The organism is Enterococcus sp. BWT-B8 (assembly GCF_020567625.1).
Classification (GTDB): Bacteria; Bacillota; Bacilli; order Lactobacillales; family Enterococcaceae; genus Enterococcus_L.
In genome coordinates, this window is sequence record NZ_JAJDJV010000017.1 from 1 (window position 1) to 57,671 (window position 57,671).

Here is a 57,671-nt window from a genome sequence, read left to right on the forward strand (position 1 = left end):
AGTTGATGAGGCATTTGTCCAATCGGTTGCCTCAAAAAGGAATCATATTCCAAGGAAATCACTGAACTATCGAACCCCCATGGAAGTATTTTTGAGTTATATGGATGATGAGATGGTGTCTAGGTTAATTTGACAAATGAAACTAACAAAAAGTGTTAGCAAATAAAGGAAAAAAACGAAGAAATTCAAGACTAAAAAAAAGAGTGTTAGCAAGGCTGTTAGCAAAAAAGGCTACTAACAAAGCACCGACATCTATTGTAATTAAAAGAAAATATACCCATAGAGAGCAACATATAAAAAGCCGAAAACCCTTATCAATAAAGGCTTTCGACGTAATTTCTATGGCGTCCCCGATACGATTTGAACGTACGACACCCGCCTTAGGAGGGCGGTGCTCTATCCAGCTGAGCTACGAGGACATATTAAATTTTTGTTGGCAAATCTGCTCTTTTTACCCTCCTAGGGATTGGAACTACTACCACTTAGGAGGGTCTTGTAATATCCATTTTACTAAGGGGACTATTTCAATAAGCTTGCTTATTGAACAAAAGCAGTTAAATAAACATACTTCTCTATTTTAAATTTCTTCCCTGTTCCTGTCAATGACTATCTGCCAAGCAACTGGATAGTCTAAAAAAATATATCTTTAATCAGTGATTCTCAGGCAAATCATTAATAGTCTGCAAAAAAGACAGCGCTTTCGTTTTATTTCAGCAGTTTTAGTATTTTCTCATTTTTTCTGCTATTCTCAGGCAAATAGATCGAAAAGAAGCGGATGAGATGCTATGATTAAGTAAATAAATGAATAAGGAGTGCTAACAGTATGACAGAAAAATCAAAAGAAGAAGTATTTGCGGAGCGACAGGATCATTACAAACAGGAAAAAGAAGAGATCATCAAAAAAGCATTGAAGGAGCATAAGGCAACTGAAAAAGATGAAAAGAAAAAATAAGCCTTCTGTCTTTCATAAATTAAAAAACTGAGCATTTTCTGTAAGAATACATGGTATGCAGAGAATGCTCAGTTATTTTTATGCTTAGAAATAATCTTCCAAAACCGGTTTGCCATCAGGAATCAGCTGATCTAAAAGTACGACCATTTCTCTGCTGCCGGATAGTATTTCATGAAAATTCAGCTCCGCCCCTGTACGATATCCCATCAATAGTTGCGTCCATCCCTGAATTCCAGAGCTCAAAACTCTTTTTCCTTCAACAAACACTTTATCTTCAATTTGATTTAAAACAGCTGTTCCATCTTTGACTTTCAGCTGCCAGAAACCTGCATTCCATGGGGCAAACTCATCAACAATTTCCAAATAAAATTGATATTCTGTCGAATACTTTTGGAACGGATAAGAAGCAATAAATGTTTTAAAATCAACGATTCTCCCCATCATATACGGCACCAGCTTCATTTCAACCACAGGCGCAGGCATCAGATAGCTTAGATTTTCACCTATAAAGCCTTTTTCATAGTAGAACTGTCGGGTAGTACCACTGTGTGAACCGATAAATCCAGCCAGTGCTGAATAGGCATCTTTATTTAATGCCTTCCATTCGTTAATCGTAAATTCCTCTGAAGTAACCTTATAAACTAAATAGCCTAGCGGTTGACCCTCTTTGCTTTTTGCAATGGCAAACCGAAACTCATTTCCCTGTGCAAATTTGTATTCCAGCCACCAGTCTTCTCTAACCAGAGCTCCGGGATGTTTGACAAGTTCCTCCGCATAAATCTCAGCAATGACAGATTTAGCATGGGACCAATCTTCTCGATACACTGAACTCTCAGCAGCTGTTGTTTTCGGCCAGTCAGTACTCGCAATTCGATAGATGATCTGTTCAAAAAGCTGTTCATATCCATAACGCCGATAAAATGGATAGGAGAATGGAGACAGATAAGACAATGCTGTTTTTTCTTTAGCTAAATCTGACAGCAGCCTTCTCATCAAAGCAGTTATACTCCCTTGCCCCCGATACTCTGGATAAGAAGACACACAGCCGACACCACCCATTTTATATTTACTCCCATGAAAATCAACAGTAAATGGCGTTGACAACAGCTGACTTATTAACTGTTCCCCTTCAATATATCCGTAGGCTTCCGAGTGCTCTACAATCCAGTCAAATCTCTTTTTTCTTTCATCCGATACTTCAGAATTAAACGCGTAAGCAGCAAGATCAAACATAGCTTTTGTATCTTTCAGTTCCAGTTTTCTGATATGCTCCATGCTTCCCCATCCTTTCCTGCTTTAAAATGAAAAAAGGAAGGAACATTATCGCCTCATCTTATGATGCTAGTCCCAACCTCTTCTATTTTACAATTATGAATTTTCCATTTGTTCCAACATTTTTTTAAATTGACGCTTTTTGAAAAAACCAAGTAGCATACTTAGTACTATATCATTCATTTTTTGAAGAGTTCCATATGACTCCATGCTTTCAGCATAACGGATTTCGCAGGAATTGTCATCGATCATTGTAATATCGTAACTTACTTTAAATTCATTTTTAGTCGTAGATGTAGAAAAATGATAAGCAGAATCTTTTTCAATTTTATCGATTTTTATTTTTGCCCGCTGGCTTTTTGAAAATGTTTTAACATATTCAAAATTATTCAATTGCTTTTCTGTGACATCTTTTCCCGTTTGTACCCTGATATCATAAATAACAGATTCAATGATTTTCTTGTAAAAGACAGGTGCAGGAATATTTAGTTTTTTTACAACTTCCACTATTTCTTCACCTCACCATTTTTTGAATCATCCTTTTGCTTTTCCTTTTTCTTCCCTCTAAAGTAGAAGAATAGTCCAGCAGCAATTAAGGAAATTGCTGTAGTCATACTGGAAAAATCATATTTCCCGGTACTCATGTTCGCTGAATACACAAAAACCAATAAACCAATACTACATAAAAATATTCCGTTTTTCATCATCATGATTTTTCATCCTATCTACTCGTTAAACCGCAGCTGACTGGAAATACAGAACATTTCCCCAAGACTCACCTTTGATTAACTGTTTTGCTTTGGCAGCGGCTTCTTCGCTGTCTCCGGTTACTTCAAAGATTAACTTAATTCCCTGTTTTTCTTTAAAGGTATATGTAAAATCCCCCTCACTGTAGCCTTCTAATAATTCTTTAATTGCGTCCTGCTGCATTGCGCTTGAAATTGCAATCATGTCCATCTTCCTTTCTTTCTCTTTCTATTTATTAGATTACTTTGTAAAAAAAATTTCAGTAATCCTTAAAACATCTTTTTTTACAAAGTTTTATTTGAAGCCCTCTGAAAAATTCGTTTAACTTTTGAACGCCTAAATTCATACTAGTAAAAATAGTTGCTTCACCTCGTAGAAGCGGAAGCAACTATTTTAGTAACTCAATTATTTGTTATCAGGTTCTCCCAATGAAGGGTCCATCTTGTTCGCTGCAATAACGAACGGTACCCAGATGAAGAAGCTGACCACAATACATACAAGTGTTACGATCGGTGCTCTCCAGTCAGCTCCTGTTGCAAGGAATGACAATAGCACTGGAGGAACAACCCATGGCACTTGTTGTGATACCGGATTAACCAATCCGCCAATAGTTGCAAAGTATCCAATTGCAGTAGTTACTACTGGTGCAATGATAAACGGAATAAACATAATTGGATTTAATACGATTGGCAAACCAAACATTACTGGTTCATTGATGTTGAAGAATCCAGGTCCAATTGACAATTTCGCAACTGTTAAGTAATCTGCACGTTTTGAAAAAATGAAGATTGCAAACAACAGCACGATTGTACCACCTGAACCACCGAACATAGTGTACGCATCAAATGATCCGCGAACCCAGTAGTACGCTTTTCCATCTTTGATCGCTTCCAATACGGCAGCACTACCTTTAACACCGTTGTAGCCTTGTTCAAAAATATTAATATTTTTCAACTGAGCAACACCGAAGATCCCTTCCAGAACCGGTGCCATAACGTTGGTTCCGTGAATACCAAAGAACCAGAATATTTGGATAGCAACCTGAATCAATACAATTGCTCCAAAGCCTTGAGTCAGACCCAAGAACGGTTCTGCAATGTATTTCTGAATCAAATCAATCAGTAACTGTCCGTCAGTTATTTGTGCCACTGCAAAATTAATAATTGCTACTACATATAATGCCACTGCTGCAGGAATAATCGCTGCAAATGCTTTTGATACTGCCGGCGGTACTTGATCAGGCATTTTGATCGTAATGTTCGCCAACATTAGTTTTGCATAGATAATGGTTGCCAAGGCACCAATAATCATGATGGTGAAATATGCGTTACCATCTAAATGACCTAATTTAAGCCAGCCCCAAAGATTTACGTTTAAAGTGCTGCCATCAATCGTTGCGCCAATCTCTGCATTGTTGATTGCTTCAGCAACTGCATCCGGAACTTTAATACCTAAATCAGCAGATGATGATGGTCCAAATGAAATACCTTGAATAAATGCTGCAAGAGCTACAATACCACCTGCCAGGTCGTTTACGTTGTAAGCACGTGCTAAGTTGAATCCCCAAGAAAAAGCAAAAATCAAACCAGCAATTGCCAATGTACCGTTCCATACATACCCATTAACTGAAATGATTTCCCTGATAACCGGAATTGTCGAACCATTATAGTCAGGCCAGAATGCCGGCGGTAAATCACGAATGATCGCGTTGATCATTACGGCAATCGCACCAGCCATTGTTGCTGGCATTGTGCCGATAAATGCGTCACGTAAAGCTACTAAATGCTTTTGCGCACCGATTTTTCCGGCAATTGGAAGAATGTGCTTCTCCATCCAAGCTGTTAAAGCGTTCATTTTTATATCCCCCTATAAATAATATTTATCTAAAGAGCCCTGCTCTCTAAATTAAAAGAATTAAAACTCCGTTCAAAAAGTTTTAGTTACTCTCTCAATCTTCCGTTCAAAAAAGAATGATTATTAGTTTGCGTCGATACGACGGTATACAGCAATGATTTCTTTTGCTAAATCTGTAAAAGCAATTGAAGTCATTAAATGATCCTGACTGTGTACCGTTAACAATGTTACAGTGATATTATTTCCCTGTGCTTCTTGAGTCAACAACCCTGTCTGAGAGTGATGTGCCTCAACTAATGATGCTTCTGCTGCAGCGATTTTCTGATCAGCCAATTCGAAGTTCCCTTCTTTCGCTGCTGCAATAGCCTCCATTGCGTCACTCTTAGCATTCCCACCATACATAATCAAACCCATGATGGCTTCTAAATTTGCTTGTTCTTCCATTTTCATTCCTCCTTTAATATAGTACGGATTGTTTAAATTAATTCATTAAAGCAATTGCTTGATCTAAAACTTTTTCACCATTCATCATTCCGTAATCAGCCATGTTGATAACATCCAACGGAATACCTTTTGGTGCAAGTTTTTGTTCAAATTGAGCTTTCATGAAACGTACTTGCGGGCCTAATAATAATACATTTACATCTTTTGACTCTAAATTGTTGTCAGCGTCTGATGCAGATACAGCAAAGATATCAGCTTCCATTCCACGTGCTTCTGCAGCTTTTTGCATTTTCGTTACCAACAGACTAGTACTCATTCCAGCAGAACAAACTAGCATAATTGTTTTTTTAGCCATTGTCTTCATCTCCCTAAATTATTTGATTACACAATTATATAAGCAATAAACGTGCCAAAAAACAGTATAGACCAAATCCCATCATATCAGGGTTTTGATCTATACCACTTAGTCTTGCACACTTTATTATTCTCTTACACACAAAAATTTAGTGTGTAAATTCTATTTTCTGATTTTATTATCTAAAAACATTTTGGTTAAATGTGCAATATCAGCCTCAGGAACCTTGATTCTATAGGCTTTTTCGATTATCATCATATTCGTTCTGGCCACATCAGTTTCCAGTCGATACTTCTTCATAAATTCGGAAAGACCTTCGAAGCCTCTGCCTTCTTCTCCTTTAATAATAGAATCAACCAGAAAAGCCAAATGGAACACAATGCCGGCATCCACTCCCGGCTCAACAATAATATGCATGTCACTCTGAATTTGATGAACTGTTTTTTGGAGCATGACAATTAGTTTCTGTAATGAATCCACCGTAGTAATTGTATCACTTAATGAACGGACAATCTTTTCTGTCGGCACTTCATCTCCTGCAATTCGCTTCAGTACATTAAGCTTCTCATCATCGAAGATGTCGTACGCTGAAAAGAAAGGAATATTTTGATACTCAACATCTACAGTTCCAGCAATTGCTTTAATTTCATATTCTTCCATCAAACTGTCTATATGCTTTTTAAAGGCTTCTCTTTCCAAAAACTGCATTTGGATAATTTCAACCTTTTCTTCATCAATGACAGGCAAAATTCGCTGATACAATCTTGCTGCTACTCCTTCTCCGGTAAAGCAGGTAACAACGACTGCCTTTTTTACCTGATTAGGATTTTTCAAGCTGCTTCGGAATTGTTCGCGAATAATCCCCTCAAGAGACATCTGGATGTTCTGATAGATATCTTCCAAGCTTCTTCCGACACTGGACATACGAATCGCTTCCAGCACGATCATCGTACTCGTCATCGAAATAGCTTTTGTTCGAATCCCAGTTTCTTCATAAATCATATTTCCAAATGAATTCAGCGATCCCATATCTGTTAGCAACAGCATCCCGTTACTTAATGAATCCTGATGATCCACAACATATTTTCTCAAATATTCATACATCGTCTGAACTTCCATTGTCAAAGGCATATTCATCGCCACTCCTGTGGAGGTCCCCAAAAGCTCCTGTGCTGTTTTCAACATACTGGAGGCTGTGGAATCACCATGCATTAAAACAACTACACCGACATTATTTACTTCAACTTTTTCTTTGTCTCCCACATCAATAGAAAGAAACATGCTGATAAAGCCGATTTCATCAAAAGGAATCTCTATATCATTCTCTTCTTCAATAATTGCAGACAGATCAATGGCCACCTGAAATTCTTTCTTCATTTGTTTTCGAATATTGTTCAGGTTGGGGTGAACAATCACATGACCTTCACGAACACGCTCAATCGTACTTTGGAGATGGAGTGCAAAAGCAAAGCGGGCATTTTCATTATATTGGCGTGATAAACGTTTTTCCGCCAGGTCGTACAAGCGGTTTGTCAGCTTCCAGATGCTTTCCGGAAGCAGCTCCTTGTGAATGGAATTTTGAGTCAGCTCCTTCACATAGGTTTGGAAATATGCATCCATATCTGTAGAAATTAATTCTTCCAGATCAATATTTTCAAGCTCATTTCCAGCCAAAGAAGCAACTTTTTTTTCAATTTCATTATAAACCTGCATATCTCTTGCCGGGTCCCTGGACCAGACCACTTCATTTGTCCCTGGTTCAAAGCTTAGATAATTGTTTTTTCCATCCACAAAACGATCCAGCCGATCGGAAACTTCCTTAATTTTCAATAAGCCCTTTTGAACCTGCAGCGGCAGATCCTTCTTCCTAATCATTAAAAAGACCTCATTGTGCGTTCGGTAATGAAGAAAAGACTTGGCACAAACAAGCTTCAAATCCCGCTTAATCTGACCGATATTTCCTTCAGCATCATAAAGCATAAATGCTAAAATCGCTTCTCTTTCAATGTTGATTCGCTGATTCAGCCGATTAGCTTCCTGTTTGATAAACAAAGAGATAATATCATAACGCTCATCCAACGATCTGGCATCTAAATTAGGCAGTGTAATTGCCATCGGAATTCTTCTATTAAATGTCGTCAGAAAACTTTCGGAGGATTCTGTTGTAGCACCGATAATCTGTACAGAAGCATTATAGGTCTTGCCGCTTTCGCCCAGCGGACGATAAATCCCCTTGTCAATAAACGTAAAGAGCATTTCCTGTCCTTCTGGAGTCAAACGATGAATTTCATCCAGAAAAAGGATACCTCCGTCTGCTTCTGAAATCAGTCCCGGGCTATCGTTTTCAGCTCCGGTATAGGCTCCTTTTTTCACACCAAAAATATGGCCAAAAAGCAGCTGCGGATTTTGAGCATAGTCTGCACAGTTAAATGAAACAAACGGTGCATTCTCCGGCAATGTATTGGAGCTCACAGCAAAGTGGTACATACATTCCGCAAATAGCGACTTCCCTGTACCTGTTTCACCAAAAATAATGGTATGGAGTCCCCGCGGCGGATAGAGAATAGCCGCTTTCGCCTGCTGAATACTTATTTTCAGTGAATCATTGGCACCAACCAGATTTTCAAATGAAACTTCACTTGAACTGTCAACATGAATCATATCTTCTTCAAAAACAGACGTATAAACAACCGGACGTCCTTCTTTTTTTCGAATTTTATGTTCCTTCGACAGCTCACTTAAATATCGGCTTGCATTGCTTCGGTCAATAGATAGTTTCTCCCCGATATCAGCAGCTGTCATACCAACCTTTGTATTCTCTAACAAAGCTAAAATTTCTTCTTTTCTGGATTTCATGCTTAGCCTCCCTTTACGCCTGATGAATGCAAACACGACAAATAGTTGTTACTTTTCCTTTTTTAAATGCCCAGCCTCTGTTTCTTTTCTGGTTTCATGAAATTCCGCACCATAAAGAAAAATTTCTTTTGCTGAAACAGCTGCTGCTTTCATCAAACGCTGAAAGTCTCTTTTTGTCCGATCATTAATAAAAGTAATAACCGCTCCTTCTGCACCCATTCGTCCTGTCCTGCCGGCTCGATGAGCATAGCTGACGGCATCTAACGGAACATCTGCATTAATAATATATGCGACTTCCGTAAAATCAAGTCCTCTTGCACCGACATCTGTTGTCAGCAACATTTTTACTCTTTTATTAGAGAACTGACTGACTGCCAGTTTTCTCAGCTGCTTATTCTGATCAGAAGCCAGCCCCAGAATCGGTAACCCATCATAAATCATTTTCTCTTCAACTGCACCTAAATCTGACAGCTGATTAAAAAAGACCATTCCATAGAATTCAGGGACATGAAGCATCTTTTGCAGAAAGTCTTTTCTCTTTCTAAACGGTACTTCTATGTAATAATGGTGAATTGTGCCCGCTGACTGATCCTCTTCAGATACATCAATTGTCTGAACTTCTTCCGCAAGCTCAGACACTTCTGATTCAATTCGATCTGCAGTTGCAGAGTAAAAAGCCAGCTGGAAGTCAACAGGAGCACTCTGCAGAATTTGTCGGGTCAGATCCAGATCCGTTTTCTGCAGAAGCTGATCAGCTTCGTCCATCACAATTGTTTTAAGCTGATGACTTTTAATTTTCTTCGCCCGGATCAGTTCAATTATTCTACCAGGAGTACCAATCAGTACTTCCGGCTTCTTTTTGAGCTTTTCTATCTGCCGTTTAACATTTGCTCCACCGATCAACGTCTGTGTTTTCAACTGAAGCAGATTACCCCACTCTTGTGCGACCTGCCCAATCTGCACGGCTAATTCCTGAGAAGGTGCTAATATCAGCAGCTGGCTTCCTGAATGGGCAGTTGTTCTCAACAGCAGCGGCAATAAATAAGCCAGTGTTTTACCTGTACCGGTAGGCGAAATTCCTCTTACATTTTTTCCTTCAGATAAAGGCTGAAAACTTTTTTTCTGAATAGCTGAAGGTTCGTTAAAACCAGAAGTCTGCCATTTCTCCTGCCAAACTTCTGGTAGTTGATTTACAAAATTCATATAGTTCCTTTCATGGATAAAGATTTAATCAAAAGTTTCCCTTTTTTTTCTATCACCAAAACTGTCTGTCCGTTGATTTATCCCGACATGCCTAGAATTCAGCATCTGCTGATTTTGCCGACGCAATCCAATGAGCAAACAAAAAACAATTGATTGAATGATCTCATTTTTCTCAATTGCTATTTATTCTTATTTCTTTATTTCAGAGGAAATAAGCCTGTCTCTATTTTACTTTTTATCCGCCTCAAATACAATACCTGCATCTTTTCTCAAATAAGTCAACACTCGATTGACATTACGAGCCAGCTCCACCCATTCCTCATATTGAAGGCCCCAGTTCCTATCATTTGGGTTTTCAATAACATTAGCAAAGTCAGCAGCTTCTTCCACCATTGGATTTTCTTCCGCTGTCAAAGAAATGCGCTCTATCTGTTGATGGCTTCGATCGTGAAACTCAGCTTTCGAAATAGAATTAATCCCATCTAAAAGCAGTGTACCACTGTCAAAATAAATTTCAGAAGACAAAAATGAATCACCGATTTTTCCTGCCTGAATCGTCACATCAAAGTGATCATAGCGTAAAATTGCCGTTCCCAAGCCATCCACCCCAGTCGAAATCTTTCGTGCAAAATAATGACTTTCAACCGGAACACCAAACCATGCAACCGCAGCATACACCAGATAAACACCTAAATCCATTAGTGCTCCACCTGAGAAATATGGAGAAAACACATTCGGTTCCTGTCCATCTAAAACCTGATCATAACGGGAAGAGTATTTCATATAGGTAAAATTCGCTCCGATGATCTCATTCTTCAACGGCAGCAGCGAACCAATTTTTTTGAAACTTTTTTCATGGATATTCCGAGCTGCTTCAAAAAAATACACCCTTTTCTCATTGGCAAGTGAAATAATTTCATCCATCTCATCCGGTGTTGAAAATGCCGGCTTTTCAACAATAACATTTTTTCCAGCCAGTATTGCCTGCTTTGCCTGTTCAAAATGCAGAGAATTAGGCGAAGCAATATAAACTGTAGTCATATGTTCAATTCCAAAAAACACTTTTAGATCGGTTGCATATTCAACATCACCATATTTTTCGCCAAATGCCTGAGCGCTCTCCAGCTTTCTGGAGTATATTGCTGCTAAATCATATTTTCCAGTCTTTAATGCCGCCTCTACAAACTGATCGCTAATCCAGTTTGTTCCAATAATACCCAGATGAATCATTTTATCCTCACCTTTCTTTATTCTGGTTGTTTAAACTTTTGATTTAAATCAAAAGGAACTGCTTTTAATACACGTATTGTTTCAGGAGTAACCTGACAATTATAAGTCAGAACCTGCAGTCCGGACTCTTGTCCCAGTAAAACTGCCTGCGCCAGTTCCAGCTGCATCTCATCATTAATAGTTGCTACATCAATTTGTTCAAACTGAGCAATAAACAGCACGTAACACTGATAGCCTGCATGAATCGCCGCAGTCAATTCTTTCACATGCTTTAAACCTCTCAGTGTCGGAGCATCTGGAAAGGCACCAATCCGCTCATTTTCGAGGGTCATTCCTTTCACTTCCACAAAAGCCTGCTGTCCTTTATTTGTTTCAATAAACAGATCAAATTGAGAGTTCCCATATTTCTTCTCACGTTTAATTGAAGCAATCCCGCCATTTAGTCCAGGCAACTCGATTGTTCCGTCTAACAAACCTTCAGCAGCCAGTGCATTAGGTATCTGACTGTCAATATTAAACCATTGTCTGCCTTTTTTTACTGCGATTAAATCATAATCTGTTTTCCTTTTCGGCGAAGGTCGATAACTTAATGCAACTTCTGCATTCGGCAGAAAAACTTCTCTCCCTCTCCCTGTATTTTTTACATGAACAGTTACTTTTTCTCCTGTTTCTTCTACTATACATTCAGCAATAAACCGATTTGGTCTACAAACAAATCTTGCCCGATATACATCCGGATATACGATCATTTAAACACCTCTCATCAAAACAATACCACATTTTCCAAAGTTTAGACAAATAAGTTGGAGTGATAAGAAGTATAAAGCAAATGAATCACCGCACAATATTTAATAAGAGAAAAATACCCTCAGTAAAATGCTGTTTTTACATCTTCTATAAGCAGCCTGATTATTATTGAACGACCTCTTTCAGAACATATAAAAAACTGCTCAGTTCGAACTTCGCTCGTTCTCTTCCTTTCCGCTATCTGAAGAATAATAGCAGACCATTGAATAGTAACCTAAAATCAGCAATACACCAACAGCTACGAAAGCAGACTCTTTTAGAGATCGCATATACAGAACAAAAAAATCAGAACTATAGGAATTAACCCCGATTTTACTGACACCCAGTTCCTCTTGGGATGAAGAAATGAAACGACCCATCGTACTGGTAAAAACAAAACACCAAATAAAAAAGTTAAGAAGATATCCTTTATTGTTATATTCATTTCATAATTTTCCTTTCCCTCCTCTGTTTTCAAATAATCTGTCTGCAGCAGCTCATTTAATAATTTTAGGGAAACCAGATCCGGCCTGCTCTTCCCCAGTTCCCATTTTGAGATTGTCTGCCGGGTGACAAAAACTTTGTCGGCTACTTCTTGTTGAGTAAATCCCATTGCTATTCTTTGAGATTTGAGTTTTTCATTCAATTCCAATTCTCATTCCCTCCTCAAAAATAATCTTACTACGTATTCCTATTAAAAATAACACAACACCTGCAATTGCGTGCGCAACAACACTCATTGATAATAAGCCTTATTATACCAATCAACTTCTACTGAGGTTGTGACAAAGCTTCTCCATACGATGAGTAACCGCAGGAGCACTTGCACATCCTTAACTGCGACGAGTAACCGCAGGAGCACTTGCACATCCTTAACTGCGACGAGTAACCGCAGGAGCAAAGCACTTCATGCGACGAGTAATCACAGGAGCAGAAGTGTTCTGCCTCAAGAATCAGGTAGGTATCATGCATCATCTACTCTGACAAGTCAATCGTAGTGATTTATGTCAATAAGTCGGAATATACGAAAATTGTCAAAGAACACTAGTCATAAAATGACTAGCTGTGAATGGATACCTCCCTGGAGCTACTCATATTTTCAGTATCGTTTGACTTATTTCCGAAGAGACAGCTTCTGGAACACCGTTTATTCAGTTTTAGGGATCTCAGACATACTTATGTCACAGTCCCATTACTAATTTTTAAGCTTCGTTAAATTTTGTTAATAATCATGTTTCCAGCTCTTCAAATTTTCTGATTCGTGCTATGATTAAAAGAAAACTGGAGGTTGAGTGATGAAAAAGCGTTGGTCGTTTTTAATTGGTGCTTCTGTTCTGACAGGGATTGCAAGTTCTCTGCTGTTTAAGAAAAATAAGAGTAGCCAGGAAGCCAATCTGACTGCTTCTGATTTAATAAAAATTTTCCAAGGTCAATGGTGGTTTGTAGATAAAATGAAGGCTACCCAGCATCAGTTGTCTATAGACGATCAGCTGCAGATCCAAATTGACGGAAAAAAGCTGACATTCAGTTTAATCGAATGGAACATAAAACGTCTGGTTGTCCAAGATTCTTTCGGGTTTCATCTGATTATTGAAACAAAAAATGATATCCCTTACACATTATATGATGAAGCAGATGACAAGACCTATCTTTTAGAGAAAGTCTTGCCTATAAACGAAATCATCCGCTCTGATTGAGATTCTCTGAAAAGCTGAATATGAAAAAGACAGAAGGTGCTGCATGAGTCAATGCCAACCATTAGATTTTTAGTCTAACTTTTTAGGACACTCTTACATCATTTTCCGTCTTTTTTATTATAAATTTTCTATTTCTCCGCGATCTTTCGTCACACTCAGTTTTCCCTGCCGCTCTTCCAGTTCCGCTTTTATCTCATCCAATGACACGCCTTTTTCAGCCAGAAGCACCAACATATGATAAACTAAATCTGCTGTTTCATAAATGAGTTCTTCCTGATCATTGTTTTTTGCAGCAATAATTACTTCAGTTGATTCTTCACCAACTTTTTTTAAGATCTTATCAAGCCCTTTATCAAACAGGTAGTTTGTGTAGGAGCCTTCTTTGGGCTGTTCTTTTCGCTCTAAAATTTCATTATACAAGATCTCAATCATGCTTGTTCCTCCTCAACTATCACATTGAAAAAACAACTGTGAGCGCCTGTGTGACAGGCTGGTCCCGTTTGGTCTACTCGAATCAGCAAGGTATCCTGATCACAATCCGTCGCAATTTTTTTCACCTTTTGAATGTGCCCGCTGGTCTCTCCCTTATTCCACAACGATTGACGGGAACGGGAATAAAACCATGTTGTTCTGGTTTCAAGTGTCTTATTGAAGCTTTCCTCATTCATATAAGCCAGCATTAAAACATCATCTGTCTGATCCTCAATAATTATTGCAGGAATCAGTCCTTTAGAAAAATCGGGTTTCATAAGCGAACACTCACTCCTTCCTCTGCTAAGTATTCCTTCAGCTCGGGAATCTTCACCTCACCGTAATGGAAAATACTGGCTGCCAATGCTGCTGTAACATTTGTCTTCTCAAAAACTTCTAAAATATCTTCTCTGTTTCCACAACCGCCGGAGGCAATTACCGGAACTGTTACTGCTTCACAGATTGCCTGATTCAATTCCAGATCATACCCTGCTTTTGTCCCATCTGCATCCATACTGGTCAGAAGAATTTCTCCGGCACCCAAAGCAACAGCCTTTTTGGCCCACTCAACAGCATCCAAACCTGTATCTTCTCTTCCACCCTTAACGAATACGTGCCAGTTTCCAGCAGCGGTTTTCTTTGCATCAATCGCAACAACGATACATTGCGCACCGAATTTTTCTGCTCCGGCCTGAATAAGCTCCGGCTTCTGAATCGCAGCCGAGTTCAGGGAAATTTTGTCTGCTCCGGCCTGAAGCATTTTTTTCATATCCTCAACTGAACGTATTCCTCCACCTACAGTCAACGGAATAAATACTTCAGCAGCGGTCCTCTCTACAACTGCTATCATTGTTTCCCGTTGGTCACTGGTCGCAGTGATGTCAAGAAAGACAATTTCATCCGCCCCCTGCTCGTTGTATGCTCGAGCAATTTCTACTGGATCACCGATACTTTTTAAGTTTATAAAATTTACACCTTTGACTACTTGTCCATCTGTGACATCCAGACAGGGAATGATTCGTTTGGTCAGCATAAAGCTTCTACCTCCTGCATTTCTTCAAGCGTTACTTTCCCTTCATAAAAGGCCTTGCCAACTATCGCTCCATATACACCGATTTCCGACAATTTGACTAAATCCTCTTTGCTGCTCACACCGCCGGAAGCAATAATATTTACTGTTGGAACAGCTTCCTGCAGCTGCTGGTACTGTTCAAAACTCGGTCCGGTTAATGTCCCGTCTTTTGAAATATCTGTATAAATAATTGTCTGAACACCGATTTCAGCCATTTCTTTTGCCATAGTCAAATAGTCTGTTTCACTGACTTCCAACCAGCCGCTGACAGCAACTTTCCCATTCTTTGCATCAATCCCCACAGCAATTTTTTCCTGATATTTTTTTACCGCTTCTTTTACAAGCTTAGGATTTTTTAGAGCAGCTGACCCTATAATGACTCTGTCTACACCGGAATCAATATATTCTTTTATCTGCTCCATTGAACGAATTCCGCCGCCTACTTCGATAGTTAGTCCCGTTTCGCTTTTAATCTGCCTGATCAGCGGTGCATTTGTTGTTTCCCCAGCCAATGCTCCATCCAAATCAACAATATGAAGATTTTGAAGTCCTGACTGATTAAATTCACGAGCTTGAGCAAGAGGATCTTCATTCACAACTGTTTTCCTGGCAAAATCACCTTTGACCAAGCGAACTGCTTCTCCTTCGCGTATATCAATTGCCGGTAATACGTACATGATCAACGACCTCCTTAAAGCCCTTCAATATATTCAACCCAGGTTCACCGCTTTTCTCCGGATGAAACTGTGTCCCAAAAATATTTCCCTTTGAAATCATTGCCGGAACTTTGATGGAATACTGTGCCAGTGCATCAATATTATCCGGGTCGCAGTCTGCATAATAGGAATGGACAAAATAAACAAATTTACCGGCTGCACCCGCAGTCAGCGGCGTCTCCTTTGTAACAATCAAATCATTCCAACCCATATGAGGAACAGGAAAGTTCTTTTCCTGAGGAATTTCTTCACAGATCCCTTCGATCAGTCCCAGCCCTCTGGTAAAGCCGTTTTCAGTACTTCCTTCAAGGAGCAGCTGCATTCCAAGACAGACACCCAAAATCGGAATACCTTTTTTCGCAGCATGTTTGATTGGCTGGATCAAGTTTCTTTTCTCCAGCTCAGCCATTGCCAAAGAAAATGCGCCCACTCCTGGTAAAATCAGACCATCTGCTGCTTCGATCTCCTTCACATCTGAGGATAACTTATTTTCGAGTCCCACATAATTTAGTGCTTTCTGCACATTTAGTGTATTTCCTGTGTCATAATCAATAATTACAATCATCTACAATGTTCCCTTCGTTGAATTGATGCCGTTAATTTCAGGATTCAAAGTGATCGCCTCTCTTAGTGCTCTTCCGGCAGCTTTAAACAAAGATTCTATTTTATGATGATTATTTTTACCATGTAAAATTTTTAAATGAAGATTCATTTGTGTATTAAATGCCAGTGCCTGAAAAAACTCTTCCGTTAATTCCGTGTCAAAAGTACCCAGTTTCGGATTATCAAACACTGCATCAAATACAAGATACGATCTTCCGCTCAAATCAAGTGAAGCCATCCCCAATGTTTCATCCATAGGAACAAAGCTGGTGCCATAACGGTTGATTCCTGCCTTATTTCCCAGTGCTTCTTTTATACATTGACCTAATACAATACCAACATCTTCGACAGTATGATGGCTGTCTACGTCGAGATCTCCGTTAGCCTTTACTTCCAGAGACATTCGGCTGTGACGGGCAAACAAGGTCAGCATATGATCGAAAAAACCGACACCTGTATCAATACTGACCGGCTCCTGTGCATCAAGGTTTAGTGCCAGTTCAATCGTTGTTTCTGCTGTGCTTCTGGTTAAAGCTGCTGTTCTCATTGTTCTTCCTCCTTAAATCGACATTCTACTGCCCGTGCATGAGCTTCCAGTCCCTCTTCTCTGGCCAGAAGTGCGATGTCTTCCTGAACCTCTGCCAACGCATCTCTTGTATAGTAACTAACCTGACTGTATTTTACAAAATCATAAACACCCAGAGGAGAATAAAACTTAGCTGTCCCGCTGGTTGGCAGCACATGATTAGTTCCGGATAAGTAATCGCCGACCGGTTCTGATGTATAAGCTCCCAAGAAAATGGACCCGGCATTTTGAATCTGATGAAGCCAACTTATTGGGTCCTCCATCTGTACTTCCAAATGTTCTGGAGCAATTTCATTCATCACCTCAAACATTTCCTTTTTAGAATCAGTTACAATCAGCCAGCCATTATTTTCTACTGAGAACTCTGCTATTTCTTTTCTAGGCAGGTCAGCCAGCTGAGTCTTTATTTCCTTTTCTACCTCTTCGGCGAGCACTCTGGAATCAGTAACTAAAAATGTTCGCGCCAATTTATCATGCTCTGCCTGTGACAGCAAGTCTGCTGCAATAAACGCTGGATTGGCCTGTTTATCAGCCAAAATTCCAATTTCAGATGGTCCGGCAATCATGTCGATACCAACTGCTCCAAAGACTTGCTTTTTGGCTGTTGCAACGTAGATATTTCCTGGACCCACAATCTTATCGACTTTAGGAATACTTTTCGTTCCATATGCCAGTGCGGCAACAGCCTGTGCACCTCCAACCTGAAAAATCCGATCAACCCCTGCGATTTTTGCAGCTGCCAAGATAATGGGCGGAATACCAGATTTTGAAGGCGGGGTAACCATAATAATTTCTTTGACTCCTGCAATTTTTGCCGGCAAAACATTCATTAGAACGGAAGATGGATACGCTGCTGTACCTCCTGGAACATAGACTCCTGCACGTGCCAAAGGTCGAACCAGCTGTCCTCTAAAAACGCCATCCTTTTCAGTATCCATAAAATCGTATTGCTTCTGCTTTTGATGATAGCTGATAATATTTTCTTTTGCCCGCTCCAATGCCTGTCGGATTTTACTGTCCACTTTCTGATAAGCCTGATCAACCTCTGCTGCCGAAATTTCCAGCTCAGTAATTTCTGCCTGATCAAAGCGTTTGGAGTAATCCAGCAATGCCTGATCTCCCAGCTGAATCACGGTATCAATAATTTCTTTAGTTGATTCTTCAACCTTTTGATCTTCTGATTTTCTTACATATTTTTCCTTATCCAGTTCAGATAAAATCTCTGGTGCTGTTCCTGAAAGCCACTTCATCCTATCCCTCTTTTCCGATTACTGTCTCCAACTGTTGAAACAATTCAAATATTGCCTGTCGCTTCCTCTTTAATGTTGCTTTATTAACAATTATCCGTGCAGAAATATCACAGATATCTTCATAAATTTCAAGTCCGTTTTCTTTCAATGTTGTCCCTGTTTCAACAATATCAACAATTGCATCCGCCAGACCCAAGACTGGTGCTATTTCTACTGAGCCTTCAATTTTAATGATTTCAACATCTTCGCCTTTTTCTCTGAAATAGTCCGAGGCTATAGTTGGATATTTCGTTGCAATCCTTTTTCTCTTATGATCATGAGGCTGGTAAGTGCCTACAGAAGCAACTGAAAATTTACATTTACCGATCTCCAGATCCAGCATTTCATAGTATCCGTGAGGATGTTCAAACAGAACATCTTTTCCAACAACACCAAGGTCTGCCACACCATGTCTAACATAAGTCGCCACATCTGCCGCTTTCACCAATAAAAAAGTCAGCGACTGATCTGCATTATGAAAAACCAGTTTCCGCTGTTTGTCATTCATAAATGAAACATCTATACCCGCCTTCTCAAAAAGCTCCAGAGTCTGCCGTTCCAATCTTCCCTTCGTCAGGGCAATTGTCAAATTACTCATTTACCTGTTCACCTACTTTTATTCGGGTTGTCTTTTGTCCTTCTATCAAAACCAGCTCTTCATACTGCCATTTTTTCCCGTATTCCAGCGCTTCTTCCCATGTGTCAAACAGAGAAAGCTCATAGCTTTCATGCTTTTTCACCAGCTCTTCTGCTGCTGAATAATCTGTAATCCCCGCATGAACCAGTACTTTTGGTCGTTCAAGGTCTGCCAGCAATTCCAACCGGTACTGCAAAGCTACCAGTGTATCCAAATTGATGCCAAAGCCTACAGCGGGAATTCCTGTATGTCCAAACTGTTCCACCAGATGATCATATCGGCCGCCCCGCAAAAATACGTCCGGGATTAAATCAGCATAGCCATTGAATAAAATACCGGTATAATAATCCATCAGCGCAACAGAACCTAAATCAACAGTTAACGAAATACTCTTTATATTTGATTGAAGCATCCGAGCCATTGCTTTAAATTCATCAATAACAGTTGCCAGCTTTGTATTTTCAGGTAACAGCTGCTGAGCAGATGCCATCACTTCTTCTACCTCTCCAAAAAGCTTGGGCATCTCTTCAATAAAATGATCCAGCTCACTCGGATGATTTTGGATAAAAACCTTTAATGCACTCAAATTTTTATTGCTTAACAGCTCTTTCAACGTTCTGATTTCTTCAGCATTCAATTTCAGATAGGCAGCAATTTCTTTAAATATTCCTGCATGACCAAGTTCAAAATGAAAATTTGGAATATTCAATGTATTCAATATCTCTACAGCACAGCTGACACATTCCAATTCAGCCTTTGCTGAAGTAAAGCCAATCAGCTCAATTCCTGCCTGTGTCAATTCATTCTGTTCTCCCGCCATCTCGTTGTTAAAGCGAAAAACCTTTCCGCTGTATGCCAGCTTTAATGGCAGTTGGATACCTGTCGTTGCCGCTACTCTTCCTATAGGCATAGTCATATCCGGCCGCAGAACAAGTAATCGCCCCTGCTTGTCAAAGAATCGATACAGCAGACCTTCCCCATCATCTGCTTGAAAAACATCTTCAAATTCAATCAATGGTGTATCCACACGTTGATACCCGCGTTTTTTCACAACCTGATTCACCTGCTGCTCCAACTGATATGCACCGTTTGCTTCACGAAATAATTTATCCTTTGTTCCCGACGGCAAGCTGCGATTCCATTTCATATCCATCAAACCCCTTCTCTAACTGCTCATCTTCAATATATATTCATTAATTTACTATGTAATCTCTGTCTTTTTTGTTTATTGCCCTCTTTTTAACTCCCGCATTCGATCTCATCCATAAATAAGAGTATCCATCCAAATGGTAATCGTCCATTTTCACAGAATACCAAAAAGTCCTCTTGGCAAATAAGCCAAGAGGACGAGAAAGTTTTTTCACGTGGTCCCACCTCAGATTTGTTTTCACCTCACAGCAAAAACCTCTGCTAGTCTACGACTAAAAGCGATAACGGGCAATTCCCGATTTTTCCTACGATTATTCAGAAAAACAATTTACAGGTGTGTTCAACATCCCGCAGTTATTTCCTTGCACCAACCGGAAATTCTCTGAAACTGCTGCAGCTGTCTACTATTCTGATCATTATTTTTTCATTGTATTCTCATTTATTTCTAAAAACTTTACCACGTATTTTCTTGTTAGTCAAGAGCTTACAAAAAAATCAGCTGTAAGTAACACGGAAGTTCTCTACGAATAATCAGGTTATTCATAAAATGAACAGAATCTACTGAGCAACAAGTGCCCTCAATGTTTTATCCACATGCTCAGCTGCCAGCCGACCTTCTCTGATCGCCCAGATCACCAGACTTGGGCCGCGTTTCGCATCACCGGCAACATAGACACGTTCATTATTTGTTGTATAGTCATCATACACTTCTGCAACATCCAGCTGCTCCAGCAAACTTTTTTCAGGTCCGATAAACCCCATTGCCAACAAAACCAAATCAGCTCTCATTGTTTTTTCTGTTCCTTCAATCGGCTGAAAATTCTGATCAACCTGAACTGTTTCCACTCCAATCAGCTGACCCTGTTCTGCACCGATAAAAGAGGTAGTTGACGTTTGATAACTTGTCAGCTCCTCCTTTTGAACAGCCAGTGCTTCTTCCTGTCCATATCCTAATTTATCAGTAAGCGGATATTCCGGCCATGGATTATTCTCCGTTCTGCTTCCAGGCATTTTAGGCGTAATTTCCAGCTGTTTCACAGAAGCGCACCCCTGTCGAATTGCCGATCCAATACAGTCGCTGCCGGTGTCTCCTCCGCCTATCACAACTACATGCTTGCCCTCCAGCTTTTTATTTGCAGCAGCTGTTCCATCCTTCAGCACTTCCTTTGTTGTTTCAGTCAAATAGTCCACCGCAAATTGAACTCCTTGTAATTCCCTACCCTTAACTTTCAAATCTCTTGGTACACTCGCACCCGTTGCCACAATAATTCGATCAAATTCTTGAGACAGCTCTGCTGCTGTAATATCTACCCCTATTTCAGTATTTCCAACAAAATTGATGCCGATTTCCTCCATAACATCAATTCGACGTTGGACCACTGTTTTATCCAGCTTCATATTGGGAATACCATACATTAGCAATCCGCCGAAACGATCTGAGCGTTCATAAACAGTCACTTCATGTCCCAGCTGATTCAATCGCCAGGCAGCAGATAAACCAGCCGGTCCGCTGCCGATAACAGCAACTTTGAACCCCGTCTTTTCTTTGGGTATACCTGTAGGCTTCACCCAGTCATTTTCAAATGCTGTATCAATAATGAAACGTTCATTATCATGAATGGCAACTCCTGATCCATTTAACGCTTCCGTACAGGACTTTTCGCAGGGAGCAGGACAAACCCTTCCAGTCATTTCCGGTAATGGGTTTGTTCTGCTTAAACGTTCCCAGGCTTTTTTGTATTCACCACGATAAACCAGATCATTCCACTCTGGGATAAGATTATCATTCGGACATCCTGAAACAGCTCTTTTTCCTCCATAAAAAATACCTGTATGACAAAATGGTATACCGCAGTTCATACATCTTGCAGCCTGTTCCTGACGCTCATCCTCCTTTAAAGGAATCTGCAGTTCATTCCAGTCCGCTATTCGCTCATGAACTGGTCGATAAGGATTTTCCTTTCGAGAATAGTTTAAAAATCCAAATGGATCTGCCATACTAGCCACGCTCCTTTATGGTTGTTTTCACTGGTACAGTTTGAGCTCCGATTACCGCTTCAAATGCAGTCTCCAGCAATTCAGTTCCGGAAAGTCCCTCACCTTGAAGCTGCTCAGTTACCTTAATCATCTCATGATATTCTTTTGGATAAACTTTAATGAAATGATGCTGTGTATTTTTCCAATCAGCTAAAATCTCTGCTGCTTTTTCTGATGCTGTATACCGATAATGGTTTTTCAAAAGTTCCTTCAGCTCACTGTCAGAACCTGATTCGCCTAATTGAAACAATTCAACCATCTCCATGTTGCATTTTCCTGAAAACTGTTGTTCAGGATCATAAACATACGCGACTCCTCCAGACATCCCTGCACCAAAATTCCGACCAGTAGTTCCCAGTATCACAGCCACACCGCCCGTCATGTATTCACAGCCATGATCGCCGATCCCTTCAACAACTACATTGGCTCCGCTGTTTCTGACACAGAAGCGTTCGCCGCCCTTTCCTCTGAAGTAAGCTTCGCCGCGATTTGCACCGAAACAGGCAACATTTCCAACAATTGGCGACTCCTCTGCTTTATATCCTGCATCTTCAGGAGGAACAATAATCAGACGCCCCCCGCTCAATCCTTTTCCTACATAATCATTTGCTTCACCAGTTAATTTTAATTCCATTCCCTGAGTGATAAAAGCGCCGAAGCTCTGACCGGCAATTCCTTTGTAATGATAATTAAGAAGCCCCGGCTCCAATGCATAATTGCCAAAACGTTCTGCAATCCATCCGCCCATTCTGGCTCCAACTGTTCGATTTACATTATTAATCGTTTCTTCAACATATATTTTTTGATTATTCCTAATCGCTGTTTCAGCAAAAGCATCCAGTTCTTTCCACTGGCGTTTTTCTCTGAAAGGATCTTCGCATTTTCTTTCAATTCCCATTGAATGTCCCAGCATTCTGGAAAAATCCAGAGATTTTGCTTTTCCTTTAGCCACAAATTTAGGTTTCAAAATTTCAGCATGACCAATCATTTCATCAATCGTCCTAAATCCAAGATTTGCCATCAACTCTCTTAGATCTTCTGCAATAAACATCATCGCATTGATTACATGTTCCGGTTTACCTGCAAAAAACTTCCTCAGTTCCGGATTTTGAGTTGCGACGCCAACAGGACAGGTATTCAAGCTGCAGACTCGCATCATTACACAGCCGACAGCAACTAAAGCAAGTGAAGCAAAGCTGTATTCTTCAGCTCCAAGCAATGCGGCAATTGCAACATCCCTGCCAGTCATCAGTTTGCCGTCCGTCTCCAATGTCATTCGCTGGCGAAGATTATTTAATGAAAGCGTCTGATGAGCCTCTGCCAAGCCCATCTCCCAAGGCAGTCCCGCATCTCTCACTGAATTCCGCGGAGAAGCCCCTGTACCGCCATCATAGCCGGAAATAACAACCACATCTGCTCCAGCCTTCACGACACCAGTTGCAATTGTTCCAACACCCGTGCTGGAAACCAGCTTTACATTGATTTTGGCATAAGGATTAACCATCTTTAGATCATAAATCAGCTGGGCCAAATCCTCAATTGAATAAATATCATGATGAGGCGGCGGAGATATCAGACGAACACCAGGAGTTGAACCGCGGATTTCTGCGATCCACGGAAAAACTTTATTCCCCGGCAGCTGTCCGCCTTCTCCTGGTTTTGCACCTTGTGCAATCTTAATCTGCAGCTCTTCTGCACTCATCAGATATTCTGCATTGACACCGAATCGCCCGGATGCAACCTGTTTGATTTTGCTGTTCAAGTTAACCCCGTTTTTCTTCTTTTTAAAACGGCTGCGGTTTTCGCCGCCTTCACCGCTGTTTGACTTGGCATTGATTCGATTCATCGCTTCAGCTATACATTCATGTGCTTCCTGACTTAATGATCCATAACTCATCGCACCGACTTTAAATCGTTTGACAATCGTTTCTGCAGGTTCGACCTCAGAAAGCTTGACAGACGGCCGATCGCTGTGGAATTCCCACATAGACCGCAAGGTAGTTGGTGTCTCAGATTCCTCCTGATTCAGCTGCAGTGCATATTTTTTATATTGGTCATAATCACCAGTTCGTACTGCCTGCTGAAAATTATAGATTGTCAGAGGATTGAACAAGTGATGTTCGCCGTCTGCCTTATATTGAAAACTCCCGCCGGAAGGCAGAAAATCATTTTCCTTTTCCCCGTATGCAGCTGTATAGCGACACAAATATTCATTTTCCACCTGTTCCAAAGTCAATCCGCCGATTCGGCTGGCTGTTCCCGTGAAAAACTGGTTGACAACTTTTTCTGAGAGTCCGACTGCTTCAAATAATTGTGCACCGTGATAGCCGGCAATAGTGGAAATACCCATTCTCGACATAATTTTGACAATCCCTTTTTCGGCAGCCGTACGATACGTTTCACTTTTTTCAGACAAATGATAGTCTTTTAACGTTTCGTATGCACCGTATGGATGAACAGCACTTGCGCCATATCCAATCAAAGTTGCATAGTGGTGAACCTCACAAACTTCTGCTGAATCAGCAATGATCGAAGCCAGTCCCCGTTTGCCCTGCCGCACCAGGTAATTATGCAGACCTGATACAGCGAGCAGAATCGGGATGCCCATCTGCCCTTCTTTCCTATCGCTGTCAGAGAGGATGATAATCGTTGCTCCTTCATCAATTTTTTCTTCCACCTGCTTAAACATTGTTTCCAATGCTCTGAACAGACGATCAGGAACTTCCGGTTTCAATGAATACTGAATGGTCTGGACCCTGCTCTTTTGTCCATGACTATCCAGCCGACGGATTTTTTCAAAATCCTCTGTTGATAAAACAGGACTGTTGATTTTCAGTTTATTACAGTTTTCTGCCTGATCTGTCAGCAGATTCCTGTCCCGTCCCAAAAACATTTCGGTTCCAATCACCAGTTTTTCCCGAATGGCATCAATTGGCGGATTGGTCACCTGGGCAAACTGCTGCTTAAAATAAGTAAACAGAGACTGCGGCTTATCACTTAGTACTGCCAGCGGAGAATCATAGCCCATTGAAATAACCGGCTCTTCCCCTTTTTCAGCCATTGGCAGAAGGTTCATTCGAATAATTTCATCTGTATAGCCGTTCAGCTTCCATAAATGATTCAATTCCTCTTGGCTTAATACCGATTGGGCTTCTTCCTGAACTTGAGGCAGCTGTTCAATTGTCAGCTGCTGCTCGTTCAGCCATTTTCTGTAGGGATGCTGACTTGCATAATATTCCTTTAGTTCCTCATTGCGATAAAATTTGCCTTTTACAGTATCCACCAAAATCATGTTGGCAGGTCCCAAAACGCCTTTTTCAATCACTCTTGAAGGTTCTATATCTATAACGCCTGACTCTGATGCAGCAATAATATAATTATCTTTTGTAATAGAATACCTGGAAGGCCGCAGACCATTACGATCCAAAGCAGCTCCGACGATTTCCCCATCAGTAAAACATAGCGCTGCCGGTCCGTCCCACGGAGCCATAAAGCTTGAATTGTACTCATAAAATGCAGCAATATCATCTTTTAAATCGGCTTCCTCAGACCATGCTTCTGGAACCATCATCATCAGTGCCTGTGGAATATCCCGACCATTTCGATAAAGAAGCTCCATACAGTTCTCCAGCTTGGCTGAGTCTGAATTCTCTTCATTGTATACTTCAATATGATGGCTGTGCATCCAATTTTCGGCCCCTCTCAGGGTATTGATCTCGCCATTATGTGCTAAAAACCTGAAGGGCTGTGCCCGATCCCAGCTGGGAAATGTATTGGTTGAAAAACGTGAGTGAATCAGTGCGATACTGCTTTCCAATGTTTTGTCCTGTAAGTCAGGATAAAACAAACGCACTTGATATGCATGAAGCATTCCTTTATAGACAATTGTTTTTGAGGATAAACTGCAAATTGACAGTTCGGTGGGTGAATAATTCTTTTCGATCTTTCGACGAAGCTGGAACAGCTGGTCTTCAAATTCTCTGCCGCTTTCCACGTCAACCGGTTTTTCAACAAAAAGCTGAACAAAACCCGGCATTACTTTTTGAGCACCTGGTCCGCAGTACTCAAAGGAAAAAGGAACTTCTCTTTCCCAAATAACACGATATCCGGCATTTTTCACTTCAGTCACTACCGAATGAAGCAACGCTTTCTTTTCTGTTTCTTCCTGAGGTAAAAAAAGCATAGCCACACCATAGTCATTTTTATCCGGCAGCATTATTTGTTCAGCGGCTGCCTTCTTCTGAAAAAAAGTATCCGGCATAGCCATCAGAATACCTGCCCCATCTCCAGTATCAGGTTCTGCACCAGTACCTCCGCGATGGTTCATTCTTTCCAGCATGGTCAGGGCATGATTAATCAGCTGATGAGAAGCAATGCCGTCAATTTGAGCAATAAAGCCCATTCCACAGGCATCTTTTTCAAAAGAAGAATCATACATCATTGGTTTTGCAGCTTTGGTTTCTTTTCCCATTCATAATCAGTCCCTTTAAATAGTTTGAAAATTCTCAATTTTTTTTAACAGTTTACATGTTTATGAAAAAGAATACAAGAAAAATTTGAAAACATCTGAAAAATAACGAATGTAATCTGATTAGACGGTGAATTTATGAAAAGAAAAGAATTTGAATAAAAGTTTTTCGTTTACTATCTTATTGAATGGTCAAATAGAAATTTTTCTGATAAACTATTTTTGATGGCTCCTGAGAAAGGATGAATAATATGACGCCAAATCGAGAAGATTATCTCAAACTCATTTTTGAACTGGGTGGAGATGAAAATAAAATTAATAATAAACACATTGTATCTGGTCTAAATGTTTCTGCGGCTTCTGTCAGTGAAATGATTTCCAAGCTTGTGAAGGAAGGACTGGTCCAGCATTCTCCTTATCAGGGGGTGCAGCTGACAGAACTGGGGTTAACAAAAGCAAGTACATTAATTCGCAAGCATCGACTATGGGAAGTATTTTTGGTGGAGCATTTAAATTATTCCTGGAATGAAGTCCACAATGATGCGGAGGTCCTTGAACATGTTACCTCGGAAACACTGGCAGATCGTCTGTCTCACTATCTGGGTAACCCCCAATTTTGCCCTCATGGGGGAGTCATTCCTGAAGCAAATCAGCCAGTTCATGAAGAGAAACATCAAACACTGGCGGATTATCCTGCAGGTACAAAAATCCGTATTGCCAGAGTATTGGATGAAAAAGAGCTGCTGGATTATCTAGTCTCAATCAATTTGAATATTCATGAAACGTTCATGATTGAAGAGATCGCAGCCTATGAAGGTCCGATCACTATTAAAAATGCTGACAAGACACTGGTCGTCAGTTATAAGGCAGCAAGCACAATTTTTGTTGATCCATTATAAAATATACTTTTTCAAGGCTGTTACACAGGAAATCAAAACCAATACTGACCAGCCGTTATTCTAAAAAAGTTCTTTAAAGATTTTAACAGCAATAGAAAAATTATCCCTGAGATTTATATTGATCTCAGGCAGACTGCAGGAGGAATAGAATGAACGAGAAAGTTGCACTTTTTACCATATTTGGAGGGACAGGAGATTTAGCTAAAAGAAAGCTCTATCCTTCTCTTTTCAGACTCTACCGAAAAGGAAATCTCGGTGAACATTTTGCCGTAATCGGAACTGCCCGCAGAGAGTGGTCGGACGAACATTATCGGGAAATCGTCCGGGAAACAATACAGGATCTAAATCCTTCGCAGGAAGAAGCCGATTCTTTTTCAGATCATTTTTATTATCAGTCTCATAATGTAAATGATACAGAGCATTACGATACGCTCAAAAACCTAGCAGATAAATTGGATGAAAAGTATCAGCTGCAGGGAAATCGAATTTTTTATTTGGCAATGGCTCCTCAATTCTTCGATACCATTGTCAAACATTTGAAGTCTCAAAAGATCTTAACAGAAAATGGGTTTGATCGCTTAATCATTGAAAAACCTTTCGGAACGGATTATAAGACAGCTCTTCAATTAAACAAATCCATTCGAGCGGTCTTTCCTGAAGAAGATATTTTCAGAATTGATCACTATTTAGGGAAAGAAATGATTCAAAATATTTCTGCTATCCGCTTTGCCAATAATATCTTTGAATCTCAATGGAATAATCGTTACATTGACAATATCCAGATTACCTTTGCTGAAAGTTTAGGTGTGGAAGATCGCGGTGGATATTACGAAAGCAGCGGTGCCTTGAAAGATATGGTTCAAAACCATATTCTGCAGGTTCTTTCTTTACTTGCCATGGAACCTCCAGTAACATTTTCTGAAGAAGAAATACGTGTGGAAAAAATTAAAGCACTAAAGGCTATTCGCCTTTATACAGAAGAAGAAGCCCTAAAGAATTTTGTACGTGGGCAATACAGCTCCGGTTCTCTGAATAATGAAGCATTTATCGGATATCGTGAGGAAGCAAATGTTGAAAAAGATTCTCAAACAGAGACATTTGCTGCAGGAAAGTTCTATATTGACAACTTCCGCTGGTCTGGCGTTCCATTCTACATTCGTACTGGAAAACGACTGACTGAAAAAGGAACAAGAATCAATATCGTCTTTAAACAGGTTCCTGTAAATGTATTTAAGGATGATGTGGAAGAGTGTATAGAAAAAACAAACCTGCCGCCTAATATCCTGACTATTTATATTCAGCCGACTGAAGGCTTCTCCATGACATTGAACGGTAAGGAAATCGGACAGGGTTTCACAACAGCACCTGTGAAACTGGATTATCGGAATACAGCCAAAACAACAGCAAACAGTCCTGAAGCTTATGAAAAGTTAATGCTGGATTGTTTAAATGGAGATGGAACAAACTTCTCTCACTGGGATGAAGTTGCTCAGTCTTGGCACATTATTGACATTATCCGTCATGCATGGGACAAAACAACTGTTGATTTCCCTAATTATACAGCTGGAACCATGGGACCTGAAGCAGCCTTTAAATTATTGGAAGAAGATGGTTTCCATTGGATCTGGCAGCCGGATATCTGGTATCGTGAACGTGGACAGCTGGAAGAATAATCAACGTTTATCACTAGCAATAAACTCATCTATCACTGCTATTAAGAAAAGCCTCTCGGGAAAAAATTCTCGAGAGGTTTTTAAAATAGTAAATTTATTAATCTTCAAATCCTTCTGCTACTGCTTCTGGATAATGCTCTTCAACGATTGCTGCACAGCGACCGCACAAATGGGGCATTTTTTCATCTGTCCCTACATCTGTTTTTACAGAACGGCAGCGTTCACAGGTTTCACCTGCTGCTGCTTCAACTAAAACAGCCATATCTGCAAAGCTATGTGCATTTTCTGGCACTTCAACACCTTCTCCGGCAATTTCAAAGTCGGACACAATCAGCAGCTGTGCAATATCCGCATCAACAGCTGTCAGCAGCTGACGAACTACTTCACTCGGATAAACAGTAACTTTTGCTTCCAGAGATTTTCCAATCATTTTGGCATTACGTGCTTCTTCCAGCGCTTTTAGGACGTTATCTCTAAACTCCATAAATGCAGCCCAGGTGTCCATCAGCTCATCCTGATTGGCAAATTGTTCATAGCCTGGAAATTCAGAAAGCTGAACATAGCTTTCTTCTTCTTTTAAGAAGCTCCAGATTTCTTCAGAAGTATGAGGAATAATTGGTGTTAATAATTTTGTTAAAGAAACAGCTGTTTGATAAAATACAGTCTGCATGCAACGACGCTGATAGTCATTTTCTGCTTCAATATAGACAACATCTTTGGCAAAATCCAGGTAGAAAGAGGAAAGATCCACTGTCAGGAAATTCACCACTGTACGATAGATTTGCATGAAATTGTATTTTTCATAGCCTTTTTTACGGATTTCTTTAATAACCTGATTCAAACGAACCATCATATATTTATCAACTGAACGCAGCTTTTCAAAAGATACTGAGTGTTCTGAAGGCTCAAAATCACTTGTATTGGCAAGCAGGAAGCGCATCGTGTTGCGAATCTTACGATAGACTTCAGATACCTGATTTAAAATATCCATGGACACACGGACATCCGACTCAGAATCAACACTACTCACCCACAGCCGCAGAATATCTGCCCCCATTTGTTTGATCACTTTATCTGGAAGAATCGTGTTCCCTAAGGATTTACTCATTTTGCGTCCTTCTCCATCCAAAGTGAAGCCTTGTGAAAGAACAGCTTTATACGGGGCAACACCATTAATTGCCACACTTGTTGTAATACTTGAATTAAACCAGCCGCGGTATTGGTCTGATCCTTCAAGATACATATCTGCAGGGAAGCTCAGCTCAGGACGCTGACGCAGAACTGCTTCATGTGAAGAACCAGAGTCAAACCAAACATCCATGATATCTGTTTCTTTTGTGAACGTGCCATTTGGCGAACCTGCATGAGTAAAGCCTTCCGGGAGAAGCGCCTTTGCTTCTCTTTCATACCAGATATTTGATCCATATTCCGCAAATAAATCAGCTACATGTTCAATTGTTTCCGGCGTGATAATCGCTTCACCATTTTCTGCATAGAAAATCGGCAGCGGAACACCCCAGGCACGCTGACGGGAGATAACCCAATCGCCGCGGTCACGAATCATATTGTAAAGGCGCGTTTTACCCCAAGGTATAATCCAGTCTACTCTTTCAACTTCATCAAGAATATTCTGACGGAATTTATCAATGGATGCAAACCATTGAGATGTCGCCCGGTAAATTACTGGTTTCTTTGTCCGCCAGTCATGCGGATAGCTGTGAGTAAAGAAATCCAGTTTCAACAGTGCATCTTTCTCATCCAGTAATGCAGTAATCATCGGGTTCGCTTTATCATAGAAGACTCCTTCAAAGCTTGGTGCTTCTTCAGTAAAGATACCTCGACTATCCACTGGCGATAATACGTCCAAATTATATTTTTTACCGACAATATAGTCATCTTCCCCATGGCCGGGAGCTGTATGAACCAGCCCGGTACCAGCTTCCAATGTCACATGATCACCAAGCATAACCAATGAAGTCCGATCATAAAACGGATGTTGAGCAGTCATATACTCCATAGCTTTTCCGGAGATCGTCTCAAGGATTTCAACATCCTCCCAGTCAATCGCTTCTTTTACCTGATCCAAAAGGTCTTTAGCCACTACATATTTTTTGCCGTAAGCTTTCACAACAACATACTGATAATCAGGATTTACAGAAATCCCCAAATTTGCCGGAAGCGTCCACGGAGTCGTTGTCCAGATTACTAAAGAAGTATCTGTATCCAAAATCCCTTTGCCATCCACAATTTTAAACGCTACAAAGATTGAAGGCGATTTAACATCTTTATATTCAATTTCTGCTTCTGCCAATGAAGATTCACTTGAGGGTGACCAGTAGATCGGCTTCAAACCTTTGTAAATATAGCCCTTTTCAGCCATTTTTCCAAATACACGGATTTCTGCCGCTTCATAAGAAGGGTCCAAAGTAATGTATGGATGCTCCCAGTCACCGCCAATTCCCAATCGTTTAAAGTCATTTTTCTGCGTATCTACCTGCGAACGTGCATACTCTTCACATTTTTTACGATATTCTGCAAGTGTCATATCTTTCCGCTTTACACCTTTATTCGTTAAAACCTGTTCAATTGGCAGACCATGTGTGTCCCAGCCGGGTACGTATGGCGAACGATATCCTGACATTGATTTAAAACGTACAATGATATCCTTGCTGATTTTGTTTAGAGCGTGACCCAAGTGAATATTTCCATTCGCATAAGGAGGTCCGTCATGCAGAATAAAGGTCGGTTTTCCTTCGTTTAGTTTTTGTCTTTTTTCATAAATCTCTTTTTCTTCCCAGTCTTTTTGCCATTCTACTTCTCTGTTTGGCAGGTTCCCACGCATTGGAAAAGCTGTTTTCCCAAGTTGTAAGGTATCTTTCATTTTCATTCTAACATCCTCGCTTTCAGTCTCTGCTGCGTATTCATTGTTTATTAAAAATTTTACTTCGCTCTGAGAAACATAAAAATTTATCAGATCATGCTTTACCTAATAAAATAAAGCAGAAAAGCACCTTCATCCCAAGGGACGAAAGTGCTCGTGATACCACCCAAATTTAGAATCATTGAAAACAAATGATTCCCTCTGATGATCGCTAACGAAATCACCCGCCAGATTCTACTACCCGTTCAAATCTGATTATGAATAGAGGATCTTTTTAACAGCAGGGTCTGTCAATCTCACACCATCATTGACTCGCTTAAAAGAATACTGTTAATCTTTCTGTTCTATTCGTCTTTTACTGAATCTTCTTCTGAAGAGTCATCATCTAAAAAATTCATTGATTCTGATAATTCATCATTCAGCTTCTTCGCATCTTCAAGAGAAACAATTGATTCCGGTGCTTTCTCAGGATCTGCCTCCAACTCATCAAGTTCTTTTGAAAGAACCTCCTGAATCACAGTATGCGAGTCGCTTACATAGCTTGAGAATGGTTTTAACAAATCGTTCCATTCTTCACTTTTCACTTGTTCTAACTGAGTTTCCAGCATTAGAGTCAGGCGTTGGTGGAATACTCTTGTTTTCTTCTTAAGATCATCTGTTTCCACAGCCAGCTGTCTTGCACGGTTTGTTGCTTCTGTTAAAATCTCTGTTGCTTTATCTTCGGCAGCCGTAACCAATGCATTAGAACGTCTTTCTGCATTGGAAAGCATTTCATTTGCTGTATTTTCAGCAGACGTAACAATGACTTCAGATTCTTTTGTCGCACTGTTTTTCACTTTGTCAGCAGTGTCCTGTGCAACAATAATTGACTGATTCAAAGCATCCTTCAATTCATTAAAGTACTGCAGTTTTTCTTCAGCATGTTTTAAAGATTTTTCCAGTTCACGGACTTTCTGTATGGAATCTTCATAATCCTTTGTTACCTGATCCAGAAAATCATCGACTTCATCTTGATTATACCCTCTCATCTTTGTTGAGAAAGCTTTATTTTGAATATCCAGTGGGGTTAATGCCATAATTTTTCACCTCATCCATTTATTTTCGCAGTACTCCCAATAACAAACGATATTTATCTTTTTTTGTCTTACCTTCTAACTCCTGTATCTGTATTCGGCCAAAGCCTCTTACAGAAATAATATCCAACAACTCCAAAGGAAAATCGGGTCGAGTATTTTCAGCCCAGTTGATTTTGACCTTTCCAGATTCTATCAGCTGCTTGGATCGCTGTCTAGAGATGTTGTATACTGTTGAAATCAAATTATCCAATCGCAAGGAACTAACTGTCGTTCTTTCCGCTGTCCATTCATCTTTTGGCACAATGATTTTCGTATAGTTTCTTGGCTCCAGCCGCACAGCTACTTTTCCAATTTTCTCTACTTGAGCAGTAATAAAATTCATCGTTTCTTCAGAAATAAATACCTGCCATTTCTCCCCATCGGAAATGATATCTCCAAAATACTCACGCTTAATACCTGTACTTACCAAAGTACCTAATATTTTCCCATGAGACAGGGAAGCAAATTTTATTGGATAAACGATTTCAAACAATTCGATTTTAAAATCTTCAATGGTTGGCTCATAGTAATCTGGAAAAATCAAACATCTCTTTCTTTCAGCTTGTTCATATCCTCCATAAAAGCGAAAAGATAACTCACTGTCTTGACGAATAATAGTCTCTACAATATAAGCCTGTCTGGGATCTAAAAACTCAGTTAAATAAGGTGCATATTGATCTTCTACTCTTTCCAGCCAGTCTCCGACTGAATCAATAAAAGGATGCTCATCTTTACGGAAATGCTGATACACATTTTCATTCATAGATAAACCACCCTTCTTCGATTAATATCCTAATAGTAGTCTCACAATAAAATTTAAACCCCAGCTTACCAGATTTAATGCAAGAATGCCGACTACCACATTGAGACTGATCATGCCAAAATTCAGATTTAGTCGGTCAAACAAATTCAAATACGGTTCACATAGTCTTGCGACGATTCGACCCAATAATGAATTATAAGCTCCTGGAAGCCATGAAAGTAATGCATAAATGACTAGTATCCATGAATAAATTTGAACGGCTTTATTAATTAAATAGATAATCTGAATAAATAAGAGCATATTTACCTCCTAAGACTAAAAATCAAACATTTGTTTTTTAGCTAATGACTGCGCTGTTGCACTGTCTATTTCCATATTTGATGGTGTACACAAGAAGATTTCATCTCCAACGCGCTGTATATCGCCATCTAATGCATAGACTGCTCCGGTAAGAAAATCAACAATCCTTCTTGCCTGACTTTCTTCAACCAAATGAAAATTCACTAAAACAGCTTCATCCACGATAATATGTTTTGCAATATTCATTGCTTCTGAATAAACTCTAGGTTCAATGATTGATATTTTCACAGGTTTTCCCGAATGATTGAACTCCTGAGAATTGGCTGAATTACTGGAATTGCGCATGGAGACAACCTTTTTCTCATTATATGATCTTGTCTGATGCCTATTACCATTGTTTGGATTTGACGCTTCCTCAGTCGAGCGATAACGAGCGGATGGTTTGCCGCTCAAAGGTTCAGAGCTGGATCTGTAATAATCCTGACGCTGAGCAGTCTGCTGCTGAGGAACCGCCTGTTGCTGCCGTGGCTGCTGTCTCGGCTGTCTTGGTTGTTCGTTCACAGCGCTTTTTTCCACATAGCTGTCGTAATTATCGTATTCATCTTCACTGGATAATCCAAAAAAGTTTGATAATGCATTCTTATTAAAAATTGACATAGATTCCCCTCCTTTACGCACCTCTAAATAATCCTCTGCCAACACGTACAAATGTCGCACCTTCTTCTACAGCGATAGGAAAATCATTGGACATTCCCATGCTCAGTTCAGTACAAGGTGCATGCTTCAACTGCAAATCCTTTATCATCACCTGAAGCTGTCTGAGTTCTGAAAAGATTTCATGAAGTTGACACTTATCAGCATTTAAAGGCGCCATGGTCATCAGACCGATAACGCAGATCTTATCCATGTTATCTAACTGACTGATAAAATCTTTTAATTCTTCTTTTCTTATTCCATGTTTGCTTTCTTCTTCTGAAACATTTACTTCGATAAAACATGGAATAATCTTATCTGCACGTTTTTGAATTTCCTCAGCTAAACTCAAACTGTCCAGAGCGTGAAAATAATCAATATCATTAATTACTAATTTTACCTTCCTACGCTGTAAATTACCAATCAAATGCCATTTTAAAGACGAAAAATTTTTCAAAGCTGCCATTTTTTCCAATAATTTATCTACGCGATTCTCAGCAAAATTATTCACGCCCAGTTCAGCGAGCTTTTCTGCCGTTTCACTGTCGACAGATTTTGTCACAGCAACCAAAGTTACTTCAGACGTTGAACGATGGGCATTTTCACAAGCCAGCTCGATATTTTCATTTATTTCTTTTAAATTATCTGCCAGCATACGACAATACTACCCCTTATCTTTTTCTGCGGAAAAATGGCGGTGTATTTAATTCATCATCATTTTGTCCGGATTCTTCACGATTGAATGTCTCGAACTCTTTCTTCTCGACATTTTCAGTTGATGCTTCCTCTACTTTAGGACGTACATTCTGTTCACGACGGATATCCCAGTCACCGAATGCACTTGTTTCTTCAGTTTGCTGAGGTTGAGAGCCTCTTGCTTGCTCCATATCCAAAACAGGTGCTTGTTGAGCAGTCTGAATTTGGTTATTTCTCGGATGTCTTTGATGACGTTTTTCCTTTTTGGAAGGATCAATTCCTGTAGCAATAACTGTTACACGAATTTCGTCTCCAAGATCTTCATTAATCGATGTACCCAGAATGATATTCACATCACCTGTAGCAGCTGCTGTGATAATGTCAGAAGCATCCTGTGCTTCAAACAGAGTCATGTCCAGCCCGCCTGTAATATTAAGCAATACCTGCTCAGCCCCGTCAATAGATGTTTCCAGCAAAGCAGAAGAAATTGCTTTCTTCGTTGCTTCAATCACGCGATCTTCACCGCTGGCAACACCGATTCCCATTAAAGCCGTTCCCTGATTTTCCATGACTGTCTTCACATCAGCAAAGTCCAAATTGACGTAACCAGGTGCAGTGATTAAATCAGAGATTCCCTGAACCCCTTGACGCAACACATTGTCTGCTTCACGGAATGCTTCAAGCATCGGCGTCTTCTTATCAACAACCTCTAATAAACGGTTGTTCGAAATAATCAATAGTGTATCTACATTTTCTTTCAGCAAAGCGATCCCTTCAGCTGCGAAACGTCCTCTTTTTGGTCCTTCAAAACTAAATGGGCGAGTTACCACGCCAACCGTAAGAGCGCCTAGCTCCTTAGCGATTTTTGCAACAACAGGAGCAGCACCAGTTCCAGTTCCGCCGCCCATTCCGGCAGTGATAAAGATCATATCCGCTCCTTGAAGCGCATCAGAAATCGTCTGTTCACTTTCTTCTGCTGCTTTTTGACCCACCTCCGGTTGGGAACCGGCTCCCAGGCCTCTTGTATATTTAGGTCCAAGCTGAATCACTGTTTCAGCCTGTGAGTTTCTCAATGCCTGAACATCTGTATTCGCAGCAATGAACTCCACGCCCTTGACATTTTCTTCAATCATACGGTTGACAGCATTACCGCCGCCGCCGCCGACACCGATGACTTTAATGACAGCGCCATTATTGATGTTATTATCTAAAGAAAATTCCATATTTTCATATCCTCCTGTTTTAGTGATTAATCAAAGATATTCGAGAAGAAATCTTTGATTTTTCCAGTTACTTTTTCATTTGACTCTGACGATTCAGAATCTTCATAGTTGATTTCCACTGGTTCTTCCTTGTAGCTCTCATAATTAACTTCCTGCTGCTGAACACTTATTTGAGGCGCAGGCGTTGATTTTTTCCCTGGAATTGCACCCTTGGCAATATGATAAATATCAGCCAGCTGGGCAGAATATTCTACAATGCTGATTACATTTGTGAATACAGGATTACGCAATCCCATATGGTTTGGTACATAAAGCTTCACATTTACATCAAAAATGTCCTGTGCCAAATCAACAACACCTGGAAGACTCGCGCCGCCGCCAGTCAGTATGATTCCGCCTGGCAAATCAAGTGCATCGATGTCATCCAATACTTCTTTTGATTTTCTGAAAATTTGTTCTACTCTGGCTTCAATCACTTCAGATAAATAACGTTCATCAACTTTTACAGGTTCTGATTTACCGATAACATCTACAGGAAATTCTTCACTAACCGATGTTCTTTCGGGGAAAGCATCTCCATAGTTGATTTTTAGTGCTTCCGCATTATTAAAGGAAGTATTTAATACGATAGAAATGTCTTTAGTGACAAATTCTCCACCTTCCTGATTCACGTGATTAAATTTCAACTGTTTGTCATGCATAACTGCAGTCGTTGTCTGACCGCCGCCCATATCAATAACAATCGTTCCAAATTCTTTTTCACCGTCAGAAAGAATAGTTTCAGTCAGAGCCAATGGTAAAATAACCAGTTCATTCACTGCAAGTCCTGCTTTTTCAACGCATTTTCTTGTATTGTGAATGATCGTCTTAGGACCAGTGAATACAACACCGATCATTTCCAGACGAACACCGATCATTCCTCTAGGGTCCTTAATTCCTTCAAAGCCGTCGACTGTAAATTCCTGTGGCAGGATCGCAACAATTTGACGTTCTGGAGGAGTTGAACGAACCAAGGCAGCAGACGCAACATTTAGTACATCTTCATCATTGATTTCTTTAGAGTCGCTGCTGACAGCGATCATTCCCTGGCAGTTTTCTACTTCCAGCATATTCGCCGGCAACCCTACATTTACACTCTTGATTTGAATTCCTGCTTTTTCTTCAGCCTGTCTTACTGCACGCTGAATTGCGTTTACTGTTTTGTCAATATCAACAATGATCCCTCTGTTTAGTCCGTCAGACTTCGCATTGCCGACGCCAATTATATTCATTTGGCCTTCGATAAATTCGGCAACTACAACCTTTACTGATGTTGTACCAATATCCAGGCCTACATACATTCCTGTTTTTGCCATGAATGGTGTTCCTCCTCCTAGTTAATCCAATATGTAAGCGAACCTACAGCTCGTTTATCTATTTTTATCAATACTCACTTCTTTCAATTCTACCATAAAGATAGGTCTTTTAGAAAGAAGATTCTACTTTTTTCTCTTTTATTTTTTTACTATCCTTCTTCCACGATTTGAGAGCTGGTATCTGTACTTTCGTTTATTTCATTATTTTTCTTCTCAGTTTCAAATGAATAGGAGTAAATACCTACTTCCATATCAATCACACCTGGTTCCGACATCTGTGCAGCAACCTGTTCATAGTACCTCATCTTTTCAGCCAGCTGGGAGATGTTTACAAGTACCCGGTTGTTATCTCTCATATAAAGATTAACCAAATCTTTATTTGATTCGGAGGGTGCATATTTTATTTCTGAAATTTTCTCCTTCAGTTCGTCACTTAACTGCGTATAGGATACCATAAGATTCTTGATGATTTCTTCATCTTCAAAATTTTCAAATACCGGCATTCCACCAGGCTGGTTTTCCAGTTTGTCCGGTAAAATTTTCCCGTTTTCAAGAATTGGATAATACGAACCTTCAGAAGCTTCAATGGCTACAACTTCATACTCCTGGATCGAAACATTAAAGGTATTCAATCCATTAAATGAAATAACTGCTTTCCTCACTCGAGGAAAGGTTCTCACAATGTTTTTTTCATAAACAGAACGGTTCCAGTATTGATCCCATAATGGACTTTCTACTTTAAGTTTGGAATCCGCAATAATTGTTTCTGCATTTATATTTTCATTCCCTGAAACAGTGATCTTGGATAATTTGCTCAGCGGTGAAACAAAATAAACCAGTACAAGTATAATTAAAACAGCAATTGAGATAATCAGTGTCAAGCGTCGAATCAGGAGTTTATTTCGTACTTTTTTGACATTCGGCAGTCGATCAGCAAAAGATTCATACGTATCATGCTGGACTTCTATCTCCAGATTTATTTCTGCCTCTGACGATGCTTCTTCAGACTCCTCTTCAACCTCTTCTGTTGCCGGCTCCTCCTCCTCAGACTCTTTTTCTTCCTCATGCCAAATGGGAGCAGTGCCCTTGCTTTTCATATATTCAAGGTTTTCTCGTTGCCATGGAGTGAGCTTTACAATTTCGCTTTCAGCTGTATTAGGATTATTTTCTCTTTCCTCAAGGTCCTTCCTGCTAATCTTCTACACCCCCTGTCATTGAACAAGCTCTTTCACCAGCTGATAAAGTCGTCTGCTGGCATCTGGAATCCCTTCTTTGCGGGAACTTTCTGCCATTTTTCTGTGCACTTCATCATCTAATAAAATTTCATCAATTGCAGCAACCAGCTGCTGTCCTGTCAGTTCTCCATCCGGAATCAATTTAGCTGCTCCCGCTTTTACAAGACTTTCAGCATTTTTGGTTTGATGATCATTTGTAACAAACGGACTGGGGATCAAAATAGCCGGTAAACCAAGAGCAGTAATTTCAGCAATCGAAGTTGCCCCTGCTCGACCTACCACCAATTGCGTATTCCCCATGACATCTGCCATTTTATCAATATATGGCTGAATACTTACATTATTGAACTTTCTTTTAGAAAGATTTAACTTTTCCTGAAGCTCTTTAAAATAGCGCTCACCCGATGCATATAAGACTTGATACGGCTTGTCTTCAAAAAAAGGTAAAGCTTCCATAAATGCCTGATTAATTTTCAAAGCTCCGCGACTTCCGCCAAAAATAACAACTGTCGGTTGTCCCGGTTCCAAATCATATTCTGATAAAATGGCTGATTGTTTTATATCCGCAACTTCCTGTCCACGCGGATTCCCTGTCAGCACAACTTTTTCATCTGGAAAATAAGCAGCCACATCCGGAAAACAAATTGCTACACGAGAAGCGAATCTACTAAGAAATTTGTTGGTTACTCCAGGAACGCTGTTTTGTTCATGAACAATTGTAGGAATCTTCAACTGTTTGGCAGCTACTACTACAGAACCAGAGACATAGCCCCCTGTCCCAATAACCAGATCAGGCTGAAAAGAACGAATAATTTTCTTCGCTTTACCAATACTGGATAAAAAAAGATAAACCGTCTTTAAGTTTTGAGGACTTAACGAACGGCGAAACCCTTGGATTTCAATTGTTTCAAAAGGAATGCCATATAATGGAACAATTTTGCTTTCCAGTCCGTTTTCTGTGCCGACATACATAAACTCAGCCTCGGAATCTATTTTTTTTACATAATTGATAAAAGCCAGTGCCGGATAGATATGTCCGCCGGTTCCACCGCCTGTCACTAGTATCTTCATTCGATTTCTCACTTTTCTATTTGTTTTAGCTGCTGAAATGCCTGCATAAATTTGTCTCCTCGTATTTCAAAATTAGGATACTGATCCCAGCTTGCACAAGCCGGCGACAATAAAATAGTATCATCTTTTTCTGAAAAATCATAGGCTTCTTTTACTGCTGTTTCAACATTCTCAGTCAGTTTTATTTCTTTAATTCCAGCAGCTGCTGCTGCCTGATACAACTTGTCTTTTGTTTCGCCAAAAATGACAATTCCTTTTAGTCCTTTTAAAGACGGAATCAGTTCATCAAACTCATTCCCTCGATCCAAACCGCCCGCTAATAGAATCAGCTGGTTCTTTTTAAACCCGCTCAATGCTTTTTCTGTTGCCAAAATATTGGTGGCTTTAGAGTCGTTGAAAAATTTCCGACCATGAAGCTCCCCTACGTACTGTGTTCGATGAGGAACGCCATTGAAATTTTTCAAAGTTTCTCTGATTGCTTCATTTGAAACACCTTTTAATTTCACTGCAGCAATTGCAGCCAATGCGTTCTCAATGTTATGACTTCCGGGAACCCCAAGCTCTGAAGCTTCCATAATATATTCTTTTTTATAGTAAAGTTTTCCACTGTCGCAGAATGCCCCTGGAACTTTTTCAAGTGTTGAAAAAGGAATCACGGTTGCCTGTGTCATCTTACTCAGCTGACGCAGCTCTTCCTGATCCCAATTGAGGATCAGATAGTCTGATGCTGTCATATTTTTTTGAAGAGCCCATTTCGCCCGAACATATTCTTCACGAGATTCATGGTAGTCTAAATGTGCCTCATACAAATTTGTAATCACTGCTATTTCAGGTTTAAACGTATCAACGCCCATTAATTGAAAACTTGACAGCTCCATGACCAGTTCGTCCTCTGAGACAGCCTCCTGCGCTACCTGACTTGCAGGAAAACCAATATTGCCGGCAAGCCGCGCACTACCTGCTGCACGGTCAGCATTCAACAATAGACCAATCATAGTCGTTGTCGTCGTTTTCCCATTTGTTCCTGTGATCCCTATTATTGGACAATCAGCTATTTGATAAGCCAGTTCAACCTCTGTCAGAATCGGCAGTCCTTTTTCAAGTGCATGCTGAACCAGTGTATTGGAATATGGAATCCCCGGGTTTTTAACAACCATATAGAAATCCTCATCTAACAATTCAATCGGATGACCTCCCGTAACAACACGAATACCCAAGCTTAATAAATCTTGGGCATCAGGGTTTTGATCAAATTGTTTAAAATCATTAACAGTGACCAATGCACCTAACTCCTGCAGCAACTTTGCTGCACTTACTCCACTTTTGGCCAAACCAAGTACCAGAATTTTTTTATTTTCATAGGTTGTAATTTTCTTCATTATTTTTTCCCCTTCATTAGAAAAGAATCCACAGTGTAACTGCGGAGCCAATTAAACTAACTGTCCAAAAAACGATATCCACTTTCCATTCAGACCATCCTGACATTTCAAAATGATGATGGATAGGAGACATCTTAAAGATTCGTTTTCCAAATACTTTAAATGAAAAAACCTGCAGCATAACACTCGCTGTTTCACAAACATAGATAAAGCCAACCAGCAATAAAGTCCATTCCTGTCTGAGAATAATTGAAATCGCCGCCAGTAATCCGCCCAGCGCCAGAGATCCGACATCCCCCATAAATATTTTTGCAGACTTCTTATTATATGGAAAGAAGCCAATTAATCCGCCAACAACACTCAGGCAGACAATCACAACATCAAATTGCTGTTGTTTCCAGGCAATAATTGCATATGTACCAAAAGAAATTGTTCCCAAACCGGAAACCAGTCCGTCAATCCCGTCCGTCAAATTAACTGCATTTGAAAAACCAACTAGCCAGAAAATGATGAATACTCCATAAAAAATTCCCAGAGGAAGCTCTGTCAAACCAAACAAGCTCAGAGTCCCCGACAGTCCTTCCGTTCGATAGACCAGATAAAAAACAATACCTCCAAGAATCTGACCAATCAGTTTCTGTTTAGAATTCAATCCCATGTTTCTTTTTTTGAATATTTTGATAAAATCATCCAAAAAACCAAGCAGTCCGTATAAAACCAAAATGAAGAGCATGATGAACACAGACGGCGTCAATTGTCTAAGCCAGAATGCGATCGCCAGCGCAGTAATAAAAGCTGCACTTAAAAAAACCGCTCCTCCCATAGTCGGGGTACCAGACTTAACATTATGCCAGGTTGGTCCTTCTTCCCTTGTCACCTGTCCCTGTTTTTTCATTTGAAAATAGCCGATGAATATTGGCATAACCGAAACAGTCAGCGCAAAACTTAACGCTATGGGAATAAAAATCTGTGTCCACTCCATATTATCTCTCCTAATTCACTTCAACATTATTCATTTCCTTCAACAACCTCAGATGACTCGGGTGTTTCCGTTACTACAGCTGTTGCCGTATCAGCGGCTCCATCTGTATCTTTAAGCTCCATTGCTAATTTCATTAATGGATTTGCAATTTCAGACATCATCGTTTTATCATAGTATGCAGGTCGTTTAACCGTTACATATAAGATGTATTCTGGATTTTCTGCCGGTACCATTTCAACAACTGAGTAAAGATAGTCAGTCTCTCCGTCTAAATAGAGCCCATTTTCAGTAATCTGAGCTGTTCCTGTTTTCGCAGCAACCCGATAATTTGGTACTGTATATACCCCATAAGCAATACCATAATCCGGATCTTCAACTGTATCGATCATGTATGTTCGAACATCACTAACAGCCTGAGCACTGACAGGAGTCCCAACTGCTTCTTTTTTGGTTACTGTTTCTTCCCCGGTTTGAGGATCTTTGATTTTGCTGATGTACTGAGGCTTCAGCATCGTCCCATCATTGGCAAATGCACTAAAGGCCTGCATCATCTGAAAGTTTGTTACTGAAACCGCCTGGCCAAATGAAGACATCGCAATATCTACAATATTATCTGTTGGAAGACTTCCTGCAGATTCACTTGGCAAGCCTGAATTCGTTGACTTCCCGAAATTAAAACTTTCAAGATAACTCTTCCATTTGTCATTACCCATACGTCTTTCCAGTTCAAGCATCCCTACATTACTGGACCAGGAAATGGCCTGACGAAATGTCAGTACTCCTTTTTCCCCTTTATCCCAGTCATTTACTTTTACATCGCGCTCTTCATCAAGCACCACACCGCCATAAGGATAGGCGAATTGCTCATTTGGATTAAATACACCTTCCTGAATAGCTGCTGCAGCGGTTATTATTTTCATAGTCGAGCCCGGCTCAAAAGAATCCTCAATTAAAGCATTACGCCAGACAAAATTTTCATCTACTCCTTCTTTTGTTTCAGGTTCAAATGAAGGTCGTTGTGCCATAGCAAGAATATTTCCTGTTTTAGCTTCCATCAGCATAGTTGTAACGCTCTCAGGCTCATATTTTTCCACGAACGGGTCTAACAAAGCTTCCAAGCGTGTCTGAAGACGAATGTCAAGAGTTGTATAAATATCTTTACCGTCATAAGATTCTGAATCTTCAACAATTGTTCCCGGCAACGGATTGCCATAGACATCTCTTTGATATTCAATTTTTCCGTCTTTCCCGCTCAGAATGTTGTCATAAGCTGCTTCCAATCCCATTTTTCCAACTAGTCCTGTTGATTCATCATCTGGATCTGCAAGGTCTGTATAACCAATAAAATGAGAGGAAAATACACCATTTGGATAAATCCTGTCAGGATGATCATTAAAATAAATTCCTTCAATCCCAAGAGTTTCAAGTTCATTCTCAATATTTTGCCGTTGTTCCAAAGTTAGGTTCTTTCCATTGTTACCAAATTCCACCTGAAATTGAACTGTACCGTCTTCTTTTGTACCGCCATTTAAGTATTTCAATGCGTCTTCTTTTGATAAATTCGTATATTTATCCAATGTCTCAGCAATAGCCTCATAATCCTTTTTCTGAGCGTACAGCTTTTTGTTTTCCTGTCCTAAAAATGTTTCCGACAGCACTGCATAAAGGGAATAAGAAGTTGCATCTTCCGCAATAATCTGACCGTTTCTATCTAGTATTGCCCCTCTTTTAGCTTTTATCACCGTACTGCCTGTGTATAAGTCCTGTGTTTTTTCCTTTAAAGAAACACCTGCAACTTCGCCGGAGCTGATGATATAGGATAATCTAAAGGCAAACAAAAAGAACAATCCAATACTTGCAGCAAATAGAATTATGCCCACCTTTTTTCGATTGTTCGTTGGATTTAAGTTTTTTTTCCTGATAAATCGTTTTATTCTGCTATCTTTACTCATACTTAATTCACTTTCCTTAAGTTTCCATCAATTTCTGAAAGGCCTTGTTCTTCAGCAGTTTGCTTAATACGGTCTGCTTTTGAAAGTTCATTTTTTTCCTGTTCCAATTGCAAAGCAGTATTTTCTTTGAGCTTTATTTCTGCCTGTGCATTGGTGATGTCATTTGTTGTCTGAACAATGGCTGTTCTGACTTGGATTGTCAACACCGCAACACTGATTGCCGCAGCCAATATAACAATACTGAGAAATTTTTCAAAAAGCGAAACATTTCTTAGGCGTTTCTTAGGAGAATATGGCAGATTTTCCGGCGATTGAATTTTTATTTCAGGACTTTCTGTTTCAATCACTGCTTCGTCCATGATTCCTATATAATTTGTTTCTTCATATTTCTTCAATTCTGCCATCCTCTGCTCTCCTTCCCCTAATTTGCTTTTATTCTCTCAGCTATTCTCAGCTTCGCGCTTCGCGAGCGATTATTTTCTTCTAATTCCTGCGCTCCCGGTAATACAGGTTTTCTTGTAATCACCTTTAATTCCGGTTGAAATTCTTCAGGTACAACCGGCAGCCCGGGCGGCAGATCTTTTATTGAGCTGTATTCTTTAAACATATTTTTTACAATTCGATCTTCCAATGAATGGAAGGTAATGACACTGATTCTCCCCGATAAACTAATCAAAGAAATTGCCTGCTCCAGTGATTCTTCAATCACACGAAGCTCATCATTGACGGCTATTCGGATCGCCTGAAAAATTCTTTTCGCAGGGTGTCCTCCAGTGCGGCGTGCAGCAGCAGGGATAGCTGTCTTAATAATGTCAACTAACTCGCCAGTTGTTTCGATTGGCTGTTTACTTCTCACCCGCTCGATTTCTCTAGCAATCTGTTTTGAAAATTTTTCTTCTCCATAACGGAAAAATATTTTAATTAATTCCTGATAGGAGTATGTATTTACAATATCATAAGCAGTTAATTCTGCACTCTGATCCATTCTCATATCCAACGGTGCATCCTTATGATAACTAAATCCTCGACCTGCTTCATCCAGTTGAGGGGAAGAGACTCCAAGATCGTAAATGGCTCCATCAATATGCTGGACATTGAGCTCATTCAAACGTTCCTTCAAATAGCGGAAGTTTGATTTAACAAATGTGACCATTCCTTTATCCACGTATTTCTTCAGTCGCTCTGCTGCAAAGTCCAGTGCTTTTTGATCCTGATCGAAAGCATATAAATGACCGGTTTCATCTAATTGGGACAAGAGATACTCACTGTGTCCTGCACCACCCAAGGTACAGTCTACATAGATACCATTTTTTTTAACTGCCAATCCGTCTACTGTCTCTTTTAGTAAAACAGTATAATGCTGAAACTCCACCATGCATGCTCCTCATCCTTAAAAACCAAAATCAGTCATTGTTTCAGCGATTTCATCAAAATTCTCTTCAGCTTCTGCTGAAAATTCTGCCCATCTGGCTTCATCCCAAATTTCAATCCGGTTTGAAACACCGATAATCACACAGCCCTTTTCCAGATTGCCGTGAGCTCTTAATGTTGCAGGAATATTGATTCTTCCCTGTTTATCCACTTCACATTCAGCAGCAGCCGAATAAAAATAGCGGACGAATGTACGGGTATCTTTCTTTGCAAGGGGCATTGTTTTCAACTTCTCTTCCAATATTGTCCATTCTGATAATGGATAACCAAATAAGCAGCCGTCCATTCCTCGAGTAACAATGAATTTGTCTCCAAGTTCATCACGAAGTTTGGCTGGCACAATTAATCTGCCCTTGGCATCAATATTATGTTGAAATTCGCCCATCAACATAGTCGGATTCCCCGCTTTTCCACTTGATAGAAACAGTCTACCATATTCCACCACTTTCTACCACTTAAAACCAAAAAACTTATACCAAATCACTGTTATTTAAAGACTTTGTAACATTTCATCATTTAACCATATTTTGCAGAAAACGGAATCAACGCTTCTGTTCTGCGATTTCCGGGCGATTTTTTCTTTTTAAAACAAATAATGACTAATGTTGGACAACACTAATAAAGCATATACCACTAGAACCAATAAAAAATTAAGACGCCAGAACATCTTAAAATAGCGTCCATAAATCAATTCTCCATAATAGTATGCCTGAAAAAGAGCCACACATATCCCTAATAATAAAATAGAAATAAACATATAGGGAATGATCGATTGATTATATGTATCCTTTGATAAAACATGCATTCCAATCAACAGAAACGGCGTCGCAATATCAGGAGCTTTCACCTTGTAGCGTTCTGCAAGAGAAAGCCTTGTAATAAGAATACTTGATGCGAATAAAGCTGCCACCGGAAAAACATACCAAAGAAGCATAATAATTGAAAAAGAGACCATCCAGAACAATTCCTTTCATAACACTTAGGACCTGTTTGAAAACTCTAGCAGCGAATATTTTCAAAGAAATAGATATGAGCTAACTCCATTTAAAGAAAGAATGTGGCAACATTCTTTTTATTGTCGGACACATACTATACCACTAAATATTCCTACAGACGCGGGACTGACAATTCTACTAAACTGCACCAAAGAAAAGACTTGCATCCATGAGTCTCATATTGTTCGATTCTCAATACAAACACGTCTATTCGAAAAAGCATTGACAACTACTCTGTATTAATGAATTGATTTTATGACCATAAAATCAATCTCATTCTCGTACACATACCATCCTGCTTCCCCTGTTACAAGTTAGTAGGACGGTATGCGTACGAGAATATATCCTATTTTTCCAACCATTATTTACAGAAAAATGAACACGTTAAAATGAGTCGGCTTTTTTGTTTGGTAAATTTAGACCTCAACTAAAATTCCTGAAAAATTCGAATTCCTCCACAGTTTTCAAACAGCTCCTAGTTTAACTATACTGCATTTACTTTACACTCATGTTTCATTTCCTTTAAAAGTTGATGCCTAAATAATACCATTTTACAAGTCATTCAGTTACTATTCAAGGGCTCAATCGCTTATAATGAAATTATCTATTGATTTTTTTGAAAGAGGTGGCAGAATTGATTACATATTTAAAAAAGGACACAGCCGGTTTCAGCGGCACAGCTCAAGACAGCCCTGAAGTTCAGTGGATTATAGCGGAGGCTCCTACCAAAGAAGAAGCAGATCATTTGATCTCAACCTACGAACTACCGAAAGACTATATTACCAGTGTCCTTGATGAAAGAGAAATGGCACGTTCTGAAGGAAACTGGCAAAATGCCAGTGAACACCCAGCATTAATATTGGTTCAATATCCAATAGCCTCATTGAGTCCAAGCGGATATATGCAGTTGGATACTTTTCCTTGCGCAGTCATACAGGCAAAAAACGAAAAGCTTATCACAGTTACCAACAGAACAACTGACTTTATCAATGAGGTTCGGACAGAAAATCTTTCTCAGTCCCAACTATCAACAAAAAATGCCATTTTATTTCAGCTGCTCTGGCGTATTTCCAAACATTATAATAGCTTTCTTGCAAAGATTATTACTGAGATTGGTGATCTTGAGGGCGAATTGAAAATTGCAACAGAAAACAGTCAGCTTTACCAAATGATGGATATCCAGAAAAGCCTTGTCTATTTTGAATCTGCTATTTCTGAGAATATCAGTGTGATCAGACAACTCTATGATACTCGAAAAGAAGCACAAAAATTTGATCATCTGCCTCATCTTCACGACATACTTGTAGAAATGAAGCAGGCTCTGACGACAACCAAGATTCAATTAAAACTGGTAAACCAGATCAGCAGTACATTCTCATCTATAGTGTCCAATAATCTAAATATAGTTATGAAGATTCTAACTTCTCTGACGATTGTTTTGACCATTCCGACAATTATCGGAGGGATTTACGGAATGAATGTTAAACTGCCGTTTGCAAGCAGAGAAGACGCCTTTTTATGGATTTTTATCATTACTTCCATAGTATGTATTGGTGTGATTCGATTCCTAAAAAAGAGAAATCTCCTGTAAATTGCTGTTGATGATTTTCATAAAAGGTTGTAAACTGTAAGAGGCAAAGGATGTGAGAATGATGAATAAAAAGAAAACCAGTACCTTTTCGAAAATTACAAAATTCGTTGTTTGGCTGATGTTGATTGCAATTTTAGGTTCAACTATCATCACTGCGATTTTATATCTGAGATAAATCGGGCATACAAGCAGAGGTTGTGACAAAGCTTCTTACGAAGGCTCGAATTATACAAAGACTGGAACACAGTTTATTCGGCTTTAGGGACTGTGACATTAGTCCATAATAAAATCCCAATGAAAGAACCGGAAAGGGTTCATTTCATTGGGATTTTTGAGTACAATAAAAGGGACTGTACAAAAGTAGTCCCTTTTTTTATTGAAAAGCGCTTCTTCTTATATCATACTATTCAGATCAGGACTGAGCCTGTCTTTAAAGACAAGTATTAAACTTATTACGCTGTTTAGTTAGATTGCTTTCTCCTTATCAGCCAGTTGAAGCAGTTCTTTGGCATGCTCCATTGTCAGCGGAGTAATCTCGCTTCCAGAAAGCATTCTTGCAACCTCTGACGTACGTTCCTCTCCGGTAAGTCTGCGAACTTTCGTTTCTGTCCGATTATTACTGATTTCTTTGGAAATAAAATACTGATAATCAGCCATCGCTGCAACCTGCGGCAGATGAGTAATGCATAAAACCTGAGATTTTTTGGAAATTTGGTAGATTTTATCAGCAATTGCCTGAGCCACTCGCCCGCTGACTCCAGTATCCACCTCATCAAATACAATACTTGTAATACCCTGGGTCTTTGAAAAAATAGTTTTCAGTGCCAGCATGACCCGAGAAAGCTCTCCTCCTGAAGCTACTTTTACTAACGGCTTTAAAGGTTCTCCCGGATTCGTGGTGATGTAAAATTCCACTTGATCCAATCCATCTTCTGTCAGCACCTCTTCCGAGTTGTTCTGGAAATTCACTTGAAATTCCGTTCGTTCCATATAGAGCTCTTTCAGCTCTTTTAAAATACTTTTTTCCAGACCAGCTGCTGCTTCCTTACGTATTTGACTGAGTTTGCGTCCAAGCTTCAGCACCTGTTCTTTTTTCTCAGCAAGTATCTGCTCCAACTCATCTGCTTTTCCATCAAGCAGCCCATTTTCAGCCAGCTCTTCGCTGATTTCCTGATAATAATCTAATATGGAAGCGATGGATTCCCCATATTTTCTTTTCAACTGTCTGATCAATTCCAACCGATTTTCAACTTCATCCAGACGACCTTCATCAAGCTCAAGCTGACCTAAATGACGAGACAAATCTGCACTTGCTTCCTGAAGCTGATAGTATCCATTTTGAACCGTTTCTGATATAGCCTGATATTCAGTATCCAGCGTTTCAATGGTAGTCAGTTCATTCATCGCATAGGCTATTTTATCCAAACTGCTGTTTTCTTCCCCGTTGATTGCCTCATAGCTGCCAGCCAGTACATCTACAATTTTTTGAAAATTTGCCAGTTTATTTCGTTCTTCTGTCAGCTGTTCTTCTTCACCAGCTGTCAGTTTAGCCTCTTCAATCTCATTACGTTGAAACTGGAGCATGTCCAAACGCTGAGCGAATGCTTTTTCATTTTTTTGAAGACTCCTAACCTTTTGCTCCAGCTGACAGTATTCCTGATAGCCTTCAGTATACTCCTGTTTAATCACACGAAGATCACTGCCGCCAAAATCATCAAGCATACCTAAATGCTTCTCGTTGTGCATTAATTCCTGATGCTCATTTTGTCCATGGATATCAACAAGAAATTCACCAACTCTTCTAAGCGTGGCAATGGTAACAATTCGTCCATTCACACGGCAAATATTTTTACCTGAGGAAAAAATATCTCTTTGCAGAATCAGCATTTCTTCTTCCTGCTCAATCCCTTGTTCATCCAGTAATGCAATTAACTCCGGATTAGCAGGCAGAGTAAACAACCCCTCCAACGTACATTTAGATGCACCTTGACGAATAAAATCACTGGAGCCTCTTCCTCCAGTTAACAAGCCCACTGCATCAATAATAATCGATTTCCCTGCCCCGGTTTCTCCGGTAAGAACAGTCATTCCCTTCCGAAATTCCAATTCCAGTGAGGAGATAATTGCAAAGTTTTTTACTGAAAGCTCCTGCAGCATAATTTTTCACCCCGTTACATTATAAATAATTGAAGAATTCTTCTCTTAAAAATCCAGCATCCTGTTCTGTCCGTGTGATCATCAGAACGCTGTCATCATCACAGATCGTTGCAAACAGCTGTTCTTTGTACTGCTTTTCAATCAAATCTGCCGATGCTTTGGCATTCCCCGGAATTGTGTGCAGTACCACATATTTTTCCATTTGATCAACAGAAACAAATGCTTCTTTCATCAATTTTTCCAGTTTTTTCTTTGTGTCTTCCTGCGTCTCCAAAGGGATACTGTACCGATAGCCGCCCTCTATTGATGGTATTTTGATTAGTTTCATTTCTTTAATATCTCTTGAAATAGTTGCCTGCGTCACTTCCACACCTGCAGATTGTAATAAGGAAACAAAGTCTTCCTGTTTTTGTATGTTATTGTCTGTCAGCAGACGAGTGATTAACCGATGACGATCTTTCTTCCTCATAATACTTTACTCCTTTTCAGGTTCATTTCCATTTTATCATAGCGCATTTTTCATTGTTTTTAAAGAATTAAAAAAGTACTGTTGATTTTATGCAAGTTGACAAGCCGATTTTATCATAGTGTACAGCACTTTCAAAAACCGTTTAAAATAAAAAAACTGAGCATTAACGTCTCAATTTTTCTATATCAAGCCTTTTTTAATTTTTGATGAGCTTGCTGAACAGTGCCTTCAATATCAACCTCAGGTGCAATACTTCCTTCATTTTCAACTGAAATCAAATGAACCAAAAATTCAATATTTCCTTCTCCTCCAGTAATAGGTGAATAATCCAGTTCGGCAACTTTGTAGCCTGATCTTGCTGAAAAACTAAGAATATCCTCTAAGACAGCCGTGTGTGTATGTGGATCTCTTACAATTCCCTTTTTACCAACTTGTTCTTTTCCAGCTTCAAACTGAGGCTTTATAAGTGCAACAACATCGCCGCCCGATTTTAATATTTTATGGAGCGGAGGTAAAATAAGACGCAAAGAAATGAATGAAACATCAATCGTGGCAACCTCTGGCTGTCCTTTTGAAAAGTCTTCCGGTTCGCTGTACCTGAAGTTTGTTCGTTCCATAACTACAACTCGTTCATCCTGTCTGATTTTCCAGGCAAGCTGATTGTACCCTACATCCAGCGCATAACTCATTTTCGCACCATTCTGCAGTGCCGCATCCGTAAAGCCTCCGGTTGACGCGCCAATATCGAGCATAATTTTATCTTGAACTGCTATGTCAAATACCTTCAACGCTTTTTCCAGCTTCAAACCGCCTCGAGAGACGTAAGGCAATGTCTGACCTTTCACCTGCAAAATACTGTCTACAGGAATTTTTTCTCCTGGTTTATCCAATCGCTCATTTTTATCATTATAGACCAGTCCAGCCATAACACCGCGTTTTGCTTTTTCTCTTGTCTCAAATAATTCCTGATTAAATGCCAGGACATCCACTCGTTCTTTCTTCATGCTCTTCTTCTCCTTACTGAAGCGCCAGCTGTTTCAGTATATTTTCCAGAAGCACCGGCTGAAATTCATTGTTACAGGCTTGAATTTCAGCTAATTTTTCGCTTGCAAGCTTCATCTGCTGTTCAAATTCCTTTGCTGCTCCTTTTATTCCAAGCAATCCGGGATACGTACTTTTATTTAAAGTTTCATCTCTGCCCACTTGCTTGCCAAGCTCTTCTTCCGAGCTTGTTACGTCCAGTAAATCATCTCTGATCTGAAAAGCCAGTCCTAAATAGCGGGCAAAACTGCTCAGAAGTTCAATAATAACCTCAGTCTGATCTGCCAAAATTCCGCCTGCTATCAGAGCAAATTCAATGAGCGCACCTGTTTTAGCTTCATGTACTTCCACCAGTTCTTCCAAAGACAGAGAACGTGTTTCTCCCTGCAAGTCGCCAGCTTGTCCGGCAACCATTCCCTGTGTTCCCGCCGCTCTTGTCAGTTGCTGAATTAAGAGTACTTTCTTCGACATGTCCAGCTGGCTGACAGCAATCAGCTGAATAGCTGCTGTCAGCAGACCATCACCTGCCAAAATCGCATGCGCTTCTCCATAAACTTTATGATTGGTCAGTTTTCCTCTGCGAAGATCATCATCATCCATTGCCGGCAAATCATCATGAATCAAAGAATACGTATGGATCATTTCCAGAGCTGCAGCAACCTGACAGTCCTCTTTTTCAAGCTCTTTGCCAAAGGAAAGAACCGCAGCGATTACCAGAAGCGGACGGAGCCTTTTCCCCCCAGCCTGTATAGAATACAACATACTCTCTTTTAAATAGTCATTGGCAGTGTGCTTTTCCAAAAAGCCTATCATCTCTTTTTCGACCAGCGGAACATAGACTGCCCGGAATTTCTGAAAGGCTTCTGTCATTCTGCTTCACTCTCTTCAAAGGCAACTTCCTCATTTGTGTCAGTCATCATTTTTGTCAGTGTTTTTTCTGCTTTTTCCAAGGTATCCTGACAATGTTTGCTTAGCAGCACTCCTTTTTGAAAGGCATCCAACGCTTCCTCCAAGGGAACATCTCCTCTTTCCAGACGCTGCACAATTTCTTCCAGTTCATTTAATGATTCTTCAAATGTTTTCTCTGTTTTTTTTGGCATCTTGCTGCTCCTTTTCCTTCTTCATCAACGATGATACTTTTCAGATTCTTCAGACTCCTGCATGAATGCTGTCACTCATTTATTTCTCTTTTTTGTTCAACTCAACCGAATCAATGACAGCCGTCACTTCTCCATCAACATAGTGAATGGTCAATTTATCGTTCACACTGAGCTCTTCTGCTGATTTAACAACTATCTCATTCTTTGTTGTATAACTGTAGCCGCGCCCCATAATTTTTAAAGGACTCAACAAATCCAGCTGCTGAATAGCTGAAATCAGCCGTTTTTGCTGATTGCTCATATAATTATCCTTACGATCAGTTAAACGCTGACTCATGAAATTTACCTGCTGACGCGCTTCCCTGATTCTTCCTGTAGGATTTTGCTGTACCAGACGACTGATAATCTGCTGTGAGACCTGATATCTTTCATGATAAATGGCCTGCATCCCCTGATTCAGCCGCTGCATCATTTTATCCAGTTTAACGGCCTGACCTTCATATAAACGATCCGGTTGAAGAAAAACATACGAATTTTTTAAACGAGTATAGCGCTCGTTCTTTTGCTGCAGCAAATAGAGAAAGCTTTGCTCCAATCTGCTTTGCTTATCACGAATACGCATCAATTCCTCTGAAAGTACCGGAACCGCAAGCTCCGCTGCCGCAGTCGGTGTAGCCGCACGCACATCAGCAACCAGATCAGCAACGGTAACATCTGTTTCGTGACCCACAGAAGAAATAACTGGAATCGCCGTATCAAAAATCGCTCTAGCAACCACTTCTTCATTAAATGACCAGAGATCCTCGATGGAACCTCCTCCACGACCAATAATCATGGTATCAAAGGTACCTTCTTCTTCCACTCGATGGATGTTCCTGACAATATCAGCCGCTGCCTGATCCCCTTGAACCAAGGTGGGAAACAGAACCAGCTGAGCAATTGGATATCGTCTTTTTACCGTGGTAATAATATCTCTGATTACAGCTCCGCTCGGACTTGTTATAATGGCAATCCGTTTGGGATATCTGGGCAGCGGCTTTTTCACACCATCAAACAGACCCTCTTTTGATAGCTTTTCCTTTAGTTCAGCCAAAGCCTGATAAAGCGCACCAACCCCGTCAGGTTCCATATGTTCTACATAAATTTGATAGGACCCGCCATTTTCATATAATGAAATTCTGCCGACAACGAGCACTTTCATACCTTCCTTCGGCTGAAATTTCAATTTTTGAAAGGCAGATTTAAACATAATTGCAGATATTTTAGCACGGTCATCTTTCAAGCTGAAATACTGATGAGCATTTGCCCTCAATCGAAAATTGGAGATTTCTCCAGTCAGATAGACACGCCCCAGATAAGGATCTGCATCAAATTTACGCTTCAAATATTTAGTTAATGCAGTCACTGTTAAATATTGCTGCGTCATTACGTTCCTCTTCTCTTTTTTGATACTGCCTGTATTATTTTACCAGTCTGCCCTATCTGCAAACCAAATGAGCAGGTACTGGATTGATACGAGGCCAGTCATTCAATTATCCTGTTCCTCTATCGAATGAAGCAATACAGTTTTTATTATTCTAATATAGAATGATTGACTGTTAAATTATTTTTACTTTGAATATACGGATTTTTATATACGAAGAAAGATATTCTTACTTAACTTATTCGCTTTGCTGCTTCGATGGTCTGATACATCAGCATGGTAATGGTCATTGGTCCGACTCCTTTAGGTACCGGTGTGATGAAGCCTGCTGTTTCAGAAACCTCATCAAATTTCACATCGCCAATAAGTTTGCCGTTTTCATCTCTGTTCATGCCAACATCAATGACCACCGCACCAGGCTTCACGAACTCTTTTGTTATAAAATGCCCTCTCCCAATGGCTACTACTAGTATATCTGCTTCACGGGTAAGCTCCGCCAGATTTTTTGTCTTGGAATGTGCAATAGTGACAGTAGCACTTTTCATCAACAGCAACTGTGCCATTGGTTTACCGACAATATTACTGCGACCAATGACCACAGCTCGTTTCCCTTCAAGATCAATATCATAAGCTTCAAACATTTTCATAATGCCATAAGGTGTACAAGGAATCATTGTTGGTTTTCCAATAAACAGATGACCAAGATTCACCGGATGAAAACCGTCTACATCCTTTGCCGGATCAATCGCCAGCAATACTTTGTCTTCATCAATATGCTTTGGGAGAGGCAGCTGAACCAGTATCCCGTGAAAATTTTTATCCTGATTATATTGCTCAATTTTGCCAAGCAGTTCTTCTTCTGTGATTGTCTCCGGCAATTGCTCCACCTTTGAATGAATGCCGATACGGGCTGCTGCCAGATCCTTGTTTTTCACATAAGTCTGACTGGCGTGATTTTCGCCAACCAGCAAAACAACAATACCCGGAGTAATCCCGCTTTCTTGCAGCTTACTTACTTCATTTTTCATTTCTTCCTGCATTTTATCTGCCAGTTCCCGGCCGTTGATTAATTGCCCCATGTTCATACTCCTCCTGTTTTTTAACAACCGGTCAGCACTTGACTGTACCGGTAATGAATAATATATTGTTCTTTTTCCCCTATTTCTATAAGTAAACAATAAAATGAGATTTGTCATCTGATTTTTTCGATCCTTAAACAACCTGTTTTTCTGCCTTCATCAGCCGGCTATTCTAAAAAAAGATACGATCTACTTTCTTCCCAAATTTTTCAATGCTTTTATTCTAGCATAATTTCAGGTTGCTTGACACTATAAGTAACAGTCTTTCGTTAGAAAAAGACATGACTAATGTTCAGCAGAATCGGTTCAAGAAATTGAAAAACTTCCCTCTCAATAGCAGCAAGCGTAACCAAGTACTGACTGAGCATAAGGGAAGTCATTCATTTTTTTATCAAGTTATTCCTGCAGACCCTTCATAACATTAGACAGCACGCCGTTAATAAATTTTCTTGAACTGTCATCACTGTATTTTTTAGCCAACTCAAGTGCTTCATTCAGCGCAACAGTATTCGGAACGTCTGCTGCGTACTTCATTTCAAAGATGGCAATTCGCAGGATAATCAGATCCAGTTTTGCAATGCGCTGAATCGTCCAGTTTTTACCTAAATGACCTTGAATCAGCTGATCCAGCTCCTCTTTCTTTTCACAGACGCCGCCAACCAGTACATCAAGATAGACAGGGACAAATTCTTCTCCATCTTCGCTGATCATTTCGCCATGATCCAGTTCAAGAGCATTTGTAATTGCATCCTGCTTTGTCAGGTCGCTGTTAAAGTCTAAAGGAAAAAGAGCCTGAAGGGCTTTTTCTCTAATCTCATGTCGAGTAAATGCTTCTTTACTCATTCTCTTCCCCATCCTCCGGGAAAAGTTCTGAAAAATCAGGTTCAGGCAGCTTTTCCGGAATAACCGCCACAACATGAATATTCACTTCAATTAGATCAATATCTGTCATAAACAGTACCTGCTGTTTTACACGCTCCTGCATTTCCAGCGCTGCTTTAGGTACAGACACACCATATTCCAAGTAACAGTAGATATCCACTTTCAGTCCATCTTCTTCCTGATTCAGATAGACACCTTTCCCATGTGCTGCACGTCCCAGAAATTCTGTTACGTTATTAGCAAAAGTACCTCGCATGCCATAGACACCATCAATTTTTGATGCGGCAATACCAATAATTACTTCAATGACCTCCGGAGCAATAACTATTTCGCCCAAAGCGTCTTTTGTATCAATAATAAGATTTCTTTCTTCTGCCATTATAAATCCTCCTGTCCTTTATGCCCGTGACACATAACTTCCGTCTGCTGTATTAACAATCAGCCGATCTCCCTGATTAACAAAGAACGGCACATTCACAACAACACCCGTTTCCATAGTTGCAGGTTTTGATCCTCCAGAAGAAGTATCTCCTTTAATGTTCGGGTCAGTAGATGTTACTTCCAATGTCACTGTATTCGGTAAATCAACACCAAGAATTTCAGAACCAAACATAATGATACTCAATTCCATATTTTCCAGCATGTATTTTAGTTCATCCTGAATTTGTTCTTCAGGAATTTCAATCTGTTCATACGTTTCCAGATCCATAAACACATGGCTTTCGCCGTTTTCATACAAATAGTGCATTTTACGGTTATCAATTTGAGCTTTTGCCACTTTTTCACCTGCACGAAACGTTTTTTCCTGAACGCCGCCTGTACGAAGATTTTTTAACTTCGAACGGACAAAAGCAGCTCCTTT

General features: G+C 40.0%; 56 protein-coding genes, 1 tRNA gene, 1 pseudogene and 1 other annotated feature (1 of these 59 running past the window's edge). Of the genes and pseudogenes, 7 read left to right on the top strand and 51 right to left on the bottom strand.

Going from position 1 to position 57,671, the window contains the following annotated elements:
* Positions 1-133 (top strand): annotated as a pseudogene (locus tag LI951_RS13465) (IS30 family transposase); the annotation flags it as partial.
* 209 nt (positions 134-342) lie between these two features.
* Here the strand turns inward: LI951_RS13465 and LI951_RS13470 are convergent.
* Positions 343-419: transfer RNA gene (locus LI951_RS13470), tRNA-Arg, on the bottom strand.
* Between the two features lie 404 nt (positions 420-823).
* On the opposite strand from LI951_RS13470, the gene LI951_RS15190 reads away from it, so the two are divergent.
* Positions 824-952, top strand: a complete 129-nt coding sequence (locus LI951_RS15190) for a hypothetical protein (RefSeq protein WP_267491509.1) — start codon at positions 824-826, stop codon at positions 950-952.
* An 84-nt stretch (positions 953-1,036) separates the two neighbouring features.
* On the opposite strand, the gene LI951_RS13475 is transcribed toward LI951_RS15190, so the two are convergent.
* The 12 genes from LI951_RS13475 to LI951_RS13530 form a co-directional block, all read right to left on the bottom strand.
* Entirely contained in the window at positions 1,037-2,227 is a 1,191-nt protein-coding gene (locus tag LI951_RS13475; protein ID WP_229442529.1) for a GNAT family N-acetyltransferase, read from the bottom strand.
* Positions 2,228-2,320: 93 nt separating this feature from the next.
* A complete protein-coding gene (locus tag LI951_RS13480; protein WP_229442530.1) occupies positions 2,321-2,731 on the bottom strand; it encodes a DUF3284 domain-containing protein in 411 nt (136 codons plus the stop codon).
* Positions 2,731-2,934, bottom strand: a complete 204-nt coding sequence (locus tag LI951_RS13485) for a DUF3188 domain-containing protein (RefSeq protein ID WP_229442531.1) — start codon at positions 2,932-2,934, stop codon at positions 2,731-2,733. Before LI951_RS13485 ends, LI951_RS13480 begins: the two co-directional genes overlap by 1 nt.
* A gap of 22 nt (positions 2,935-2,956) precedes the next feature.
* Complete coding sequence (locus LI951_RS13490; protein WP_202064411.1) at positions 2,957-3,175, bottom strand: hypothetical protein; 219 nt, start codon at positions 3,173-3,175, stop codon at positions 2,957-2,959.
* 201 nt (positions 3,176-3,376) lie between these two features.
* Positions 3,377-4,825: a PTS sugar transporter subunit IIC gene (locus tag LI951_RS13495; RefSeq protein ID WP_229442532.1), complete on the bottom strand. Its 1,449-nt coding sequence runs from the start codon at positions 4,823-4,825 to the stop codon at positions 3,377-3,379.
* A gap of 123 nt (positions 4,826-4,948) precedes the next feature.
* Positions 4,949-5,269, bottom strand: a complete 321-nt coding sequence (locus LI951_RS13500; RefSeq protein ID WP_229442533.1) for a PTS lactose/cellobiose transporter subunit IIA — start codon at positions 5,267-5,269, stop codon at positions 4,949-4,951.
* Between the two features lie 37 nt (positions 5,270-5,306).
* Positions 5,307-5,624 carry a PTS sugar transporter subunit IIB gene (locus tag LI951_RS13505; RefSeq protein ID WP_229442534.1) on the bottom strand — a complete coding sequence of 106 codons (318 nt, stop codon included), beginning with the start codon at positions 5,622-5,624 and terminating at the stop codon, positions 5,307-5,309.
* Between the two features lie 162 nt (positions 5,625-5,786).
* Positions 5,787-8,480 (bottom strand): sigma 54-interacting transcriptional regulator, encoded by a 2,694-nt coding sequence (locus LI951_RS13510; RefSeq protein ID WP_229442535.1) that lies wholly within the window; start codon positions 8,478-8,480, stop codon positions 5,787-5,789.
* Positions 8,481-8,528: 48 nt separating this feature from the next.
* Entirely contained in the window at positions 8,529-9,683 is a 1,155-nt protein-coding gene (locus LI951_RS13515) for a DEAD/DEAH box helicase (RefSeq protein WP_229442536.1), read from the bottom strand.
* 228 nt (positions 9,684-9,911) lie between these two features.
* Positions 9,912-10,913 (bottom strand): Gfo/Idh/MocA family protein, encoded by a 1,002-nt coding sequence (locus LI951_RS13520; RefSeq protein WP_229442537.1) that lies wholly within the window; start codon positions 10,911-10,913, stop codon positions 9,912-9,914.
* Between the two features lie 17 nt (positions 10,914-10,930).
* The gene (sfsA, locus tag LI951_RS13525; protein ID WP_420705940.1) at positions 10,931-11,659 is read right to left on the bottom strand and encodes a DNA/RNA nuclease SfsA; all 729 of its coding nucleotides are present in this window, start codon (positions 11,657-11,659) and stop codon (positions 10,931-10,933) included.
* Positions 11,660-11,976: 317 nt separating this feature from the next.
* A complete protein-coding gene (locus LI951_RS13530; protein ID WP_229442539.1) occupies positions 11,977-12,351 on the bottom strand; it encodes a helix-turn-helix domain-containing protein in 375 nt (124 codons plus the stop codon).
* Between the two features lie 643 nt (positions 12,352-12,994).
* On the opposite strand from LI951_RS13530, the gene LI951_RS13535 reads away from it, so the two are divergent.
* A complete protein-coding gene (locus LI951_RS13535) occupies positions 12,995-13,396 on the top strand; it encodes a DUF4828 domain-containing protein (RefSeq protein WP_229442540.1) in 402 nt (133 codons plus the stop codon).
* A gap of 117 nt (positions 13,397-13,513) precedes the next feature.
* On the opposite strand, the gene hisE is transcribed toward LI951_RS13535, so the two are convergent.
* The 11 genes from hisE to gltB form a co-directional block, all read right to left on the bottom strand.
* A complete protein-coding gene (hisE, locus tag LI951_RS13540; RefSeq protein WP_202064398.1) occupies positions 13,514-13,828 on the bottom strand; it encodes a phosphoribosyl-ATP diphosphatase in 315 nt (104 codons plus the stop codon).
* Positions 13,825-14,145 (bottom strand): phosphoribosyl-AMP cyclohydrolase, encoded by a 321-nt coding sequence (gene hisI, locus LI951_RS13545; RefSeq protein WP_202064397.1) that lies wholly within the window; start codon positions 14,143-14,145, stop codon positions 13,825-13,827. Before hisI ends, hisE begins: the two co-directional genes overlap by 4 nt.
* Positions 14,142-14,900 (bottom strand): imidazole glycerol phosphate synthase subunit HisF, encoded by a 759-nt coding sequence (gene hisF / locus LI951_RS13550; RefSeq protein ID WP_229442542.1) that lies wholly within the window; start codon positions 14,898-14,900, stop codon positions 14,142-14,144. Before hisF ends, hisI begins: the two co-directional genes overlap by 4 nt.
* Complete coding sequence (gene hisA / locus LI951_RS13555) at positions 14,894-15,616, bottom strand: 1-(5-phosphoribosyl)-5-[(5-phosphoribosylamino)methylideneamino]imidazole-4-carboxamide isomerase (protein WP_229442544.1); 723 nt, start codon at positions 15,614-15,616, stop codon at positions 14,894-14,896. The genes hisF and hisA overlap by 7 nt, the downstream gene beginning before the upstream one ends.
* On the bottom strand, positions 15,594-16,220 hold the full coding sequence (hisH, locus tag LI951_RS13560; RefSeq protein ID WP_202064393.1) for an imidazole glycerol phosphate synthase subunit HisH: 627 nt from the start codon (positions 16,218-16,220) through the stop codon (positions 15,594-15,596). The genes hisA and hisH overlap by 23 nt, the downstream gene beginning before the upstream one ends.
* Positions 16,221-16,805 (bottom strand): imidazoleglycerol-phosphate dehydratase HisB, encoded by a 585-nt coding sequence (gene hisB, locus LI951_RS13565; protein ID WP_202064392.1) that lies wholly within the window; start codon positions 16,803-16,805, stop codon positions 16,221-16,223.
* Positions 16,802-18,094, bottom strand: coding sequence for a histidinol dehydrogenase (gene hisD / locus LI951_RS13570; RefSeq protein ID WP_229442545.1), 1,293 nt, complete (start codon positions 18,092-18,094; stop codon positions 16,802-16,804). Before hisD ends, hisB begins: the two co-directional genes overlap by 4 nt.
* Position 18,095: 1 nt before the next feature.
* Positions 18,096-18,731 (bottom strand): ATP phosphoribosyltransferase, encoded by a 636-nt coding sequence (hisG, locus tag LI951_RS13575; protein ID WP_229442547.1) that lies wholly within the window; start codon positions 18,729-18,731, stop codon positions 18,096-18,098.
* Complete coding sequence (gene hisZ, locus LI951_RS13580) at positions 18,724-19,923, bottom strand: ATP phosphoribosyltransferase regulatory subunit (protein WP_229442549.1); 1,200 nt, start codon at positions 19,921-19,923, stop codon at positions 18,724-18,726. The genes hisG and hisZ overlap by 8 nt, the downstream gene beginning before the upstream one ends.
* A 186-nt stretch (positions 19,924-20,109) precedes the next feature.
* Positions 20,110-20,345, bottom strand: a binding site (T-box leader).
* A 132-nt stretch (positions 20,346-20,477) separates the two neighbouring features.
* The gene (locus LI951_RS13585; protein ID WP_229442551.1) at positions 20,478-21,917 is read right to left on the bottom strand and encodes a glutamate synthase subunit beta; all 1,440 of its coding nucleotides are present in this window, start codon (positions 21,915-21,917) and stop codon (positions 20,478-20,480) included.
* 1 nt (position 21,918) lies between these two features.
* Positions 21,919-26,427, bottom strand: coding sequence for a glutamate synthase large subunit (gene gltB, locus LI951_RS13590; RefSeq protein ID WP_229442553.1), 4,509 nt, complete (start codon positions 26,425-26,427; stop codon positions 21,919-21,921).
* 248 nt (positions 26,428-26,675) lie between these two features.
* Between gltB and LI951_RS13595 the strand changes: the two genes are divergently transcribed.
* The gene (locus LI951_RS13595) at positions 26,676-27,323 is read left to right on the top strand and encodes a metal-dependent transcriptional regulator (RefSeq protein WP_202064385.1); all 648 of its coding nucleotides are present in this window, start codon (positions 26,676-26,678) and stop codon (positions 27,321-27,323) included.
* Between the two features lie 149 nt (positions 27,324-27,472).
* Positions 27,473-28,996 (top strand): glucose-6-phosphate dehydrogenase, encoded by a 1,524-nt coding sequence (gene zwf, locus LI951_RS13600; RefSeq protein WP_202064384.1) that lies wholly within the window; start codon positions 27,473-27,475, stop codon positions 28,994-28,996.
* A 97-nt stretch (positions 28,997-29,093) separates the two neighbouring features.
* Here the strand turns inward: zwf and ileS are convergent, their stop codons facing one another.
* The 17 genes from ileS to LI951_RS13685 all read right to left on the bottom strand — a co-directional run bounded on the left by ileS (position 29,094) and on the right by LI951_RS13685 (position 47,027).
* Complete coding sequence (gene ileS / locus LI951_RS13605; protein WP_229442555.1) at positions 29,094-31,883, bottom strand: isoleucine--tRNA ligase; 2,790 nt, start codon at positions 31,881-31,883, stop codon at positions 29,094-29,096.
* Between the two features lie 338 nt (positions 31,884-32,221).
* On the bottom strand, positions 32,222-32,953 hold the full coding sequence (locus LI951_RS13610; RefSeq protein ID WP_202064381.1) for a DivIVA domain-containing protein: 732 nt from the start codon (positions 32,951-32,953) through the stop codon (positions 32,222-32,224).
* Positions 32,954-32,972: 19 nt separating this feature from the next.
* Positions 32,973-33,755, bottom strand: a complete 783-nt coding sequence (locus LI951_RS13615) for an RNA-binding protein (RefSeq protein ID WP_202064379.1) — start codon at positions 33,753-33,755, stop codon at positions 32,973-32,975.
* Between the two features lie 21 nt (positions 33,756-33,776).
* Entirely contained in the window at positions 33,777-34,055 is a 279-nt protein-coding gene (locus LI951_RS13620; protein ID WP_229442557.1) for a YggT family protein, read from the bottom strand.
* Positions 34,056-34,070: 15 nt separating this feature from the next.
* Positions 34,071-34,712, bottom strand: coding sequence for a cell division protein SepF (locus tag LI951_RS13625; RefSeq protein ID WP_202064375.1), 642 nt, complete (start codon positions 34,710-34,712; stop codon positions 34,071-34,073).
* 13 nt (positions 34,713-34,725) lie between these two features.
* Positions 34,726-35,403, bottom strand: coding sequence for a YggS family pyridoxal phosphate-dependent enzyme (locus LI951_RS13630; RefSeq protein WP_202064373.1), 678 nt, complete (start codon positions 35,401-35,403; stop codon positions 34,726-34,728).
* Positions 35,404-35,419: 16 nt separating this feature from the next.
* Complete coding sequence (gene ftsZ / locus LI951_RS13635) at positions 35,420-36,667, bottom strand: cell division protein FtsZ (RefSeq protein WP_202064367.1); 1,248 nt, start codon at positions 36,665-36,667, stop codon at positions 35,420-35,422.
* A 26-nt stretch (positions 36,668-36,693) separates the two neighbouring features.
* Positions 36,694-38,022: a cell division protein FtsA gene (gene ftsA, locus LI951_RS13640; RefSeq protein ID WP_202064366.1), complete on the bottom strand. Its 1,329-nt coding sequence runs from the start codon at positions 38,020-38,022 to the stop codon at positions 36,694-36,696.
* Between the two features lie 149 nt (positions 38,023-38,171).
* Entirely contained in the window at positions 38,172-39,119 is a 948-nt protein-coding gene (locus LI951_RS13645; protein WP_202064365.1) for a cell division protein FtsQ/DivIB, read from the bottom strand.
* Positions 39,120-39,233: 114 nt separating this feature from the next.
* Entirely contained in the window at positions 39,234-40,328 is a 1,095-nt protein-coding gene (gene murG, locus LI951_RS13650; protein ID WP_229442559.1) for an undecaprenyldiphospho-muramoylpentapeptide beta-N-acetylglucosaminyltransferase, read from the bottom strand.
* Positions 40,329-40,336: 8 nt separating this feature from the next.
* The gene (murD, locus tag LI951_RS13655) at positions 40,337-41,707 is read right to left on the bottom strand and encodes a UDP-N-acetylmuramoyl-L-alanine--D-glutamate ligase (protein ID WP_229442561.1); all 1,371 of its coding nucleotides are present in this window, start codon (positions 41,705-41,707) and stop codon (positions 40,337-40,339) included.
* A gap of 16 nt (positions 41,708-41,723) precedes the next feature.
* Positions 41,724-42,689, bottom strand: a complete 966-nt coding sequence (gene mraY, locus LI951_RS13660) for a phospho-N-acetylmuramoyl-pentapeptide-transferase (protein ID WP_229442563.1) — start codon at positions 42,687-42,689, stop codon at positions 41,724-41,726.
* Positions 42,690-42,715: 26 nt separating this feature from the next.
* Entirely contained in the window at positions 42,716-44,641 is a 1,926-nt protein-coding gene (locus LI951_RS13665; protein WP_229442564.1) for a peptidoglycan D,D-transpeptidase FtsI family protein, read from the bottom strand.
* A gap of 2 nt (positions 44,642-44,643) precedes the next feature.
* Complete coding sequence (ftsL, locus tag LI951_RS13670; protein WP_202064359.1) at positions 44,644-45,045, bottom strand: cell division protein FtsL; 402 nt, start codon at positions 45,043-45,045, stop codon at positions 44,644-44,646.
* Positions 45,046-45,062: 17 nt separating this feature from the next.
* On the bottom strand, positions 45,063-46,016 hold the full coding sequence (rsmH, locus tag LI951_RS13675) for a 16S rRNA (cytosine(1402)-N(4))-methyltransferase RsmH (RefSeq protein WP_229442565.1): 954 nt from the start codon (positions 46,014-46,016) through the stop codon (positions 45,063-45,065).
* A gap of 15 nt (positions 46,017-46,031) precedes the next feature.
* Complete coding sequence (mraZ, locus tag LI951_RS13680) at positions 46,032-46,517, bottom strand: division/cell wall cluster transcriptional repressor MraZ (protein ID WP_202064350.1); 486 nt, start codon at positions 46,515-46,517, stop codon at positions 46,032-46,034.
* A gap of 138 nt (positions 46,518-46,655) precedes the next feature.
* Complete coding sequence (locus tag LI951_RS13685) at positions 46,656-47,027, bottom strand: DUF3397 domain-containing protein (RefSeq protein WP_229442566.1); 372 nt, start codon at positions 47,025-47,027, stop codon at positions 46,656-46,658.
* A 674-nt stretch (positions 47,028-47,701) separates the two neighbouring features.
* On the opposite strand from LI951_RS13685, the gene LI951_RS13690 reads away from it, so the two are divergent.
* Both LI951_RS13690 and LI951_RS13695 read left to right on the top strand, forming a co-directional pair.
* Positions 47,702-48,658 carry a magnesium transporter CorA family protein gene (locus LI951_RS13690; protein ID WP_202064348.1) on the top strand — a complete coding sequence of 319 codons (957 nt, stop codon included), beginning with the start codon at positions 47,702-47,704 and terminating at the stop codon, positions 48,656-48,658.
* A gap of 58 nt (positions 48,659-48,716) precedes the next feature.
* Positions 48,717-48,833: a DUF4044 domain-containing protein gene (locus LI951_RS13695; RefSeq protein ID WP_202064445.1), complete on the top strand. Its 117-nt coding sequence runs from the start codon at positions 48,717-48,719 to the stop codon at positions 48,831-48,833.
* A 290-nt stretch (positions 48,834-49,123) separates the two neighbouring features.
* Here LI951_RS13695 and recN read toward each other — a convergent pair whose 3' ends face one another.
* The 10 genes from recN to efp form a co-directional block, all read right to left on the bottom strand.
* Positions 49,124-50,815 (bottom strand): DNA repair protein RecN, encoded by a 1,692-nt coding sequence (recN, locus tag LI951_RS13700; protein WP_202064347.1) that lies wholly within the window; start codon positions 50,813-50,815, stop codon positions 49,124-49,126.
* 19 nt (positions 50,816-50,834) lie between these two features.
* Complete coding sequence (gene argR / locus LI951_RS13705) at positions 50,835-51,284, bottom strand: arginine repressor (RefSeq protein ID WP_202064345.1); 450 nt, start codon at positions 51,282-51,284, stop codon at positions 50,835-50,837.
* Between the two features lie 185 nt (positions 51,285-51,469).
* Positions 51,470-52,288, bottom strand: a complete 819-nt coding sequence (locus LI951_RS13710) for a TlyA family RNA methyltransferase (RefSeq protein ID WP_202064344.1) — start codon at positions 52,286-52,288, stop codon at positions 51,470-51,472.
* Positions 52,289-52,301: 13 nt separating this feature from the next.
* Positions 52,302-53,195 (bottom strand): polyprenyl synthetase family protein, encoded by an 894-nt coding sequence (locus LI951_RS13715; RefSeq protein WP_229442567.1) that lies wholly within the window; start codon positions 53,193-53,195, stop codon positions 52,302-52,304.
* A complete protein-coding gene (locus LI951_RS13720) occupies positions 53,192-53,425 on the bottom strand; it encodes an exodeoxyribonuclease VII small subunit (RefSeq protein ID WP_202064342.1) in 234 nt (77 codons plus the stop codon). The genes LI951_RS13715 and LI951_RS13720 overlap by 4 nt, the downstream gene beginning before the upstream one ends.
* A 79-nt stretch (positions 53,426-53,504) precedes the next feature.
* Complete coding sequence (gene xseA, locus LI951_RS13725; RefSeq protein WP_229442568.1) at positions 53,505-54,851, bottom strand: exodeoxyribonuclease VII large subunit; 1,347 nt, start codon at positions 54,849-54,851, stop codon at positions 53,505-53,507.
* 230 nt (positions 54,852-55,081) lie between these two features.
* Positions 55,082-55,927, bottom strand: a complete 846-nt coding sequence (locus LI951_RS13730) for a bifunctional methylenetetrahydrofolate dehydrogenase/methenyltetrahydrofolate cyclohydrolase (RefSeq protein WP_229442569.1) — start codon at positions 55,925-55,927, stop codon at positions 55,082-55,084.
* Positions 55,928-56,323: 396 nt separating this feature from the next.
* Positions 56,324-56,770 (bottom strand): transcription antitermination factor NusB, encoded by a 447-nt coding sequence (nusB, locus tag LI951_RS13735; RefSeq protein WP_202064339.1) that lies wholly within the window; start codon positions 56,768-56,770, stop codon positions 56,324-56,326.
* Entirely contained in the window at positions 56,763-57,188 is a 426-nt protein-coding gene (locus tag LI951_RS13740) for an Asp23/Gls24 family envelope stress response protein (RefSeq protein WP_202064337.1), read from the bottom strand. Before LI951_RS13740 ends, nusB begins: the two co-directional genes overlap by 8 nt.
* An 18-nt stretch (positions 57,189-57,206) precedes the next feature.
* Positions 57,207-57,671, bottom strand: partial view of an elongation factor P gene (efp, locus tag LI951_RS13745; RefSeq protein WP_202064335.1) — the 3' portion only. 93 nt of this gene lie beyond the right edge of the window; 465 of the gene's 558 nt are visible here — the last part of the coding sequence; the start codon falls outside the window, past its right edge — the gene reads right to left on this strand; its stop codon occupies positions 57,207-57,209.

Bases quoted from the DNA above. Each gene is read 5' to 3' on its own strand.
- LI951_RS15190 (WP_267491509.1), top strand. From the start codon at position 824: ATGACAGAAAAATCAAAAGAAGAAGTATTTGCGGAGCGACAGGATCAT.
- LI951_RS13475 (WP_229442529.1), bottom strand. From the start codon at position 2,227: ATGGAGCATATCAGAAAACTGGAACTGAAAGATACAAAAGCTATGTTT.
- LI951_RS13485 (WP_229442531.1), bottom strand. From the start codon at position 2,934: ATGATGATGAAAAACGGAATATTTTTATGTAGTATTGGTTTATTGGTT.
- LI951_RS13490 (WP_202064411.1), bottom strand. From the start codon at position 3,175: ATGATTGCAATTTCAAGCGCAATGCAGCAGGACGCAATTAAAGAATTA.
- LI951_RS13495 (WP_229442532.1), bottom strand. From the start codon at position 4,825: ATGAACGCTTTAACAGCTTGGATGGAGAAGCACATTCTTCCAATTGCC.
- LI951_RS13500 (WP_229442533.1), bottom strand. From the start codon at position 5,269: ATGGAAGAACAAGCAAATTTAGAAGCCATCATGGGTTTGATTATGTAT.
- LI951_RS13505 (WP_229442534.1), bottom strand. From the start codon at position 5,624: ATGGCTAAAAAAACAATTATGCTAGTTTGTTCTGCTGGAATGAGTACT.
- LI951_RS13510 (WP_229442535.1), bottom strand. From the start codon at position 8,480: ATGAAATCCAGAAAAGAAGAAATTTTAGCTTTGTTAGAGAATACAAAG.
- LI951_RS13515 (WP_229442536.1), bottom strand. From the start codon at position 9,683: ATGAATTTTGTAAATCAACTACCAGAAGTTTGGCAGGAGAAATGGCAG.
- LI951_RS13520 (WP_229442537.1), bottom strand. From the start codon at position 10,913: ATGATTCATCTGGGTATTATTGGAACAAACTGGATTAGCGATCAGTTT.
- LI951_RS13535 (WP_229442540.1), top strand. From the start codon at position 12,995: ATGAAAAAGCGTTGGTCGTTTTTAATTGGTGCTTCTGTTCTGACAGGG.
- hisE (WP_202064398.1), bottom strand. From the start codon at position 13,828: ATGATTGAGATCTTGTATAATGAAATTTTAGAGCGAAAAGAACAGCCC.
- hisI (WP_202064397.1), bottom strand. From the start codon at position 14,145: ATGAAACCCGATTTTTCTAAAGGACTGATTCCTGCAATAATTATTGAG.
- hisF (WP_229442542.1), bottom strand. From the start codon at position 14,900: ATGCTGACCAAACGAATCATTCCCTGTCTGGATGTCACAGATGGACAA.
- hisA (WP_229442544.1), bottom strand. From the start codon at position 15,616: ATGTACGTATTACCGGCAATTGATATACGCGAAGGAGAAGCAGTTCGC.
- hisH (WP_202064393.1), bottom strand. From the start codon at position 16,220: ATGATTGTAATTATTGATTATGACACAGGAAATACACTAAATGTGCAG.
- hisB (WP_202064392.1), bottom strand. From the start codon at position 16,805: ATGAGAACAGCAGCTTTAACCAGAAGCACAGCAGAAACAACGATTGAA.
- hisD (WP_229442545.1), bottom strand. From the start codon at position 18,094: ATGAAGTGGCTTTCAGGAACAGCACCAGAGATTTTATCTGAACTGGAT.
- hisG (WP_229442547.1), bottom strand. From the start codon at position 18,731: ATGAGTAATTTGACAATTGCCCTGACGAAGGGAAGATTGGAACGGCAG.
- hisZ (WP_229442549.1), bottom strand. From the start codon at position 19,923: ATGGATATGAAATGGAATCGCAGCTTGCCGTCGGGAACAAAGGATAAA.
- LI951_RS13585 (WP_229442551.1), bottom strand. From the start codon at position 21,917: ATGGCAGATCCATTTGGATTTTTAAACTATTCTCGAAAGGAAAATCCT.
- gltB (WP_229442553.1), bottom strand. From the start codon at position 26,427: ATGGGAAAAGAAACCAAAGCTGCAAAACCAATGATGTATGATTCTTCT.
- LI951_RS13595 (WP_202064385.1), top strand. From the start codon at position 26,676: ATGACGCCAAATCGAGAAGATTATCTCAAACTCATTTTTGAACTGGGT.
- zwf (WP_202064384.1), top strand. From the start codon at position 27,473: ATGAACGAGAAAGTTGCACTTTTTACCATATTTGGAGGGACAGGAGAT.
- ileS (WP_229442555.1), bottom strand. From the start codon at position 31,883: ATGAAAATGAAAGATACCTTACAACTTGGGAAAACAGCTTTTCCAATG.
- LI951_RS13610 (WP_202064381.1), bottom strand. From the start codon at position 32,953: ATGGCATTAACCCCACTGGATATTCAAAATAAAGCTTTCTCAACAAAG.
- LI951_RS13615 (WP_202064379.1), bottom strand. From the start codon at position 33,755: ATGAATGAAAATGTGTATCAGCATTTCCGTAAAGATGAGCATCCTTTT.
- LI951_RS13620 (WP_229442557.1), bottom strand. From the start codon at position 34,055: ATGCTCTTATTTATTCAGATTATCTATTTAATTAATAAAGCCGTTCAA.
- LI951_RS13625 (WP_202064375.1), bottom strand. From the start codon at position 34,712: ATGTCAATTTTTAATAAGAATGCATTATCAAACTTTTTTGGATTATCC.
- LI951_RS13630 (WP_202064373.1), bottom strand. From the start codon at position 35,403: ATGCTGGCAGATAATTTAAAAGAAATAAATGAAAATATCGAGCTGGCT.
- ftsZ (WP_202064367.1), bottom strand. From the start codon at position 36,667: ATGGAATTTTCTTTAGATAATAACATCAATAATGGCGCTGTCATTAAA.
- ftsA (WP_202064366.1), bottom strand. From the start codon at position 38,022: ATGGCAAAAACAGGAATGTATGTAGGCCTGGATATTGGTACAACATCA.
- LI951_RS13645 (WP_202064365.1), bottom strand. From the start codon at position 39,119: ATGAAAAGCAAGGGCACTGCTCCCATTTGGCATGAGGAAGAAAAAGAG.
- murG (WP_229442559.1), bottom strand. From the start codon at position 40,328: ATGAAGATACTAGTGACAGGCGGTGGAACCGGCGGACATATCTATCCG.
- murD (WP_229442561.1), bottom strand. From the start codon at position 41,707: ATGAAGAAAATTACAACCTATGAAAATAAAAAAATTCTGGTACTTGGT.
- mraY (WP_229442563.1), bottom strand. From the start codon at position 42,689: ATGGAGTGGACACAGATTTTTATTCCCATAGCGTTAAGTTTTGCGCTG.
- LI951_RS13665 (WP_229442564.1), bottom strand. From the start codon at position 44,641: ATGAGTAAAGATAGCAGAATAAAACGATTTATCAGGAAAAAAAACTTA.
- ftsL (WP_202064359.1), bottom strand. From the start codon at position 45,045: ATGGCAGAATTGAAGAAATATGAAGAAACAAATTATATAGGAATCATG.
- rsmH (WP_229442565.1), bottom strand. From the start codon at position 46,016: ATGGTGGAGTTTCAGCATTATACTGTTTTACTAAAAGAGACAGTAGAC.
- LI951_RS13685 (WP_229442566.1), bottom strand. From the start codon at position 47,027: ATGGTCTCTTTTTCAATTATTATGCTTCTTTGGTATGTTTTTCCGGTG.
- LI951_RS13695 (WP_202064445.1), top strand. From the start codon at position 48,717: ATGATGAATAAAAAGAAAACCAGTACCTTTTCGAAAATTACAAAATTC.
- recN (WP_202064347.1), bottom strand. From the start codon at position 50,815: ATGCTGCAGGAGCTTTCAGTAAAAAACTTTGCAATTATCTCCTCACTG.
- argR (WP_202064345.1), bottom strand. From the start codon at position 51,284: ATGAGGAAGAAAGATCGTCATCGGTTAATCACTCGTCTGCTGACAGAC.
- LI951_RS13710 (WP_202064344.1), bottom strand. From the start codon at position 52,288: ATGAAGAAAGAACGAGTGGATGTCCTGGCATTTAATCAGGAATTATTT.
- LI951_RS13715 (WP_229442567.1), bottom strand. From the start codon at position 53,195: ATGACAGAAGCCTTTCAGAAATTCCGGGCAGTCTATGTTCCGCTGGTC.
- LI951_RS13720 (WP_202064342.1), bottom strand. From the start codon at position 53,425: ATGCCAAAAAAAACAGAGAAAACATTTGAAGAATCATTAAATGAACTG.
- xseA (WP_229442568.1), bottom strand. From the start codon at position 54,851: ATGACGCAGCAATATTTAACAGTGACTGCATTAACTAAATATTTGAAG.
- LI951_RS13730 (WP_229442569.1), bottom strand. From the start codon at position 55,927: ATGGGGCAATTAATCAACGGCCGGGAACTGGCAGATAAAATGCAGGAA.
- nusB (WP_202064339.1), bottom strand. From the start codon at position 56,770: ATGAGTAAAGAAGCATTTACTCGACATGAGATTAGAGAAAAAGCCCTT.
- LI951_RS13740 (WP_202064337.1), bottom strand. From the start codon at position 57,188: ATGGCAGAAGAAAGAAATCTTATTATTGATACAAAAGACGCTTTGGGC.